Consider the following 55005-nt stretch of genomic DNA (forward strand, 5'->3'; position numbering starts at 1 on the left):
GGGGCGGTGGCCTCCGGCGGTTCCTGCTTCACGCCGTCCACGTACGTGTAGAAGCCCTCGCCCGACTTGCGGCCGAGGAGCCCCGCCTCCATGCGGGCGCGGCCGATGCGGGACGGCCGGTACCGCGGCTCGGTGTAGAAGCCCGTCCAGATCGACTCCATCACGGGGTGCGAGACGTCCATGCCGGTGAGGTCGAGCAGCTCGCACGGGCCCATCTTCAGGCCGAGGACGTCGCGGGCGATGCGGTCGATGTCGGCCGGTTCCGCGATGCCCTCGGACAGGATCTGCAGCGCCTCCGTCACCAGGCCGCGCCCGGCGTGGTTGACGAGGAAGCCCGGCGCGTCCGGGGCGAGCACCGGTTCGTGGCCGAGCCGCCGGACGAGATCGGCCAGCGCGCCCGGGATCCAGCCGGCGGTCCGCGCGCCCGGGATCACCTCGACGAGCCGCATCAGCGGGACCGGGTTGAAGAAGTGCAGCCCGGCGAGCCGCGACGGGTCCCGGAGCGCCGCGCTGATCGCCGTCACCGGCAGCGAGCTGGTGTTCGTCGCGAACAGGACCCGCTCGTCGGCGGCCTTCTCCAGCGCCGCGAACAGCTCCCGCTTGGTGTCCAGGTCCTCCCGGACGGCCTCGATGACCAAGTCGCAGCCCTGCAACGGGGTGAGCGGCTCGCCGACGGGCTTCAGCCGCGCCTTCGCCGCCGCCGCGTCGTCCGCCGCCATCCGGCCCTTGGCGACGAGCTTGTCGAACATCGCGCCGACGTGCTCGACGGCGCTCTTCACGGCCTCGAACCGGATGTCCGCCAGCTCCACGGTCAGCCCGCCGGCCGCCGCGAGCTGCGCGATCCCGCGCCCCATCGCGCCCGTCCCGATGACCCGGACCGTCGCCGCCCGCCCTGCCCATTCGTCCGCGGCCCACTGCTCCATCGCGCCTCCTCGCTCGCCTTCCTGGCATTCAACCCCCCGCCGTGCCCGGGCCCGGACGCGGGTCGCGTACTTCGAGGTCATAACCTGCGGAGTGCCCGCCGTTCCCGGATTGAGGAGAACCTGCCATGCGCGACGCGGTGATCTGCGAGCCGCTGCGGACCCCGATCGGCCGCTTCGGCGGGGTGTTCAAGACCGTCCAGCCGGTCGACCTCGCGTCCACCGTGATCCGCGCGCTGGTCGAGCGGTCCGGCGTGCCCGGCGACGCGGTCGACGAGGTGTTCCTCGGCCAGTGCTACCCGAGCGCCGACGCCCCCGCCATCGGACGCGTCGCCGCCCTCGACGCGGGCCTGCCGATCGAGGTCGGCGGCCTCCAGGTCGACCGGCGCTGCGGCTCGGGCCTCCAGGCCGTGCTGAACGCCGCGATGCAGATCCAGACCGGCGTCAGCGACCTGATCATCGCGGGCGGCGCCGAGTCCATGAGCAACGCGCCGTTCTACACGACGTCCGCGCGCTGGGGCCTGCGCGGGCCGTCCCTCGAACTGCACGACACCCTCGCCCGCGGCCGCGCCACCGCCGGCGGCGTCAACTACCCGGTGCCCGGCGGCATGCTGGAGACCGCCGAGAACCTGCGCCGCGAGTACGGCATCGGCCGCGAGGAGCAGGACGAGCTGTCCGTCCGCTCGCACCAGCGCGCCGTCGAGGCGCAGAGGTCCGGCCGGTTCGCCGACGAGATCGTCCCCGTCACCGTCACGTCCCGCAAGGGCGACACCATCGTGGACACCGACGAGCACCCGCGCCCCGACACGTCCATGGAGACCCTCGGCAGGCTGCGTCCCGTCCTCGCCAAGAGCGACGACCAGGCCACCGTCACCGCGGGCAACTCCAGCGGCCAGAACGACGCCGCCGCCGCGTGCATCGTCACCACCCCGGAACGCGCCGCCGAACTCGGCCTGCGGCCCCTCGTCCGGCTGGTTTCCTGGGCGCGGGCGGGCGTCCCGCCGCGCACGATGGGCATCGGACCCGTCCCGTCCACCGCCAAGGCCCTCGCCGCCGCCGGCCTCACCCTCGCCGACATCGACCTCATCGAGCTGAACGAGGCGTTCGCCGCGCAGGTCCTCGCCGTCACCCGCGAGTGGAACGTCAAGGACGCCGACTGGGACCGCATCAACGTCAACGGCTCCGGCATCTCCCTCGGCCACCCCGTCGGCGCGACCGGCACCCGCATCCTCGCCACCCTCGCCCGCGAGATGCACCGCCGCGAGGCCCGCTACGGCCTCGAGACGATGTGCATCGGCGGCGGCCAAGGCCTCACCGCCATCTTCGAACGCGTCTGACCGGCTCTCAGAACATCGCCCGATGCCGCCCCCGGTAACGCGGGCGCCGCTGCTCCATCGCGAGCGCCGTGACCAGCGCCGTCAGCACCACCACGGCGCACATGGCGGACGCCCACACCGCGATCACAGCGCCACCCCCGGCGTGCCGTCGAGCAGCTCGCGGATCACCATCACCGCGTCCACCACCCGCTCCGCCTCCGCGACCGGATGCCGCCACGACGTGAAGAACCACGCCCGCCCGCCGTCGTCCTCCCGCGCCCGGACGCTGATCACGTCGGACGGATGCGCCCCACAGCACCCCTCCACCGCCGGATTGACCACGCGCAACCCGTCCTCGCTCATGAACGCGTGCAGCCTGTACACCCGCAGAACCACGCCCAGCGCCTCAAGCCGCGCTCTACTCTCAGGGGTCATGGGATGGACCTCCACTCAGGTCGGTTCCTAGGCCCCGGCGCAGTGGTGACGCACCGCGCCGGGGCCGCTTCTTTTAGTGACGCTACACCTAGTGACACTCAGTGTCCCCTAGTGATTCTGAATGCCCCGATATGTCCAAGCGTGCCTCCAGGTCACCTAGTGTGACCATGTGAGTATCGATCTCGACGGCATGGAGCCTCTGTACCTGCAGGTGGCAGGCGTTCTCACGGCACGCATCGTGGACGGCGTCTACCCCGTGGGCCGCCGCATTCCTGCGGTGCGGGCCGTCGCGGACGAGTTCAAGGTGTCCGTCAACACAGCGGAGGCGGCGATCAGGCTGCTCCGCGAACAGGGCCTCGTCCGGGGCGTTCACGGGAGGGGGACGTTCGTGATCGCCAAGCCGTTGGACGTCGGGGAGAAGGACGGCTGACCGTCCGCGTGGCGGCGATCTAGTTTGGTGGTGTGGGCAATGACGCTGATGCCGCTGTGCGCGAGCAGATCGCCTATTACCGGGCGCGGGCGGGCGAGTACGACCGGGTCTATGACGAGCGCGACGACCTGAGGGCCCTGACGGCGCTGGTCGACGACCTTCCGATCACGGGTGACGTGCTGGAACTGGCCTGCGGGACCGGGCAGTGGACGGGGCGCCTCGCCGAGCGGGCGCGCTCGGTGACCGCCGTCGACGCCTCGCCGGAGGCCCTGCAGATCGCGCGTGAACGCGTGCCGTCCACGGCGGTGGAGTTCGTGTGCGCCGACCTGTTCGCGTGGCGGCCGTCCCGCCGGTACGACACTGTCTTCTTCGCGTTCTGGCTGTCCCACGTCCCGCCGGACCGGCTGCCCGGTTTCTGGCGGACGGTCGCGGACGCCCTCGCGCCCGGCGGCAGCGCGGTGTTCATCGACAACGGGCCGGGGGAGGCGGCGGCCGAGGACGTCCTCGCCGGGCAGGCCGTGCCCTCGGTGCGGCGCCGGCTGGAGGACGGCAGCGAGTACCGGGTCGTCAAGGTGTTCCACGACCCGGAGCGGCTCGTCCGTGACCTCGCGGCGTGGGGCTGGACGGCGGCCGTCCGTCCGGTCGGCACCGGCTTCCTCACGGGAACCGCCGCCCAGCGCCCCGAGCGTTGACTATCGACGCGCCGTGACGCTCAACGCGCCGTGTCGTGCACGACGGCGAGCAGGCCTCGTGCGCGGGTGCCGTCCGGGGCGGTCCAGGCGCCGGCGATGTGGCCGAGGGCTTCCGCAGGCGCGGCGTCCGAGCTGGGACGCAGGACGCGGTGCAAGCGGAGGGACGCGCCGTGCGGCATGCTCAGCACGGTGCCGTCCTGGTCGTCGGTGGCCGTGATGACGAAGTTCGCGCCGGTGAGGGCTTCGCCGCGGTAGGAGCGGGTCACCTCGCGGTCGGGGGTGCCGCTGGTGTTCTGGTCCTGGGCCTGGACGCGGCCTTCGAGCAGGGCCGTCAGCTGGGCGACCATGACCGGGTCGTGGCAGCCGTCGTAGGCCCAGCGCCGTCCGAGCACGCCGTGTTCCATGGTGCCGACGAGGGCGTGGTCCGCGCCGTCGAGCGGTGCGCCGCGGTAGGTGAGCGGCGCCAGGTAGGTGGTCGGCCGCGGGCCGGACAAGTCGGTGGCCACGATGAACTCGATCCCGACCTCGCCGTCGGGGTCGTCCAGCCGGAAGCCGCCCGCCTTGGCGAGCTCCGGTCCGCCCGTCCCGCCGGAGTACCAGGGGCGGGTCGGGAGCCATGTGGCCAGCAGTTCCAGCTTGGTCGGCTTGAGCGTGGTCTGGTGGATGACGGCCATGCCGGGATTCTCCCATCGAGCGCCCCGACGTCGTCGACCTGCGGTGCCGGCCGGCTATCCGAGGACGAGGTCGGCGGCGCGGGCGAGGACTTCGGCGCGGGTGCGGCCCTCGTGGCCGGCGGCGAGGAAGTGGTGCCCGATCGCGACGCAGAAGGCGATCAGGCTGCGGGCCTCGACCTCGTCGGGGTCGTCGCAGTACGTGCCGATCGTCTCGCGGAGCAGGGCCATGCGCCGGTCGTCGACCCGGCGCAGGCGTTCGGCGACGGCCTCGTCGCGGCGGGCCCAGTCGCGGACGGCGAGGTCGAGCGGGAGCAGCCGGTCGCCGGAGAAGGTGAGCATGCCCGCGCGGACGGCCCGGGTCCGCGCGTCGCCGCCCTCGCCGTCGACGCGGGCGATGACGTCGTCGGTGCTCTCGCGCTCCCAGGCGTCCAGCATCGCCTCCAGGAGGGCGCCGCGGTCGGCGAAGTAGCCGTAGAAGCCGCCCTTGGTGACGCCGAGCCGCTTGGCCAGCGCCTCGATCCGGACGGCGTCGGGCCCGCCCTCGGCCAGCATCCGCAGGCCCTCCTCGACCCAGCGGCCGCGCGGTGTGCGGGTCGCGCCCGCCATGTGCCCCACCTCACTCCCGGCACCATCTATACGCACCCGTATAAACGGGGTTAACCTGGTGTTGTACGCAACCGTATACCTGAGCGGAGGCGGTCGCCTTGCGGCTCCCCGACAGCGCGCACACCGAGCGGCCATGGCGCATCCACGAGTTCGTCCAGGACTTCGAGCTGGAGGACGTGTGGTCCTTCCGCACCCCCGGCGCCGGCCCCGATGACTTCCCCGTGATGCTGGACGCGATCCGGACGTCCGGCGGCTTCGCGCGGCAGGCCCCGCCGGTCCGGTTCCTTTTCGCCGTCCGGTGGACGCTCGGCGCGCTGCTCGGCTGGGACCGGCCCGCGACCGGCCTCGGCTCCCGGGTCCGGCCGCTGCGCGACCGCCTGCCGAGCGACCTCCGCGACACCGTCGACGCCTCCGAGCGGAACGGCTCCCCGTTCACGCCCGTCTACCGGCTCGAGAACGAGGACGTCCGCGAGCTGGCGAACGGCACCGTCCACGGCGTCATGCACCTGGGCTGGGCGCCCGCGCCGGACGGCGGCCACGAGCTGCGGATGGCGGTCCTGGTCCGGCCGAACGGCAGGCTCGGACGCCTTTATATGGCGCTCATCGCGCCGTTCCGGTACCTGATCGTCTACCCGATGCTGACCCGGCAGTGGGAGCGGGCCTGGCGGGAGCGCGGCGTCCGCACCGCCGCCGGGTCCTGATCAGCGGGCGCGCACCTGCCGGACGAGGTCGGCCGCGGCCTCGGGCCACCGCGGACGCTCGAACGCGAACCCGGCGTCGAGCAGCCGCCCGGGGACGACGCGGCGGCTCTTGAGCAGCAGTTCGGTGTCCGACCGGAGGGCGAGCGCGCCGATCTCCGCCATCCACTTCGTGGCCGGCAGGCCCACCGGCATGCCCCAGGCGTTGCGGAGCGCGCGCATGAACGCGCGCTGCGGCAGCGGACCGGGCGCGGCGAGGTTCACGGGCCCGTCGAGGTCGTCCCGGTCGATCAGGAACCGGACCGCGCGGACGAAGTCGTCCTCGTGGATCCACGACACGTACTGCGCGCCGCCCGCGACCGGCCCGCCGAGGCCGAGCCGCGCCATCCGCAGCAGGACGTCGAAGACGCCGCCCCGGTCGGGGCTCATCACCATCGCCGCGCGCAGCGCGACCTTCCGGGTCGACGGCGTGGCGGCCCGCCGCTGCGCCCACTCCCACTCCTTGGCGATCCTGACGCTGTACGACCAGTAGCGCGGGACGCCGGGCTCGCCGCCGCCGATGACGCCGGACGCCTCGTCGTTGGGCGCGTCGAAGCGGTGGGCGTAGACGGTCGCCGTGCTCATCTGGAGCCAGACCTTGGGCGGGCGCGCCGCGGCGGCGATCGCCTCGCCCACGACCCGCGCCGACTCGACCCGCGAGTCCATCATCTCCCGCAGGTTGGCGGGGGTGTAGCGGCAGCTGACGCTGCGCCCGGCGAGGTTGATCACGGCGGCGGCGCCGTCGACCGCCGCCGCCCACGGGCCGAGCGTCCGGCCGTCCCAGGCCACCTCGCGCTCGCGCGCCGGCCGCCTCGTCAGGATCACGACCTCGTGGCCCGCGGCGGTGAGCGCGCGGTCCAGGATCGTGCCCACCTGCCCGGTGCCGCCGGGGATCACCAGCTTCATCGCGCCCACCTCCGCGTGTCCCCACGAGCCTAACGCAGATTTTTGAACGCGTTTAAAAACGAGACCGCCGTCACGCCGCGCGTCAGCGGTCGCCCAGCCCGGCGCGGCGCGCCTGGACGATCGCGGCCGCCCGGTCCGGCGCGTGCAGCTTCGCGAGGATCGTGGAGACATGGTTGGCGACCGTCTTCGGGCTGACCGCCAGATGGCGGGCGATGCGCCCGTTCGGCCAGCCGTTCGCGAGGAGCGCCAGCACCTCCCGCTCCCGGTCGGTCAGGACCGGGAACGGGACGTCCGCCGGACGCGGGTCGGAGAACGTCCGCAGCACCCGCGACGCGACCTGCGACCCGAACACCGCGTCGCCCCGGGCCGCGGCCCCCACCGTGCGGACGACGTCCTCCTGCTCGGCGCCCTTCAGCAGGTAGCCGCGCGCCCCGGCGCGCAGCGCGGCGAACACGAACTCGTCCTCCCCGTACATGGTGAGCATGACGACGGCCACCCCCGGCTGCGCCGCGGTGATGCGGCGGGTGGCCTCGACGCCGCCGATCCCGGGCATCTCCACGTCCATCAGGACGACGTCGGGCACCAGCTCGGCGGCGAGCGCCACGGCCTCCTCCCCGGACGCGGCCTCGCCGACGACGTCGATGCCGTCCACCGAGTCCAGGAGCACGGCGAAGCCGTCCAGGACGATCCGGTGGTCGTCGACGATCAGCACGCGGACACCGCTCACAGCGCACCTCCGGTCACGGGGCACCTCCCGGGAGGGCGGCGGCGAGGGCGAGGGGCAGCTCGGCGAACACGCGCCCGCCGCCGTCCGCGGGCCCGGCCGTCCAGGTGCCGCCGAGCGCCGCCGCCCGCTCGCGCATCGAGGTGAGGCCGACGCCCGGCGTCCAGGCGGCACCGGACGTCCCGTCGTCGCGGATCTCCAGTGTGAGCCGCTCCGCGCAGCCGATCGTCACGGTGCAGGCGGACGCGGCGGCATGCCGGACGACGTTGGTGACGGCCTCGGTGACGATCCGGTACGCGGCGATCTCCACGGCGGCGGGCAGCCGGGGCAGCGCGTCCGGCGCGGTGAGCGTCACGGGCACGGCGGCGTGGCCGAGGTGCTCGCGCAGCGCCCCGAGCAGGCCCAGCTCGTCCAGCGCGGGCGGGCGCAGCGCGTAGACGAGGCGGCGCAGGTCGCCGAGCGCCGCCGACAGGTCCGCGCGGACCCGGCCGAGCAGGTCGGTGGCGCGGCCGGTGTCGCGGGCGGCGAGGTTGCGCGCGGCGTCGACCTTGGTCGCGGCGGCGGTGAGGACGGGCCCGAGCCCGTCGTGCAGGTCGTGGCGGAGCCGCCGGCGCTCCTCCTCGGCCGCCTGCACGATCCGTTCGCGCGACCGCACCAGCGCCTCGGTCAGCAGGACGTTGCTCGCCGCGACGGCGACCTGCCGGGCGATGTCGCGCATCAGCCGGGTCTCGCGCGCGTCCAGGGCGCGCTGCCCGGCGCGGAGGGTGACGGCGAGCGCGCCGATGTCGCGCCCCTGGTGGGCGAGCGGGAAGCGGACCACGGCCGCGTCCGGGCGCGCGGCGCCGTGCGCGATGCGGCGGGTCGCGCCGTCGTCGCCGCGCATCTCGACGGCGGCGGACGGCAGCCGCAGCGCGCCCGCGACCGCTTCGAGCAGGCCGGGAAGCAGGTGCTCGATGCTGCCGGCGGCCTCCAGGCGGGACGCGATCCGCCCGATCACCGTGTACGGCTCGTCGCGCTCGCCGTACAGGAACCGGTTGACGAGCCGCTGGACGCGCAGCCGGACCGGGGCGAGGCTGAACGCGGCGCCGACCGCGACGACCACCGTCCAGGGCCCGCCCGCCGCCTGGCCGAGCAGCGCGAGCACCCCGACCCCGGCGGCGTAGAGGGCCGCGACGAACGCGGTGAGCAGGACGTACACGAGGGTCCGGTTGAGGACGGCGTCGATGCCGTACACCTGGTTGCGCAGCACGACCGCGATCACCACGACCAGCATCACGACCGTCCCGGCGGAGCTGATCAGCTCCCCGGCGGGCAGCGCGACGACCAGCGGCGTCACCAGGATCGCGCCGACGTTGACCACGGCGAGCCAGCGCAGCACCTGCCGTTCCTCGCCGCCCGCCCGCAGCCACCGGACGACGACCACCGCGGAGCCGAGCAGCATCCCCGACGCGAACAGCGGGACCGGCTGCCAGGCGGGCAGCCCGGCGTCCAGGGGATTGGACAGGCCGGCGAACGCCTCCGGCAACTGCCCGGCCGGGAACGGGCTGACCAGCCCGTACAGCCATCCCGCGCCGCACAGCCCGATGCTCAGCCGCGCCGCCCATCCGGTCCCGCCGCGGGGGAGCCGTCCCGAGGGGAACGCCGCCCATGTCGCCGCCAGGACCAGCGTCTCCAGCGGTTCGCCCATGGTGCCGGCCAGCAGCGCGAGCGACGCGAAGGGCAGGTCGTGCCCGCCGTCGAGCGCGACGACGGCCCAGCCCTCGCCGGCGGCCGCGAGCGCGTGGCCGGTCCCGGCGGCGAGCGCGAGCCAGCCGAACACGACGCCGGGACGGCGGGACGCCAGCAGCCATCCGGCCGCCGTGAACGCCGACGCCAGGACCAGCTCCGTCCAGACGTGCGCGCCGTCCGCGAAACCGGCGCCGGGGCGCGCGGAGGCGTCCCGTCCGGCGACGGCCAGAACGGTTCCGGCGGTGATCAGGGCGGCGGCCGCCGCGGCGACCGCGTGGGCCGCCGCGCGTCCGGCGGCGCCCGCCGTCGGAGGGCGGCGGCCTGCGAGTCGTGGGCGAGGCACGCCCCGATTGTGACCCGGAGCGCTTCCCGGCGCCCCCGGGAGAACGTCCCGATCCGGCCGGGAAACCGCGCTCGGGACGGCGGGATCCGGGCGCCCGCACCATGCCGGTGACCACGAGGCCCGGGACACCGGCCGGCCCGCCCGCGGGGGCGGCGGGCCGGCCGCCGGGAGAGCGAGGAGCCGATCATGTCCACCACCGTCACCGAGGCGGGCGGCCGCACGTCCGCCGCCCGCCGCGACCACCGCCGGTACTGGCGGCTGCTGCTGGCCGCCGCCGCGCCCGTCGCCGGCCTGACGCTCGCCGTCACCAGCGCCCTCACCCCCTACGGGCTCGGCGATGACGACGACTCCGCCGCCGTCGCCGCGATCGCCGCGCACCGCGGCGCCGTCGAGGCGAACATGTGGCTCGGCGTGCTGTTCGTGACGACGCTGGTCCCGGGCGCCATCGCGGTGCTCTGGGTCTGCCGCCGCCGCAACCCCACCCTCACCGCGGTCGCCGGGACCGTGGTGCTGCTCGGCTTCCTGTCGAGCGCGGGCAACACCAACACCGACCTGCTGGTGCTCGCCGGGCTGGACAAGGGCGTCGCCCCGGGGACGCTCGCCACGCTCAGCGGCGCGATGAACGGGATGACGGTCGTCTCCGTCGCCCTGCTGCCGATGCTGATCGCGATCACGCTCGGCCGGATCCTGCTCGGCGTGCTGCTGTGGCGGGCCCGGGTCGCGCCGCGCTGGATGGCCGCCGCGCTCGTCGCCGCCCCGTTCGTCGAGTTCGTCAACGTGACGGGCGGGAACGCGCAGCCGGCGATCGGCTGGGCGCTCACCGGCGTCGGCTTCGCGTCCGCGACGGTCGCGCTGCTGCGGATGCGCGACGACGAGTTCGACCTGCCGCCGCTGCCCGCGTGAGAGGGACGCCCTGACCCGCGCCGCGCCCGCCCCACCGGACGGGCGCGGCGCGCGTGGCACGCGTCACCGGTCAGGGCGTCCAGGACGGGGCGTGGCGCGGGTCAGGGTCAGGGCGTCCAGGACGGGTCGCGGCCGGTGAGGGCGATCAGCCGGTCGAGGGGGGACGCGCCGTCCGGGACGGCGACGGGCGGTCCGAACAGCCCCGGCGTGCCCTTGCCGCCGCTCTGCTCGACGGCCTGCCCGACGAACACGAGGCACTCCTGCACCTCCTCGTCGCCGCAGACGTACGGCTGCCCGCTGGCGGTCGCGATGTCCCAGCCGTGCACGACCAGCTCGTTCAGCGCGACGCGTCCCATGACCTCGCCGGGCATCTGCACGCCGCCGGCCTCCGTCATCCCCTCCCACGCGGACGGGTCGCGCCAGGCGGCGGCGAGCGCGCCGAGCCGCTCGGGGACGCGGGCGCGCCAGTCGGGCGCCAGGTTCGCGCCGTCCGGGGCCGGCGGCGTCGACCCGCCCTCCGGGACGTCCTTGGCCGCGGCCTGCGCGAACGCCAGCGACAGGCCGTCGACGTGGTCGATCAGCGTCGCGAGCGAGGTGGCCTCGCAGGGCGTCGGCGCGCCGAGCCGGTCGTCGCGGACGGCGCCGAGCAGCTCCGCCAGCCGGTGGGCCGCGGGCGCGAGGTCGGGGTTGCGAGTCATCGCCGGTCTCTCCTTCGTCGGTCCGGCCCGCCGCGCCGGCGTACCGCTGGGCGGGAACGCGCTGGACGGGCCTCGTCCTCTGGTTTTGACTCGGGAACCGGCCGATACTCATCGGTGCGCCGGATCCGTAAGGTATGGGGACGACGGAACGGCAGTTCGCGGCCCACCGGCGCGCGGACCGGTCGAGAGGCGTGCTGACCTGCGCGTGTGACCACGTAAGCTACTACCGAGTAGTATTCGGGCCCCGGATGAGATGCGGTCTGTCGCGAGCCCTACGCTGACTGCCATCGCCCGTACCCCAGGAGGACGGAACAGTGTTCTGGATCACGTTGGTCATTGGGCTCGCCGGAACGGCGGTCGCCTTGGCGCTCGCCGGCCGGCGGGTGCTGTTCCTGTACAACACGGCCATGGCCGGGCAGCCCGACCCCGAGCGCGTGCTGCAGGTCAAGCGTGACAAGAAGGCCGACATCGAGGGCCAGGTCACCGAGGTCCTGGGGCAGCGCAAGCTGCTGAAGTGGACGCTGGCCGGTTCCGCGCACGCCGCGGTGATGTGGGCGTTCTTCCTGCTGGCCACCGTGTACCTGGAGGCGGCGGTCGCGCTGCTGGCGGGCCTGGACAAGAAGATCCCGTGGCTGCAGACGTGGGGCCCGATCGGGTTCGTCCAGGACACCATCGCGCTGGCCTGCACCGCGGGCCTGATCGTCTTCACCTCGATCCGGATCAAGAACTCGCCCAAGCGGCTGGAGCGCAAGTCCCGGTTCAAGGGCTCGCACCTGTCCGGCGCGTGGATCACGCTGTTCATGATCTTCAACGTGATCTGGACGATGTTCTTCTACCGGGGCGTCGAGTGGGCCAACGGCAACCTCGACTACGGCAAGGGCGCCTACTTCTCCTACCTGGTCGGGCACCTGTTCGACGGCCTGAGCCACCACACGCTGGACATCCTGGAGTCCATCGGCCTGCTCCTGCACATCGGCGTCGCGCTGGTGTTCCTGGTGTTCGTGGTGCACTCCAAGCACCTGCACATCTTCCTCGCCCCGCTGAACGTCATGTTCAAGCGCCGCCCCGACGGGCTCGGCGCCGCGCAGCCGATGATGTCCGGCGGCAAGCCCCTCGACTTCGAGGAGGCCGACCCCGACGAGGACGTCTTCGGCCGCGGCAAGATCGAGGACTTCACCTGGAAGGGCTTCCTCGACATGGCGACCTGCACCGAGTGCGGTCGCTGCCAGTCCCAGTGCCCCGCCTGGAACACCGGCAAGCCGCTGTCGCCGAAGATGGTGATCCTGGAGCTGCGCGACCACGCGCTGGCCAAGGCCCCCTACTTCACCGCCTCCGAGGAGGCGCAGGCCAAGTTCACCGACGAGCAGAAGCTCGCCATGCAGGTCGACAAGGAGCTCGTCGGCGAGGACGGCGTCATCCACCCCGACGTGCTGTGGTCCTGCACCAACTGCGGCGCGTGCGTCGAGCAGTGCCCGGTCGACATCGAGCACATCGACCACATCCTGGACATGCGCCGCTTCCAGGTCATGATCGAGTCCTCGTTCCCCTCCGAGGCCGGCGTCATGCTGAAGAACCTGGAGAACAAGGGCAACCCATGGGGCATGTCGGAGATGAAGCGCCTCGAATGGATCGAGGAGCTGGACTTCGAGGTCGAGGTCGTCGACGACAAGGTCTCCGAGGACACCGAGTACCTGTTCTGGGTCGGCTGCGCCGGCGCCCTGGAGGACCGGGCCAAGAAGACCACCAAGGCCGTCGCCGAGCTGCTGCACATCGCGGGCGTCAAGTTCGCGGTGCTCGGCCCGATGGAGGCCTGCACCGGTGACCCGGCCCGCCGCCTGGGCATGGAGTTCGTCTTCCAGATGCTCGGCCAGCAGAACGTCGAGACCCTCAACGACGCCGGCGTGAAGAAGATCGTGGCGACCTGCCCGCACTGCTTCAACACCCTGGCCAACGAGTACCCGCAGATCGGCGGGAACTACGAGGTCGTCCACCACACCCAGCTGCTGGCGCACCTGGTCGAGGAGGGCAAGCTCACCCCGGTCACCCCGATCGAGGAGAAGATCACCTACCACGACCCGTGCTTCCTGGGCCGCCACAACAAGGTCTACAAGCAGCCCCGCGACATCATGGCCACCGTCCCGGGCGTCAGGACCCAGGAGATGCACCGCCACAAGGACCGCGGGTTCTGCTGCGGCGCCGGCGGCGCCCGGATGTGGATGGAAGAGCGGATCGGCAAGCGCATCAACACCGAGCGCGTGGACGAGGCGCTGACCACCGACCCCGACACCGTCTCCACCGCGTGCCCGTTCTGCCTGGTCATGCTCGGCGACGCCATCAACGAGAAGAAGAACTCCGGCGACGCCAAGGAGAGCCTGGAGGTCGTCGACGTCTCCCAGCTCCTCATCCGCTCCATCAAGGGCGAAGGCACCGCCCAGGAGAAGGAGCCCGTCGCCGCCGAATAGCGCGGTCGTGACCGAGGCCCCGGAACCCGCTCCGGCGGGGGCCGGGGCCTCCGCCATGGTCAAGCCTTCCGTAGCCGATCATGGACGCGGCGGGAGGCGTGATCCCCGGGACGGCTGGTAAGACCAGGGGATGGCCGTGCTCGTGTCCGCCCTGGCATTCCTGATGACGCTCGCCGGCGGGCTCGCGGCGATGCGGGTGCGCGACAAGCGGCACCTCGTCCTCGGTCTCGCGGGCGGCCTGATGCTCGGCGTCGTCGCGTTCGACCTGATCCCCGAGTCGCTGGAGCTGTCCCGGGACCGGCCGCTCGGTGTCCCCGCCCCGATGATCGGCTTCGCCGCCGGGTTCCTGCTGCTGCACGTCGTCGAGCAGGCCGTCGCGATCCACCGCGCCCACGAGGGCGAGTACGCCCCGCACGTCCACGCGCACGGCCACGGCCACCCCGACGGCGGCGCGGGCGGCGCCGGGCTGCTCGCCGCGTTCGCGCTCGTCGGGCACAGCCTCGTGGACGGCCTCAGCATCGGCCTCGGGTTCCAGTCCGGCACGCAGACCGGCGCGTTCGTCGCGCTCGCCGTCATCACCCACGACTTCGCGGACGGCTTCAACACCTTCACCGCGGCCTCGCTCGGCGGCCGGGACCGGCGTCCCGCGCTGGCGCTGCTGGTCGCCGACGCCTTCGCGCCCGTCGCCGGGGCCGCGCTCACCCTGCTCGGGACGGTCCCGGAGGGCGTCCTCGGCCCCTACCTCGGGCTGTTCGCCGGCGTCCTGCTGTACCTGTCCGCCGCCGAGATCCTGCCGGAGGCGCACAGCGGCCACCCGCGCGTGATGACGCTGTGCGCGACCGGCCTCGGCCTCGCCGTGGTCGTCTTCAGCGTCGGCCTCGCGGGCTGACCGGGGAGGAGGCGGCCCGGAACGTCCTGAAACGGTCCAGGACGGGCCGGAAAAGGCAGAGGGCCGTCCGGTGGTTCCGGACGGCCCCCCTGACGCCTTCAGGAACGCTGGAACGTTCCCTCGGGGACGGGACGACGCATCGTCAGCCCGTCATGGACTGCTCGAAGCCCCGGTTCGCCTTCAGCCACGCGTCCACCGCCTGGTCCGGCTTGCCCTTGTACTGGTTCGCGATGAGGTCCTCCAGCGAGCCCAGCTGCTTGTCGTCCATCTTGAACTTCTTCAGCCAGGCCGCGACCTGCGGCTCGTCCTTGGAGAAGTCCTTGCGCGCGACGGTGTTCACGCCGTCCGGCTTGCCCATCGCGCCCTTCGGGTCCTGCAGGTCCCGGATCGGGAACTTCGAGTACGCCCAGTGCGGGCGCCACAGCGTGACGACGATGTCCTTGTGGGCGCTGATCGCCTTCTGCAGCTCGGCCAGCATCGCCGCCGTCGACGACGTCGTGACCGTGTACTCCTTGTCCAGGCCGTAGGCGGGCAGCATCTTCGTCTGCGACACCCGGTACAGCCCGGAGCTCTTCTCGATCCCGATGATCTTGCCGCCGTACTGCGAGCCCTTGCCCTTCAGGTCGGCCAGCGAGTGCAGCGGCGAGTAGTTCGGGACCGCGATCGTCAGCGGCGCCGACGGGTACCAGATCCCGATCTTCTCCAGCTTGTCGCCGTACTGCTTCCAGTAGTCCTCGTGGGTGTTCGGCAGCCACGAGTCGACGTACAGGTCCACGTCGCCCTGCGCCATGCCCGCGTACAGCGGGCCGGTGTCGAGCTCCTTGACCGTGACCTTGTAGCCCTTGTCGGTCAGCATCTTCTTCCAGAGGGCGGTGGCGGCCTCGCCCTCCGCCCAGCCGGACACGACGCCGAGCGTCAGATCCTTGCTGTTCTTCTTGTTGTCCGAACTGTTGCAGGCACTCGCCGTCGCGCCGAGCGCCAGCGCCATCGCCGCCGCGGCCAGAACCTTGAACTTAGGACGCAATGCCCTTCCTTTCGTCGCCTTGCAGGGGGGGTGGAAAGTCCGTGCGCCGGTCAGCGCAGCGCGGTCGCCGTGGACGTGACCGGCTCCGGGGCGTCCGCGGCGTCGCCCGCCCGGCCCCGCGCGAACAGCGAGCGCAGCATGCTCGGGCCCTGCCCGAGCGCGCCGGTGAGACGGTCCAGGTAGATCGCCAGGACGACGACGCCGAGGCCGCCCTCGAAGCCCTTGGCGATGTCCAGCCGCTGGATGCCCTCCAGCACCACGCCGCCGAGGCCGTCGGAGCCGACCATGCCCGCGATCACCACCATCGACAGCGACAGCATGATCAGCTGGTTGACGCCCGCCATGATCGACGGCATCGCGAGGGGGATCTGGATCCGGGTCAGCACCCGCAGCGGCGGCGTGCCGAACGCCTCGCCCGCCTCGACCATCTCCGGGTCCACGCCGCGGATGCCGAGCTCGGTCAGCCGCACGCCCGGCGGCAGCGAGAACACGACCGTCGCCACCACACCCGGCACGACGCCGATGTGGAAGAAGAACACCGACGGGATCAGGTACACGAACGCCGGCATCGTCTGCATGAAGTCCAGCACCGGGCGGACGATCCGGCTCACGACGGCGCTGCGCCCCGCCGCGATGCCGATCGGTATCGAGATCACCACCCCGATCACCCCGGCCACCAGCACCTGCGCCAGCGTGTCCATCGCCGGATCCCACAGCTCCATGCTGTCGACCAGCCCGAAGCCGAGCAGCGTGAACACGCTCAGCTTCCAGCCGCTCAGCAGCAGCGCGATCACCGCCAGCACCACCGCCAGCCCGATCGGCGGCAGCAGGTTCAGCAGGTCGGTCAGGTCGTCGACCGCCCAGGTGATCGCCGACCCGATCCCGTCGAACAGCCAGCCGAGGTTCGTGGTGCACCAGTCGACCAGGTCGGAGAACCAGTCGCCGACGTGCACCCGGGGCAGCTCGCTCGCGAGCACGTCAGTCGTCAACGGAACCCTCCTTCGTCAGCGCGAGCGCCGGCTCCGCCTCGTCCCCGCCGCCCGAGTCGACGACCTCGTCCACGTGCGTGCTGATCGCGCCGAGCGCCGCCAGCAGCGTCACCCGCGGGATCACCCCGAGCAGCGTCCCGGCCTCGTCCGCCACCGGCACCGGCAGGTCGCTCTCCGCGCACCGCTGGAACAGGTCGGCGACCGGCGTGTCCGGCGGCACCGGCTCCAGGTCCTCCGGGTCGATCAGGCCGTCCAGCTTCTGCACGTTCTCCTGGACGGCGTCCGCGACCGCCGCGGCCTTCACCTTGCCGATCAGTCTCCGGTCCCGGCCGACGACGAACGCGGCGTCGGTCTGGTGCTCGCGCATCGTCCGCAGCGCCGTCCGCGGCCCCGTCGACGACAGCACCGTCACCAGCGGCTTCTCCATCACCGACGACGCCGTCAGCACCCGCGTCCGGTCGACGTCCGCGACGAACTGCGCGACGTAGTCGTTCGCCGGGTCCGTCAGGATCTCCTCGGCCGTGCCGATCTGCACGATCCGGCCCTCCCGCATCACCGCGATCCGGTCGCCGATGCGCATGGCCTCGTTCAGGTCGTGCGTGATGAACACGATCGTCTTGCCGAACCGTCCCTGCAGATCCAGCAGCAGGTCCTGCACCTCGCGCCGGATCAGCGGGTCCAGCGCGCTGAACGCCTCGTCCATCAGGATGATGTCGGTGCCCGCCGCCAGCGCGCGCGCCAGCCCGACCCGCTGCTGCATGCCGCCGGACAGCTGACCGGGAAGCCTGTCCTCCCAGCCCGCCAGCCCGACGAGCCCCAGGAACTCCCGGGCCTTCCTCTCTCGTTCCTCCTTGGCGACGCCGCGGACCTCGAGCCCGTACGCCGCGTTCGCCAGGACGGACCGATGGGGGAAGAGCGCGAAGTGCTGGAAGACCATGCTGATCTTGTCCTGCCGGAGCGTTCGCAGCGCCTTCGGCGACAGCTTCGCGATATCCTGGCCATCGATCTCGACGGTCCCGGAGGTGGCCTCCAGAAGCCCGTTCAGCATCCGGATCAACGTGGACTTACCGGACCCCGACAGGCCCATCACCACGAAGATCTCGCCCTGCTCGACCTCGAACGTGGCGTCCACGACGGCGGGGGTGACGCCCAGTGAGCGGACGTCCTTCAGGTCCGCGCCCGCCTTGAGTTTTCGTTGCGCCTCGGCCGCCTTCCGGCCGAACAGCTTCGTGACGCTTTCCGCGCGGAGTATGGACACGATCTCCTTCCGTGTTCCCACACCCGGGGGCGGCGCGGAAACGGGTAGCCCTCATCCGTCCGGCACCCGTCGACCACCTCAATGCAAAGAGGCTGTCAACCAGGTGCCATGGCTGTGCGTCGCTCGAAACTACCCGTCCCGAGAAGATGTTTCATCTTTGCGTGATCTGAGTCACGTGCCCCGCGTCACACCTTGGTGCGGTGGAAGTTCAGGTACGACCGCGACGGCGTCGGCCCCCGCTGGTCCTGGTACCGCGACCCGTAGCGCTCCGATCCGTACGGGTACTCCGCCGGCGAGCTCGTCCTGAACAGGCACATCTGCCCGATCTTCATCCCCGGCCACAGCTTGATCGGCAGCGTCGCCACGTTCGACAGCTCCAGCGTCACGTGCCCGCTGAACCCCGGGTCGATCCACCCCGCCGTCGAGTGCGTCAGCAGCCCCAGCCGCCCCAGGCTGGACTTCCCCTCGAGCCTGGCCGCCAGGTCGTCCGGCAGCCCGAACACCTCGTACGTCGAGGCCAGCACGAACTCCCCGGGATGCAGCACGAACGCCTCCTCGGCGTCCACCTCCACCAGCCGCGTCAGATCCGGCTGCTCCACAGCCGGATCGATGTGCGGATACTTATGGTTCTCGAACACCCGGAAGTACCGGTCCAGCCGGACGTCCACGCTGGACGGCTGGACCATGCCCGGCTCGTACGGGTCGATCTTCACCCGCCCGGACTCGAGCTCGGACCTGATGTCGCGATCGGAGAGCAGCACCCCGAAAAGCTATCCCACCCGCACCCCCGCCACGCCGCACCCGACTTTCCGGTACGATGTCCAAGCGCGGGCGGCCCTCCACCCCCGCCACGCGGGTGTAGTTCAATGGTAGAACTTCAGCTTCCCAAGCTGACAGCGCGGGTTCGATTCCCGTCACCCGCTCACCGCAGAGGCCCAGGCCAGGGACACGATCCCGAACCTGGGCCTTGATCTTTTGGGCATGCGGCCGGTTCGGGCCGGTCCCGCCGTGCGCCGCGTCGCCCGTGCGACCATGGCGAACATGGGCGGAACCGTACGAGTCACGTTCCTGCGGCCGCCGGGCGGTTATCGGGATCGGATTCGCGCCTACCGTCTGATCATTGACGACACCTTCTGCGGCAAGATCAAACGGGGCGGACAGGTCAGCGTCGATGTTGAGCCAGGTGAGCACGTTGCGCGGGCCGTCATCGACTGGACGGGCAGCCCTCCGGTGGCCTTTACCGCGGTTCCTGGCGAACCCGTCTGGATACGGGTCGCGCCGGCAGGCAATTCTCTTCAAGTGTGGCAAGCCTGGACGACCACGCGATACCTCGAACTGACCCTCCTGCCACCCGTGGCCGACGAGCCCGGACCAGGAGGTTGACGCCGCTTCCCCCCAGCGAGCCGGCGTGCTGCTCGCTGCGTCCCCTGTCTACGAGTCGGCTTGCGTTCGTGATGGGGGTCCGGGCCGGGCCGGCTCGGCAGTTCGAGTGGGGTCGAGGCCGATGACGCCGGTCAGGTCGGCTCCGGTGAGGTCGGCGCCGGTCAATGTGGCGCCTGTCAGGTCGGCGTCGTTCAAGTTGGCGTTGGCGAGGGTCGCGTGCGAGAGATCGCATTTGGTGAGCGTGGCGCCTTCGAGGTTGGCATCGGCGAAACAGAACCTGCTGAGGTTCTTTTCGTGCAGATAGGCGCCCCGGAAATCGACCTTCTCCAGCTCGATGCTGCTTCCGGGAAGGACCATCGACCGGCGGGTGAGAGCCGCCATGGCCCCACCGACGTCGTCGCGCAGACCGCCGGTATAGCCCGCTCGTTCGGCATCGATCTCTTCCAGCGGACGTGACGGCGGCCACGGAGCCTGTTGCCGGACGAAACTGGCCAGGAGCGCCCCGATATGGCCCCGGTAGTGCGGGGCGGCACCGGCGATCTGCTCCATGGCGTACACGCCGCCCTGGCGCACGAGCACATCGTCGCTCGACAGCTGTTCCAGGGCCTTGGTGAACAGATCGATGAACTGGCCTTCTCTGCTGACTCTGATCTGCCGCAAGGTCGCCGCGGCGCCCACCCCGATTCCGCCCAGGGCGACCATGGCGGCCAACCCCTGAAGTACGGTCGCCCGCACATCACTCATCGCCTTCAACCGATCGGCGGCCGACAGCGCGGATAGTCCGCGTGCACCCAGGTCATGCCGGACGATCCAGCCAGGAGCGAACGCCACGCACCACCCGAGCGCAGCAGCGACCAGGATGGTGATCGCCACGGTCCACGCAACGATCCGCTTCATGCCGTGACAGTACGAGCAGCAGCGCCGTCGTGGCCATGAGGACGGCCGGGTCGGTGCAGGTTGGCGGAAACGCTTTCGGCCGTTGGATCGGTAGCGTTGGGGCGTGGCGGGGCATGAGTACAGCGCTGCGGACATCACCGTGGTGGAGTTCGACGAGGCGGTACGCAAGCGTCCAGGCATGTACTTCGGTGTGGGGCTGCGGGATCCGAGGCTGCCGGCCGCCAACTACTTCGAGTACTTGAACGGTGCTGGGTGGTGGCTCATGGCTGCGGTGATGGCCCTCTGCGAAAGAGTCGTGGTGGAGGAGTGGCAGGACGGTCACGCATTCCGTCAGGAACTCGTCTGCATCCGGCCGCGCTCCGTTCCGGAGCGGATCGAGGCGCCGCCAGGGAGCGGAATACGTGTCGTCTTCGCTCTCGACCCGGAGTACGTCGGGCACGGCATGGCCTTCCCCGCCGACCTCGGACACCTTGACCTGCACGGCTCGGACTGCGCCGAACCGGAAGGGCCCGGCCGGGTCGTCGTCCGGGATCTGCGTGTCACGAACTCCACGCAGGAGCAGGAGGTCGTCTACCGATAAGGCGTTCGTCCCCGCAACGAATCAGAGCGCGTTGAGCCTCTGGCGCCACCCGGGCGTCGCCGAAATGGACGAGGATGCCGATCACGATGCCGAAGCCCTCTTCATATCCGGTTCGGGTGACGTTGCGACCGGCGGCCGCGGAAGCCGGCACCTGGCACTACGAGATCGTCGATTCCTCTTCCAGCCGCCGGCATGGCGTGCTGAGAGACCCCGACGCGCGCGTGGCCCTCGAAAACATGGTGTCCGACCTGGTCTTCGAGGCCCTCACCGTCGACGCGGACGTGGTCTGGACGTCCGACGGGCACGGCGAGGTGGTGTTCCGGGAGGCGGACCCCGGCCGGACGCCTGGCCGCTCCCCGGCCTTCGCCCTGGTCGTCGTGCCCGGGCAGGGCGTGCTCCTTCCCGAGCCGCTCCCGCCGCTGCTCCTGGACGCCCCCAAGCCCATGGCCTTGTCGGCGCTTGCCGCCGCTGCCGAAACGCTCGGCATCGCCCCGCCCGAGGAGGCCCTTGGCATCGGCCTGGGGATCCAGATGGGCCGCGGCACCGGCCTGTTCGCGCTCTGCGCCGACTACCTCGACCCGGGCACCGACCGGGTCGCGGAGATCACGATCAAGCGTGGCCGGGCTTGGCGGGGATCCCACGAGTTCCGGGCCCACCAGGACGGCGTCGACCTGTTCGCCGACCTGCGCCGCGAGTCGGTGAAGCTGACCTCGCCGGCCTTTGCGTCCCAGGCCGAACGGTGGCGCTTCTGACCACCGGCTGCCCAGGCGAGGCGCTGCTCGACGTCAGACCCGCGGCCCCTCAGGGTGGTTGGTCGGGCAGCAGGTTCTTGTAATGGGTGGAGTGCAGCAGCGCCAGGACGGCCTTGGCGCGAGCTTGAGGCGCTGCGTAGTCGGGGTGGGCGCGCAGCAGTTCTCCCACGTCGCGGAGCCGTCCGAGAGCAGCGGCCGCCGTGACGGTCCGGGCGTCGCGCTTGGCGCCGGTGGGATGGGTGGCGAGGACGGGGCCGCTGGAAGGGATCCGCCCTTTGCCGATGGCGTAGGTGATCCGTTTGTCGCAGCGGCACGGCGCGGAGGCGTCCAAGAGCCCGCAGCGCCCCCGTAGTGCTTGACGGACCTGGCGGCGCGCGCGCTCAAGGCGCTTGCGGTAGGCCGCAGGCGAGATGGCGAGCACCCACGCCGCCTCCTCGCCCGTCAGGCCGAGGATCTCACCGACGACATAGGCGGCACGGCCGGCGCCGTCCAGGCACTGCAGCAGCGCCTGGGTGCACAGCAGCCGGATCTCCTCGGCGAGCAGCGCGCTGTCGGGGCCGGTGTAGTCGGGAGCCCGCAGCCCGTCGAGCAGGTCCTGCCGGTAGGAGGCGAACGTCAGCGTCTCCGCCGGTCGCCGCCGGAGGTTGAGCAGGTGGTTCACGGCGATCCGGTAAGCCCAGGTGACCAGCGACGCCTCGCCGCGGAACATGGACAGGCGGGTCATGACGCGGATGAGGATCTCCTGCGTGGCGTCCTCGGCGTCGGCGACGCGGCCGGTCATGCGCAGCGCCAGCCGGTAGACGGGGTCCTGAACGCGGGCCAGCACCTCTGCGAGCGCGTCCTCGTCCCCGTCCACCGCCCTCGTCACCAGGTCGAGGACGTCATCCCTCGGGGTTCGATCGTCGCCCGACGTCATCGGATCTCCTCCAGCCAGCGCGCGACCGCCCGGCCGATCGCGCCGGGGATCTGCTCGGGGGCGTGGTGGCCCGCCTCACCGACCCGCTCGATGCGCAACGCGCTGATGTTCTCCCTGGCCCAGGCGATGATCTCAGGCGAGCCGAGCCCCTGGGCCGGCTCGACGGTCATCAGCAGCTTCGGCACCTCGGGGGACCGTCCCATCCATGTCCCGTACGCGGCCACCGTGTCCACCACGTCCGCCGGCTCGCCGTCCAGCGGGAACTCCCGCGCCCATTGCAGCATGGGACGGCGCGAGGCCGGGTCGGGGTAGGGCGTCCGGTAGACGTTCAGATCCTGCTCGCTGATCCCGGGCACCAGGCGGCGCAGGTTCCCCTCGATGAACAGGTTGTCGTCCAAGACCATCCGCTCGCCGACGCCGGGCGTGCGGAACGCCCGGAACATCTCGGCGGCCTGCGGGACCATCTCCGTCCACCGCATCGGCCGCAGGAACGTCTCGATCAGCGCGATTCCGGCCACCCGCCCGTCACCGCGCCGGGCGGCCCAGTCCTGGGCGAGCGCACCGCCCCAGTCGTGGCCGACCAGGACCACCCTCCCGTCGCCCACGACCGTCTCCATCCAGGCGTCCAGATAGCGGGCGTGATCGGCGAAACGGTAGCCGATGTCGGGCTTGCCGGAGGCGCCCATCCCGATCAGGTCCGGCGCCAGGCACCGCGCCCGGTCGCCGACGTGCGGGAGGACGTCGCGCCACAGGTGGGAGGACGTGGGGTTGCCGTGCAGGAAGACCACGACCGGGCCGGACTCGCCGTTGCGGCGGTGCGCCATCCACGAGCCCAGCACCTCGGTCTTCTCCATGGCGTTCGGGGTCGACATCGTCGGCTCCTCCTTCGGTCGGTGACGCTGACGAAGGATTGGACACATGCTCCCCGCCCGGTGTGACGGAAAGCGGCGAAAAATCTTCTGCCACCGGGGCGGGGCGTGGTTCGGTGTGGCCGGCTCATCGGCGCATCGTGCCGAGGCCGATGTCGGTCTGGCTGGAAGTGGATCCCCGTCACCGGGTCTGGTGGAATGTTCCGATTGCGTGATCTATCCCTGACGGCCGGGTGTGGAGGCATCAGTGCAGGGTGGTCTGGAACTGGCCGGCCGGTACCGGCTGGAGGAACCGCTCGGCCGGGGCGGTATGGGAGAGGTGTGGCGGGGCGTCGACCTGCGCTTGCGGCGCCCGGTCGCGGTCAAGATCTTGCCGCTGACGATGGCGGCGGACCCGGCCGCTGTGGCCCGATTCCGCCGGGAAGCCGAGATCGCCGCGACGCTGAATCATCCCGGCATCACCACCGTGTTCGACATCGACGAGCATCACTACGGTGACGAACGCCTGCTCTTCCTGGTGATGGAGCTGATGCAGGGCCGGGACCTGCAACGGACGCTGGGCGAACACCCCGGCGGGATGCCCATCGAACGGGTGAAGGACCTCGCCGTCCAGATCCTCGACGCGATGTCCGCCGCGCACGGACGAGGCATCGTGCACCGGGACCTCAAGCCCGCCAACCTGTTCCTGCTGGAAGGCGGACGGGTCAAGGTCTGCGACTTCGGGATCGCCCGCCTCGCCGACGCCACGAAGATCACCGCCACCGGCGGGTCCGCCGGCACCCCCATGTACATGGCACCCGAACAGATCCAGGGCCGTACCGTCGACCAGCGGACGGACCTGTACGCCTTCGGCTGCGTCCTGTACGAGATGCTCACCGGCGCTCCCTGGGTGGACACCGGCGCCGGCCTGGCCGCGATCCTCTACCAGCATCTTGAGCAGATCCCCGCTCCACCGCGGTCCCTGCGCGCGGACGTCCCGGACCATCTCAACGCGCTCGTGCTCGAACTGCTCGCCAAGCGGCCCGACGACCGCCCACGCGACGCGACCGCGGTCATCGCGCGTCTCAATGGGGCGGGCACCGAAACGCTGCCGCAGACGCCAGGCCCGGAAACGGTTCCGACTTCACCGTCACCGGTCCCGGAAACGCTGCCGGCCACTCCGGCACCAGGGCCGGGAACGCCGCCCGCCGTCCGTGCGGCCGCCGTGATCCTGGCCGTCCTTGCGGTATGCGGCCTGGGCCTCTACGCCCTCACACGTTTCGCGTCCGGCAGCTATCAGAACAACGGCAGCAGCGATGAGACCCCTTCCGGAACGACCCTCAAACTCGGAGACATGGCGTTCGTCCTCCACCAGACCGGGACCACCAGCCCCGTGGACCGCATAGCAGTGGGGGTCAACACCATCGACAAGCTGCCCATCACCGACTTCGAGCCGGCGGACAGGCGGAAGATCCAGGTGCCGTACTGCATCCGCTTCTCGCTGACGAACAGAGGCGACCGCACCATGTCCGTCGGTGACGTCACCGACGTCACCAGCCATCTCTCAGGCCTACTCCCAAACGGAGCCGTCGCCAAGAATTGGGCGAGCACAACCCTGGCCGGCTTTCCCAACGCATGCCCGCGACCCGCCAACTCCCTGGCGCCGCACACCTCCCAACTCGAAACCGAACTGGTCTTCTCCAACTCGACAGTCGTCGCAGCACGGTGGCGGACATTCGGCGGCACAGCAGATCACCCTGAGGAATACACGATCTCCTGGAAGTAAGACGAGGCCGCCCCCTCAGCACCATCGACGTCCAAGCGTGCCGTGGGTGCGAAATGAGACGCCCCTAATGCTCCTCGGCTCGCTTGCGGCGATAGGCCCCGACCAGATCAGTTGTCTTGTAGAGGAGATCAGGCCCACCCTCGGGCGAAGGCCACACCTGAAGAAGGTGCTGTTCGATGGGAACACCGTCGATCTCCGTCGGCCAGGTGCCGTCCTCATCGGGCGGGGGCGCCATCCATGATGAGGTACTGGCCGTACTCCACGAATACCTGGGTCTGAAAGCGTCTGGCCATCGGACGGGCTCCGTTCCGTGGTGAGGGTAGGTGGCGACGACATCTTTGTGATGATGCCCGTCGCCTCTGACAGATCGAAGACTCCCTGGAGCCGTCGAGCATGTGTCCGGGGAACCCCATGGTTCCCGGCCCCCTCCTGGAACCGGGGCACTCGTTCACGCGAGGCGGTCTGACTCGCCTGTGCGGAGCTACCGTTGGCGCGGATGGAGACTACTGACGAAGCCGAGCAGCGAGCGCGGGTGTTTTGGTCGATCCTGAGAGGTAGCGTCGCCAAACTCTCGATGGATGCACGGGAGCAGATCCAAGACCCGGACGTAGACGAGTGTTTCGAGTGGGATACGGGATACCCCGTCCTATGGCGCAGCGAAGAAGCCGGATGGGTCACACCGCAACTACGGTCGCGTCTTAGCGAGCTCGACTACCTGTTGGATCAACTGAGTGACGCTCCGGACGCGTGGGACGACGTAGCGATCACGACTATGCCGCTATGGGAGCGCGCGCGCCAAGCAGCTCGCGACTGTCTCTCTCATGCCAGCAGCGCCCTGGAGCCCCGGGGATGGTTGGTTGGAGTAGTGGTGGTAGAGGCGCTGCAGGTCGATGGTTTGGGGCGAAGAGCCAGCTACCAAGCCGGCCCCGTTGTCCGGAGCGTTCCGTGCCGGTAGCGGCCGGTTGGATGCCGTCCCGCCATCACGCTCGCCCGGGGAAAGCCGGCGGCTGCGGTGACATCACCGTCGGCTCAGTGGCCAGCCGCCTTCCCGTCCACGGACGCTGACTGGGGCTACCGTCTGTTCTCGACGAGAGTGCGGTTGATCAGTCGGGTTGGAGCTGTCGTGGGTGATCTGGGGGAGAGTGCGCGTTCGGTCTGGTCGGGGCGGGCGGTTGCCTATGCGGAGTCCTTCGCCGCGGTGTGCGCGTATCCGATCGGGGATTTGCTGGACGCCGTTGGAGCCGGTTCTGGCGTCCATCTGCTGGACGTGGGCACCGGGTCGGGGAACGTCGCCGCCGAGGCGTGCGCGAGGGGCGCCCGGGTCACCGCTGTCGATGCCGACCCCGGAATGGTGGAGCTCACCGCGAAGGCCGTGCCGTCGGCTGAGGTCGGTGTCGCCGAGCTGCCCGTTCTTCCGTTCGCCGATGACGCCTTCGACGTGGTGACCGCCAACTTCGTGCTGGACCATGTGGGCCGGCCACGGCGTTCACTGGCCGAGCTGGGCCGGGTGGCCCGGCCGGGCGGCCGGATCGCGGTGACGGTCTGGGCGGTGCCGGGCGGGGCTGGGCGGGCTCTGCTGGGACGAGCGATCGAGGCCGCCGGTGTGCGCCACGATGGGCATCGGCCGGTCCTGGCGTCCGAGGACGATTTCCCGCGCACTGAACAGGGGCTTGTGGATCTGATGCGGGCCGCCGGGATTTCCGATCCCTCTTGCCGGACCATCACTTGGAACCATCACGTTTCCGCGCAGGAGTGGTGGCATGGCGCGGCGTCGGGTGTCGGCTTCATAGGCCATCTCGTCGCGACCCAAACGCCCGAGACCAGAGCGGAGATCAAGCGGCATTTCGACCTCCTGAGTGCAGAGTTCACCGGGTCGGATGGCCGTCTCGCCCTTCCGCATCGGGCACTGCTCGGCATGGGAAACGTCTGAGCATGAGCGGTGAGGATCGGTGCGTCCTCCGCTGCCGGCGAGCAGAGCTGCGGGTCTGGGCGGCCCGCCGATCTGCTCGCCGTCCGCGTCAGGTGGCGGGGGCGCCGAACCAGCGGGAGAGGTGGTCGTTCAGGGCCTGCTGATCGTCGCCGATCCAGGCGACGTGGCCGTCGGGGCGTAGCAGGACGCAGGGGACGTCGAGCGCCGCGGTGGGGTCGGCGACGTGGTCGACGCGGTCCGACCAGCCGCCGGCGGTCAGGCGTCCGGTGCGGTCCAGCAGCAGGCCGCGGCCGCGATGCAGCAGGTCGTAGAGGTGCCCCTGGTTCAGGTCGAGGTCGCGCAGGCGGCGGCCGAGCAGGTCGGGGCCCTCGCCGAAGTCGTAGCGGATGCCGATCGCGGTGATCTTCTCGATCAGGTGGCGGTTCACGTCGTCGAAGTCCATCAGTTCGGTGAGCAGCCTGCGCAGGGCCCGCGCGCCCGGGTCGGGGGAGTGCAGTTCCATCTGGGCGCGGGTGTTGTCCAGCACGTCCGCGGCGACGGGACGGCGTTCGGCCTCGTAGGTGTCCAGCAGGGTGTCCGGCGCCCAGCCGCGGATGTGCGCGGCCAGTTTCCAGCCGAGGTTGAACGCGTCCTGAATGCCCAGGTTGAGGCCCTGGCCGCCGGTGGGCGGGTGGATGTGCGCCGCGTCGCCGGCCAGCAGCACTCGTCCGATCCGGTAGTGCTCGGCGAGCCGGGTGGCATCGCCGAAGCGGGACATCCAGCGCGGGGAGTGCACGCCGAAATCGGTTCCGGCGACGGCGCGCAACCGCCGTTTGAAATCGTCCAGGGTGGGCGGTTCCGTGCGATCGCTGACGCCCGCGGCGGGGACGACGACGCTGTACGTCCCTTCGCCGAAAGGCCTGAGCCAGAATCGCTTTTCGGTCTCCTGGATTTCGGCGACTCGGGCGGCGATCTCGTTCGGCGGCGCGCCCGCTTGCATCTCGCCCATCAGCGTTTCGTTCCGCGAGGGCTCGCCGGGGAAGCCGACGCCGAGCAGTTTGCGGACGGTGCTGCGCCCGCCGTCGCAGCCGACGAGATAACGCGTCCGCAGCCGTTCCCCGTCGGACAACTCGACGGTGACGCCCTCGTCGTCCTGCTCGATACCGGCCACCGCGCATCCGTGCCGGACCTGTGCGCCCAGTCGGATCGCATGGTCTTCGAGGAGGCGGACGATGACCGGCTGCGGAATGCCCACCAGATAGGCGTGCGCGGAATCCAGGTCCTTGGGCGCGGGCTTGTTGATGGCGGCGAAGAAACCGGCCGCCGGACGCCGCCGTCCGCGTTCGAGAACGCGCTCCAGCAGTCCGCGCATCGCCATCAGTTCGAGACTGCGGATGTGCAGGCCGACGATGCGGACGAACGGCGCGGGCTCGGTCTCCTTTTCCAGGACGAGGACCCGCACGTCGTGCAGCCGCAGTTCGGCGGCCAGCATCGCGCCGGTCGGCCCGCCCCCGGCGATGATCACGTCGAACGGGAGGGGAGCGGCGCCGGAGCCCGCCGGCCGGGGGTCGGTGACGTCGCGCTCGGCTCGTTGAGAGTGCATAGGTGTTGCCTTTCGGGAGTGCCTTGGTGGCGAGGCGCTCCCGGCGACACCTACGTCAATCGCCCAGCCATGACGGGAGGGAGAGCACCCACGTCGATCCAGCGTTCATGGGTCTCACCTCCTCGGGCGGTGTCACGGCCGGTCGCAAGGTACAAGGCCGAGCGTCGTCCCGTCCAATCATTTACCGGCCGCCGAGTCGCGAGGAACCGGCTGGTCGGGGCTCTGTTCCAGCAGGAACTGCCGGTAGACGATCTTGAAGAGCGTCTTGCAGACGTCGGTCAGCTCGTCGATGTCGGTGGTGCGCTGCCTGGTGGACCAGTGGTTGATGAGCTGGCGGACGGCGCCGATGACGGCCAGCGCCCCGTACTCCATGCGGTCGGTGCGCGGAGCGGGGCCGTCGATGTGCTCGGTGAGCAGGGCCAGGACGAGGTCGGACAGCTCGTGGATGACCTCGTCGGCGCGGGCGCGCAGGGCGGGGCCGCTGCTGATCGACTCCAGGAAGACGATCCGGGCCGCGCGGGGGTCGGCGGTCAGGCCGTCCACGAACAGGGCGACGCCGGTGTCGATCTGCTCCTCGATGCTCATGCCGGGTCCGGACACGGCCATGATCAGCCGCTCCTTGAGCGGTTCGATCTGGGCGTCGTAGACCGCCCTCAGCAGGGCTTCGCGGTCGGTGAACGACTCGTAGAAGTAGCGCTTGGTCAGTCCGGCGCGCTCGCACAGGGCCTCGATGGTGGTGTCGGCGTAGCCGAGGGTGCCGAAGAGGTCGAGACCGGCCTCCATGAGCGCTTCGCGGCGCCGCCTCTGCCGTTCGTGGGCGTCCTGGCCGCCGTAGCGGCGACGACCCTTACCTGGCGCAGTGCCGGTCACCGAGTTTTCGTCCCCAGGTTCGTGGTTGCACCCGACCGCCATCTGACACCGTGCCGTATCACATCATCTGATACGCGGGAGTGTCAGAACGGATCGAGGTGGATATGTGCCGCCCGCGAGTCTACGAGCCCTCCCGGCCCCCGCCCCCAGGACGCCGAACGCGGGGCGCCAGGCGCCAAAGGCTCGTCGCGGACGGCCGCCCGTCCACCCGACGAGGAGGACCACGTGAAGTCTCCACGCACGCTCGCCGGCCTCGCCGCGGCCGCGCTGCTGGCCGCCGGCGCCCTGCTGCCCGCCCCGGCGGCCGGCGCCGACACCAACCCCTACCAGCGCGGCCCCGACCCGACCCCGGCGAGCGTCGCCGCCGAGACCGGGCCGTTCGCGATCGCGTCCCAGACCGTCCCCGGGGGGAGCGGCCCCGGGTTCGGAAACGGCACGATCTACTACCCGACGGACACCCGCCAGGGCACCTTCGGCGCCGTCACCGTCATCCCCGGCTTCCTCGGCTGGGAGGGGACGCTGCAGTGGCTCGGCCCGCGGCTGGCCTCCCAGGGCTTCGTCGTCATGACCCTCAACCCGCTCACCCCGCTGGACCCGCCGTTCACCCGCGGCGACGAACTCGTCGCCGCGCTCAAGTACCTGACGACCACCAGCCCGGTGAAGGACCGGATCGACCCGCACCGCCTCGGCGTCATCGGCTGGTCGATGGGCGGCGGAGGCGCGCTGCGGGCCGCCGCCGCCGACCCCGACATCAAGGCCGACGTCGCGCTGTCCCCCTGGGACATCGGCGGCGTCGCCGGGCAGGTCAGCACCCCGACCCTGATCTTCGGCGGCGACTGGGACACCCTCGCCCCCACCGGCCTCTTCGGCAAGCCGTTCTACGACGGGCTCAAGACCGGCGACAAGGCGCTCATCCAGCTCAGGAACGTCACCCACTTCCACTACATGGTCCCCAACACCCCCACGGCGGAGTACTCGCTCGTGTGGCTCAAGCGCTTCGTCGACAAGGACACCCGCTACGACCGGTTCCTGTGCCCCGACCCCGGCACCGGCGACGCCATCTCCGAATTCACCATCGAATGCCCGCTCCCCTGATCCGGGCACCCCGGGCCGCCGCGCGCCGAGGCCGGTACCGTCCCAGTTGTGAATGATGGGGCTGTCGATGTCTTCCAAGCCGGCGGGACGGACGCCGGCCGCCGGGTGACGCTGCGCCACCTCGGCGGCGGCGACCAGGGCGAGTTCCTCGACCTGGTGAGGGCCAGCGCGGAACTGCACCGGCCGTGGGTGTCCCTGCCGTCCACGCCGGAGCAGTTCCGGGCCTACCTCGCGCGATATGCGAAACCCGACGAGGAGTCGCTGCTGGTCCGCGTGCGCGGCAGCGGGGCCGTCGCCGGTGTGGTCAACATCAACAGCATCATCCGGGGACGGTTCCAGTCGGCGTCCATCGCCTACGCCGCCTTCGCCCCGTCCGCCGGTCAGGGCTACATGTCCGAAGGAGTCGAGCTGGCGGTGCGCTACGCCTTCGAGGAGTTGCGGCTTCACCGGCTCGAAGCCCAGATACAGCCCGAGAACCGCGCGTCCCTCGAACTGGTCCGGCGCGTCGGCTTCCGCCATGAGGGCCTGTCGCCCGAGCTGCTGTACATCGACGGAGCGTGGCGCGACCACGAACGGTGGGCGATCACCAGCACCATGATCGACATCGCGCCCACGCCCCCGCACGCGACGCTGCCGGAGCGCTAGCGAGTCGCGCGCGGTAGCGGTCACATCCTGGCCGCTATCCCTGCGACGGTGGACGGGCAACGAAACCGCTACAAGGAGCGTGAGATGGCCGCCGACCTCCGAGGCGACGCACGCGCGGCGCACGGATGACCGTCCTCGACACCCGGACGCTGAACCGCGCGACGCTCGCCCGGCAGTCGCTGCTCGACCGCACCGGGATGCCGGTCGCCGGCGCCGTCGCCCACCTGTGCGGATTGCAGGCGCAGGAACCGCAGGAACCGTTCGTCGGGCTCTGGTCCCGGCTGCGCGCGTTCGACCCGGCGGACCTGTCGGACCTGCTGACCGGGCGTCGCGTGGTGCGGACGCACCTCATGCGCCGCACCGTCCACCTCGTCACGGCCGAAGACGCCCTCGCCTGGCGGGCCCGCCACGACCCGATGCTGCGCCAGCGGGTCCTCGCGGTCTACCGCCGCGAGCTCGCCGGGGTGGATCTCGACGAGCTCGCGGCGGCGGGACGGGCGGTGACGGCCGACGGCGAGCCGCGCACGATGGCGGAGCTGGCGCGGGCGGTCGCCGAGCGCTGGCCTGCGCCGGGGCCGCGGGCCCTCGGCGAGATGCTCGTCGCCGCCCTCGTCCCGATGGTGCAGATCCCGCCTCGCGGGCTGTGGCGGACGCGAGCGGGCGTGCGGAACGTCCCGCTGCCGATCTGGCTCGGCCGCGACATCGACCCGCCGTCCCCGGACGGCTCGGACCCGGTCGGCCGGGCGCTCGTCCGGCGCTACCTGGCCGCGTTCGGCCCCGCCACCTCCGCCGACCTGCGCGCCTGGTGCGGCCTCGCGGGACTGCCCGCCGCGATCGCCGCGATGCGCGAGGAGCTGGTCTCCTTCCGCGACGAGCGGGGCCGCGAGCTGCTGGACCTCCCCGACGCGCCGCGCCCCGACCCCGGCACGCCCGCCCCGGTGCGGTTCCTGCCGGCGTTCGACAACGCGATCCTCGGCTACCAGCACCGCGGCCGGATCATCGACGACGCGCACCGCGGCCTGTCCGTCACCGGTGCCCGGATGGTGCTGGTCGACGGCCGGGTCGCCGCGACCTGGACCGTCGACGCCGGCACCGTGGCCGTCACCCCGCTGCGCCGTCTCTCCCGAGCAGACCGCGCCGACATCACCGACGAGGGACGCTCGCTCGCGTCCTTCCTCTCCGACAACGAAAGCGACCGAGTCCAGATCGCCTAGGCGAACGACGCCACGTCAGGCCCATCCATCGACCCCGAACGCCTCACCACGCACGATCGAGGCCAGCGCCAGCGCGCAGTGCGGAATCACGTCATGGGACGGCTGCGCAGGATTGATCCACAACACCTCCGACGCCTTGTCCGGCTCGGCGACGCGCGGTTCGCCCTCCCACCGGTCGAAGCGGAACCAGAAGTCGCTGACCGCATGGCACGGCCCCGGCAGCGTCGCGGCGGTGCGGTGCATGACATGGACGAAACGCGCGTCCGCCCGGCGCAGCCGGACGCCGGTCTCCTCGCCGGCCTCGCGGATCGCGGCCGCCACCACGTCCTCGCCCGGCTCGATCCGTCCGGCGGGCGGGCAGAGCCACCCGTCGGCGTACCCGGTCTTGTGGCGGCGCAGCATTAGGACCCGGCCGTCCTCGCGCCGCAAGAGCACATGGGGCGCGACGAAGGACCCGTACCATCCGCCGGCGCCATCGCCTTCCGCCGGTGGGGCAGCGACGCTCCGCGCGGAAACGACCCCGAGCCGCCTCGCCAGATGCGCTTCGGCCTGCGCGGCGCCGCCCGCCAGATCGACCATGAGAATGGCGGCGGTCAGCATGACGTCGGCGAGTTCGTCCAGGACGTCGGTTTCGGTCTTGTGGACGCCTTTGCGTGGGTTGCCGCCGGTCATCCCGATATAGGCCTCGGCGACCTCGCCGACCTCTTCGGCGAGCTTCAGCACCAGGGTCTGGGACGGCACCTCGGCCAGGTAGCCGGCCCGGAGGTGGGCGGCGTCCGCCCAGAAACCCCGGCATGGCTCGGTGCTCTCAGGGGAGGTCACGCCGTCGAGCCTAGGAGGCGGCCGGGTGTTCGTGCTGGTTTTTCGAACGTTTGATCGAGGTTTCAAAGGGGTCGCGTCGGGGTGGGGTGGCGTTCGATGATTCAGGCATGTTGGACACATCCCTCTATGTGGCATTTCTTGTCGCCGCGCTCGCGCTCTGCCTCACTCCCGGACCCGACATGATGTTCATCGTGGCCATGGGCGGGCGGGGCGGCCCCGCCACCGGCGTGATGGCCGCCGCGGGCGTCGCCACCGGCGCGCTCACCCACGCGATCGCGGCGATGCTCGGCCTTTCGGCGCTGTTCACCACCCTGCCGACCCTCTACCACGTGCTCCGCTGGGCGGGCGCCGCCTACCTGCTCTACCTCGCGGTGAAGTCGTTCCGGGACCGCGGCGAACCCGGCGAGGAGGCCGCCCCCGCCGGCCCGGGCAGGCTCCGCGCGTTCTGGCAGGGCGTCATCACCAACCTGCTCAACCCCAAGGTCATCCTGTTCAACATCGCGTTCCTGCCGCAGTTCGTGAACCCCTCGCTCGGGCACCCGATGGTCCAGTTCCTCGTCCTCGGGCTGACGCTCGTGCTCATCGGCCTCGCGGTGGACGGGACGGTCGGGCTGCTGTCCGGCCGGCTCGCGCGGCTGCTGCGGCGGAGCCGCCGTGTCGCGCGCGGCCTCAACATCTTCAGCGGCACGGTCTTCACCGGGCTCGCCGTCCGCCTCCTGGCCGTCGCGAAATAGGAGCGGCGTTCGACGGGTGCGGCCGGCGGGTCTCCAGGGCCAGGTAGGCGGCCAGGGCCAGCACGGCGGCGGATTCCAGGGCGAGGGCCAGGCGGACGGTCGTCCGGTAGCCGTACTCGTGGAAGCCGAACAGCGTGCCCTGCTCGCTGAGGATCAGCCCGATGATCGTCCCCAGGAGGAAGACGATCCCGCCGAGCGCGATGAGGGCGTGCGGGGCCCGGCCGAGCAGCGGCAGGGACCGGACGAGGGGGATGGATCCGAGCGGTGCGAGCAGGGCGAGGCCCAGCACCACCGCACTGGCGAAGTTGGCCGCGAACAGCGGGCCGATGATCGGGATGACGCGGTAGTAGTCGGCGAAGTACTCGTACAGGTGCACCGCGCCGACGCCGAACAGCAGGAGCGCGGCCAGGCAGCGCAGCAGCGCCGGGGTCAGGGCGCCGTGGCCGGTCGCGGTGACGTCAGGGCTGGAAGCCGCCATGGGCACTCCCCGTGGTCTGGATCTGTCCTTGCGGCGTGAGGGCGAACCAGGGGGCGCCGAACTGCGTGATGCCCTGGCCCTGGGCGTCGCCGCGTCCGGTGTCGGCCTGGTAGTAGTACAGCGGATGCCCGGCGTAGACGAGCTGGCGCGGCCCGTCGGAGCGGGCGATCGTGGTCAGCTTGGCCGCCTGGGTCCCGCCGGACGTCCCGGGCCGTCCCTGGGTCGTGGCCGGGGGCCAGATGCTCGCGCACGCGCCGAAGCAGGTGGACCGGTTCGGCGGGTCGGCGGCGAACAGGTAGAGCGTGCGGCCCTGGTCGTCGACGATGATCCGCCCGAGCTTCGGGACGGCGGCCGAGGTGACCTGCTGGCGGCCGGGGTCCTGCGAGTTCGTCGCGAACGCGCAGCCGGCGGCCAGCAGGCCGGCCGCCGCCGCGGCGGCCCACCGGCCCGGCCGGTCAGGAGCCACTCTTCTCGACCTTCTGGCCGCTCGGGGCCAGCACGTCCCATCCGGCGCCGAACTGGTTGAGCCCCTCGCCCTTGGCGCTGCCCTTCGTGGTGCCGTCGGGCGCGTAGTAGTACAGCGGATGCCCGGCGTAGGTGACCTGCGTCGTCCCGTCGCTCCGGGTGGTGGTGCCGAGCTTGGACGCCTTGGCGTCGGAGCCGGCGTGCGGTTTGCCGGTGGTGGTGACGGGCGGCCACACCGCCGCGCAGGCGCCCGAGCAGGAGGACTTGCCGCCCTGGTCCTTCTCGAACAGGTACAGCGTGCGGCCCTGGCCGTCGACGAGGACCTGGCCGAGGTTCCCGACCTTCGCGGTCGCGATCGTTCCGCCCGCGTTGGCGGTGCTCGGCGACGACGACGCGGCGACCGGGACGGCGGGACGGTGGGCGGCGCCGCCGGAACCGGCCGAGCCGCCGCACGCGGTGGCTGCGGCGGCGATCGCCGCGACGGGGACCGCGAGCCGTGCGCCGCGGCTCCGCCACGGCGAGCGCGGGGTGTTCCGCTGAGTCGTTCGGGACATCGCTGGACGTCCTTCCCTCGGAGAGCTCGGTGCCGGCCGTGCCGGCGCCTTCCTTTCCGGTTCCGCCCGTACCCGGGCAGAACGGGGTCGAACTGACTTGCCCAGACGCTGACCTGGCCTTTCTCGCGCGGCGAGGCGGCGATGGCGAACGCTTGAGGGAGCCCGGCGACGGACGCTCAGCGTCAGGACGTCGCGTTAAGGCGGTGGCGCTTGACGAAACTCCCTCGGCAGTGGGTGCAGCAGAAGCGGTGGACTTCGCCGTCCAGTTCCGCGGTCACGGGGCTGTCGGCGGGGATGACCGCGCCGCAGGCGGGGTCGACGACCATTCCGTCGGGTAGCTGGGCGGTTCCCGTCTTGGCGTCTTCGATCGCCGCCTGGAAGTCCGCGGTCCGGAGAACGCGCCCGCCGAGCCCGTACCCGCCTTCGGGGACGGGGTGGACGTTGACCGTCACCCGCATGGCGCGCTCCGGGCCGTCGAACTCCGCCGCCGCCTCCAGCAGCTCCCGCGTCGCGCGGGCGACGAGGTGCTCGCTCATCTCCCTGGCCCAGGCGCCGGCGTGGATCCGTACGAGGCACGGCAGGTCGCGGCCATCGGTGAGCCAGACGTCCGGTTCGTGGACGATCACGTCGGTGAGCGAGCCGAACCAGGCCAGGACGCCCGGGTCGGCGCGGTGCTCCCCGCCGGAGCCGGCCAGGAGGCGGTCCGCGGTGAGGCGTCCGGCCAGCGTCCGGCGCTCCTCGGGAGTGAACGCGCCCTTCGGAACCATGAGCTCGACGAGCAGCATCGCGGCGGACCTTCCTGTGCGGCGTCGACGTCCGACGTTAGTGTACGCCGTACATCTACCCGCCGTCAGGAACGACGAGGATCGGGCCCCTCAGTGATGCCCCACATCTCGGCGAAGCGGCCGTTCGTGGCGGAGGCGCTGGTCGCGGGGTCCTTCGCGGCGATCCGCCACGCGGGCGCGGAGGCGAGCCGCGAGCGCTCGGCGCACATCGCCGGCCTCATCCTCGACGGGTTGCGCCCCCGGACGTGAAAAGGGGGCTTGGCGGGGTGGGCGGTCGTGGCGGCCTCGGTTCCCCGTCAAGCCCGGTGCCGGCGGACGGCGCTGTCCGCCGACGTTCGTGGTGGGGGTGTCAGTAGCCGCCGGGCTTGCTCGTGGTGGGCGCCGGCGCCTTGCTGCCGGTGCCGGTCGGCGACGGGCTCGCCGGCGCGCCGCCGCCCCCGGCTCCGCCTACGGTGAGCTGCGTCTTCATGCCGAGGTTCTTGTGGTTGTCGACGGGACACCACATCTGGTAGGTGCCGGCTTTGAGGGTGACCTTCAGGTTCCCGGTGGCGCCCGGTTTGATGCCGGAGATCTGCTTCGTGCCGCTGATGCCCGGCCCGGAGATGGCCAGCCCGTGCACCATCGTGCCCGCGTTCTTGGCGACGAAGGTGTACGCGCCCGGCTTGAAGGTCGTCGTGGACGGCGTCAGCGTGTACTCCTTCTCGGTCACGGTGACGGTCGTGGCCTTCCCGGGCGGGCTCGCCGTCGAGGTCGGGCTCGCCGTCGCGTGGGCGGCGCCTGCGGGGAGCAGGGCGCCGGCCGCCAGGAACGCGGCCCCGAATGCGGTGGAAATGGTGGTTTTGTTCATAATTGCCGGGCTCCCCGGCGGTCTCGCCGCCAAACCGAGCGGGTGTCGCCGAAACCGCAGGTCAACGGGGGTTCCGCTGGAGGTCGACCAGCGCCCGGAACGCGGTGCGACGGCCTGCGCGGCGCCGCCGGTGTGACGGCGCTCGCGGCGCGGTCGTGTCACAGGCGGACGGGGCTGTCTCGTCTCGGGTCCGAAAAGAGGGACCGGAAACGGGAAGGTGAGGGACATGCGGGTTTTCGTGGCAGGTGGGAGCGGTGTCCTCGGACGGCGGCTGGTGCCGCAGCTCGTGGCCCGGGGCCACCAGGTGACGGCGACGACGACGAGCGCCGCCAAGCTCGACGCGCTGGAGAAGCTCGGCGCCGAGGCCGTCGTGATGGACGGGCTGGACGCGGCGTCCGTCGGCGAGGCGGTCGCGGCGGCCCGCCCGGACGCGGTCGTCCACCAGATGACGGCGATCTCGGTGACGCACGCCGGCAAGCCCGACATCAAGCACCCGGACCGCTGGTTCGCGATCACCAACCGGCTGCGCACCGAGGGGACGGACCACCTGCTGGCCGCCGCCGAGGCGACCGGCGTGCCGCACGTCGTCGCGCAGGGCTACGCGAGCTGGAACGGGATCCGCGAGGGCGGCTGGGTGAAGACCGAGGACGACCCGCTCGACCTCCTCGAGGGGACCGCGGCGCAGGCCGGGATGGAAGCGATGCGGCATGTCGAGGAGGCCGTCCTCAAGACGGGCGGCGCGGTGCTGCGGTACGGCGCGTTCTACGGGCCGGGCGCGATCGACGACCAGGTGGAGCTGGTCCGCAAGCGGCAGTACCCGCTGGTCGGGCGCGGCACCGGGTACAGCTCGTGGATCCATCTCGACGACGCGGCGAGCGCGACCGTCCTCGCGGTGGAGCGGAAGGCGCGGGGCGTGTTCAACATCGTGGACGACGAGCCGGCGCCGGCGAGCGAGTGGCTGCCGCACCTGGCGGCGTGCGCGGGGGCGAAGCGGCCGATCCGGGTGCCGGTGTGGCTGGCCCGGCTGCTCGCGGGGGACCAGGCCGTCATCATGATGACGGAGGGGCGGGGCTTCTCCAACGCCAAGGCCAAGCGGGAGCTCGGCTGGGAGCTGCGACACCCGTCGTGGCGGCAGGGGTTCGAGGAAGAGCTGGCGTGAGCAGGGCCGAGGAGTTCCAGGAGCTGCGGCCGCTGCTGTTCTCGATCGCGTACCGGATCCTCGGCAGCGTGAGCGAGGCCGAGGACGCGGTCCAGGAGACGTGGCTGCGGTACGAGGGGGCGGCGGCGCGGCCCGCGTCGGCGAAGGCGTACCTGTCGGCCGTGGTGACGCGGATCTCGATCGACGTGCTGCGGTCGGCCCGCGTCCGGCGCGAGCAGTACGTGGGGCTGTGGTTCCCCGAGCCGCTGCTGGCCGACCCCTACGAGGACCCAGCGCGATCGGCGGAGCTGGCCGACTCGCTCTCGATGGCGGCCCTGCTGCTGCTGGAGCGGCTCAGCCCGCTGGAGCGTGCGGTGTTCGTCCTCCGGGAGGTGTTCGGATTCGGGTTCCCGGACGTCGCGTCGGCGGTGGGGAGGTCGGAGGCGGCGTGCCGTCAGCTCGCCGTGCGCGCGCGCCGGCACATGGACGCGGGACGCCCCCGGTTCGAGGCGGACCGCCGCGAGCGCGAGGAGCTCGCGGGCCGCTTCTTCGACGCGTTCACCGAGGGGGACGTCGACGGGCTGCGGGAGCTGCTCGCCGCCGACGCGCAGCTGGTCAGCGACAGCGGCGGGAAGGCGCCGCGCTGGGGCGAGGGTGTCGCCGGGGCGGCGAAGGTGGCGCGCGCGCTGTCCACCCTCGTGCGGCCGTTCCTGGAGATCGGCGGCGTGGTGGAGCCGTGCGAGGTGAACGGCCAGCCGGGCGCGGTCTTCCGCGACCGGGACGGCCGGGTCGTCAACACGTGGTCGCTGGACATCCTCGACGGGCGGATCCAGACGATCCGCACGGTGCTCAACCCGGACAAGCTCGGGCATGTGGGGCCCGTGGCGGACGCCTGGGCGGTCGTCCGGGAGACGGCCCGGGTGCACCGGAACCCCGACTGACGGCGGCCGGGCGAGCGGAACCCCCGCGCGAGCCGGGCCGTCTCACCTCGGCGTCCGCGAGCACATGGGGGATACCGGGATGAGGGCACGGATCCGGCGAGGCCGGCTCGCGTGGGTGATCGCCGCGGCCCTGGCCGTCGTCGCGGCGGCGGTGGTGACCGTGGTGGCCGTCCTGGACGAGCCCGCCCGGCCGCACATCTGCGGCTGCAAGCCGCCACCGGACACCGGTGGGATCGAGGGCGTGCTCCGCGGCTGGCAGGACGCGGCGGCGCATCGCGACGTCCAGGATGCATGGCGGCTGCTCACACCCGAGGCGCAGCGGCGGTACGGGACGCCGCAGCGCCTGCGGCCGGAGTTGCCCCGCATAGCCCCGGCCCCGCGCGCCCCCGCGCGATGGACGCTCATCGACGAGATCACCCAAGGACGCGGCACCCCCAGCGAGTTCCTGTATCTGCTCGTAGAGAAGCGGACCCTGCGGCCCGCCGGGGCCGTCGTCGTCCACTCCCTGGCCGACGGTGCCGTAGACGGGCGCATCGATCCCATGCCCGCCGCGACCGTCCGCATCCTCGAACCCGAGGCCCGTACCAAGGTCGGCGCCCGGCCCTTGATGCGCGCGGCTACCAGCAGTCCCCCGGCGTACGTCGCCGTGCAGGCCGGCGGAGTGGCCCACGGCAGCGTAGGCGGGACCCGCCGCCCCGACGGCCGCGACGACCCGTTCGGCGAACCGCTGCGCCCCGGCGCGGCCCTCATCGTCGCCGTCCAGACGGACGGAAACGGGCACTTCGCCTACGGAACCGTCCGCGTCACCGTCCGCCGACCGACCCGGTCGGCTCGATGACGCAGGCGGGCGCGGCCGAAAAACCTCACCCGGCCGGTCATGTAACGCTAACGCGCCCGCTCGCTACTCTCTGTGCCTGGAGGTGATCGGGTGGACGCTGGGGCCCGTGCGGCGCCCGGCGGCCCGGCCCCGCCCGCCTCCCCGCTGCGGATCAGGTAATCCAGCCGACCCTGGAGGGCTCCATGCCCGGCTACCGCGACTTCGTCCCGCGACAAGGCTTCCAGCCGACCCTGGCGCTGTCTCCCGACGCGGGCACCGTGGCCTACTCGAGCAACGCCGCCGGCCGGTTCGACCTGTGGACGGTCCCGGTCGCGGGCGGCGCGCCCCGGCGGCTCACCCGGCTGCCGGACGGGGCCGTCCGGCGGATCGCCTGGGCCCCGCACGGCAAGAGCCTCGTGTTCACCGCCGACCGCGACGGCGACGAGCAGTACCGGCTGTACCGCATCGACCTCGACGGCGGCGGCGGTCCCGCCGGCCCTCCCGCCGAGATCGGCGCGGGCCCGCACTGCCAGCGCGTCCTGCCGGCCGCGCCGTTCGACGCCGAGGGCCGCCGCCTGGTCTACGCGGCGAACGACCGCGACGCGACCGTCCAGGACGTGCTCGTCCGCGACCTCGCCGAGGACACCGAGCGGCGGTTCGAGCCGCCGCCGGGCGTCGTCTTCCGGCCGGTCGGGATCTCCCCGGACGGGCGGTGGCTGCTGACCGGCGGGTTCAGGTCCCACACGCAGGTCGCCGCGTACCTGGCCGACCTGCGGGACCCCTCCGCCGCGCCGGTGTGCGTCACCGCCGACCACGGCGACGGGCTGTTCGAGCCGGGCCCCTGGGCGGCCGACTCCTCGGGCTTCTACCTGCGCACCGACCTGTGGGGGGAGTTCGTCGCCGGGGCGTTCTACCGGCTGGCCGCCGGGAGCCTCGAACCGGTCGCGCAGCACGACTGGGACGTCGAGTTCATCGAGGTCGCGGGCGACACCCTCGTCTGGTCGGTCAACCAGGACGGATGCTCCACGCTGTTCGCGCGGCACGGCGGCCGGCCGCTGCCGCTGCCCGCCGTCCCGCCGGGCGTCGTGTCGGCGCTGGCGCTCGCGCCGGGGGCCGAGCCGCTCGTCGTCCTGCTCGACACCGCGACCCGTCCCGCCGAGGTCGCCGTGCTGGACGCGGTCGACGGCGTCCGCTACCTCACCGACGCCCGGCCCCGCGCGTTCACCGCGTCCAGCGCCCCCGGCGCCTCCATGGTCGAGCCCGTCGAGCCGGAGCCGGTCGTCTACCCGTCGTCCGCCGGACGGTACGTCCACGCGCTGTACTACCGGCCGCACACGCCGGGCCCGCACCCGGTCCTGCTGTCGATCCACGGCGGCCCGGAGGCGCAGGAACGGCCCGAGTACATGCGGTCCGGCCTGTACCAATACCTGCTCGCCCGGGGGATAGCGGTCTTCGCGCCGAACGTCGCCGGGTCCACCGGGTACGGCGCCCGGCACCAGAAGCTCATCCACCGCAACTGGGGCGGTTTCGACCTGGACGACCTCGACCACGCGGTCTCCCATCTGCGGTCCGTGCCCGGCGCCGACGCCGCGCGCATCGCCGTGATGGGCGGCTCCTACGGCGGGTTCGCCGCGCTGTCCTGCCTGGCGAGGCTGCCCTACCGGTGGGCGGCGGGGGTGTCGCTGTGCGGCCCCGCGAACCTCGTCGCGCTCGCCCGGTCCTGCCCGCTGACGTGGAGGCACTTCGTCGCGGCGGTCCTCGGCGACCCCGACACCGACGCCGGGTACCTGACGCAGCGCTCGCCGATCACCTACGCCGACACCATCACCGCGCCGCTGTTCGTCCTGCAGGGCGCGCGGGACCCACGCGTCCCCCGCGCGGAGTCGGACCGGCTCGTCGACCGGCTGCGAAGACGCGGCGTGGACGTCCGGTACGAGGTCTTCGACGACGAGGGCCACGGGTTCACCCGCCGCGAGAACGAGCTGCGCGCCTACGAGGAGATCGCAGAGTTCCTCTGCGGCCACCTGCTCGCCTGAACGGCGCGGCCCGCGCGGCGATCGTTCGGTAGGCTCGCGCGCCATGGACGAGCTCGCGAGGACGGCCGGTTTCCATGCGGCGCACGGCGTCTGGAGCGTCTCCGACGGGGCGGTGCTCGTCCCGATCCTCGCCCACGTGGGCGAGGACGGTGCGCTGGGCCTCGACCGGCTCGCGTTCGACGACGTGGCCGAGGCGGCGCGCGCCGGCCAGGAGGCCCTGGCGCGGGGGCGGGACGGCTGGGTCCGGGCGGTGCTGGTCACCGACGCCTACCTGCACCTCGACCGGGGACGGGTCGACGCGCTGATCGTGGACGCGGTCGAGTACGTCCCGTCCCGGCGGTCGCTGCGGATGGCGGTCCCGTACCGTCCGGAGTCGTCGCCGGAGGGGTTCGCGGTCTACCGGCCCAAGTTCATCGAGGTCGCGGGCGACGGCGAGCCGGACTACGCGTCGCTGGCGGACCATTTCTTCGCCGGCGTCGACTCCCACGAGCGCGCCGCGTCTGTCTGGAACGCCTACCTCATCGACGAGTCCGCCTGACCTGCGGCTCTCGTGCCGCGGGACGGCGCGGTGCCGGTCAGAGCGGGGGTTCCAGGTGGGACCAGGGGCGCTCGGCCTCCAGCTGGGCGGCCAGCGCGAGCAGCGCGCCCTCGCCGCCGAGGGGGCCGACGAACTGGACGCCGAGCGGCAGGCCGCCGGGCGTCCGGTAGGTCGGGACGCTCATCGCCGGGCGCCCGGTGATGTTGGCGAGCTGCGTGTACGGGACGGGCGCGAGGTTGGCGATGACGGCGTCCCGCCACTGCTTCGTCCTCGTTAGCGGTCCCGCGAGGCCGAGCGCCAGCGCGGCCCGGCCGATGGCGCGCAGCGGGGCGGGCGTGTCGAGCTCGCCGATGCGGATCGGCGGCCGGGCGAGGGTCGGGGTGAGCAGCAGGTCGTAGCGGGAGTGGAACGCGGCGAGCTGCCGGTTGTAGGTGTTCCAGCGCTCGTGGGCGGCGAAGTAGGCGGGCGCCGACTGGACGCGTCCGGCCGCCGCGACGAGGTGGGTGTCCAGCTCGAACGCCTTGCGGGACGCGCCGGTCGCGCGGCGGATCTCGTCGACGGTGTAGGCGAGCTGCGTCGACCACATCGCGAGGAAGTCGAACGCGAGGCGCCGCTCGTCGATGCCGGTCTTCGCGGGCTCGACGTCGTGGCCGAGGCCTTCCAGCAGCTTCGCGGCGTCCTCGACGGCGGCGACGGCCTGCGGGTCGACGTCGGTGCCGAGCGGGGAGTCGGTGGCGAAGCCGATGCGCAGCCGCTCGGGCGCGCGCCGTGCCAGCTCGGCGTAGGGGAGGGCGGGCCTGGCGGGCAGGTAAGGGCCGCCGGGGTCGGGGGACGCGGTGAGCACGTCGAGCATCGCGGCGCTGTCGCGGACGGACCGGGAGACGACGCCGTCGACGGCCGCGCCGTGCAGGTGCTCGGCGTACGACGGCCCGGCGGGGACGAGGCCGCGGCCGGGCTTGAGGCCGAACAGCCCGCAGCAGGCCGCCGGGATGCGGATCGAGCCGCCGCCGTCGTTGGCGCCCGCGACCGGGACGATCCCGGCGGCGACCGCGGCGGCGGACCCGCCGGACGAGCCGCCGGGCGTGCGGTCGAGGTCCCACGGGTTGCGGGTCGGGCCGTTCACCTCGGGCTCGGTGATCCCCTTGGCGCCGAACTCGGGGGTGTTGGTCTTGCCGAACACGACGAGCCCCGCGTCCAGCCACCGGCGGACGACCTCGGCGTGCTCGGCGGCGGGGACGTCGCGCAGCGCCCGGTTGCCGCTGCCGGTGGGCAGCCCGGCGTAGTCCTGCGACAGGTCCTTGACGAGGAACGGGACGCCGGCGAACGGCCCGGTCAGCGGCTCGGCGGCGCGGGCCCGCGCGAGGTCGTGCATGGGCCGGACGATCGCGTTGATCGTGGCGTTGACGGCCTCGGCGCGCGCGATGGCGGCGTCCAGGAGTTCGGCCGGGGTGGTCTCGCCGGCGGTGACGAGCGCTGCCAGGCCGACCGCGTCGCGGGCGCGGTACTCGGCGTACTCCACGGCGTCCCTCCATAAAACTAGAAGTCGTAGTTTTAGTGTGAGGGGACACTACACTGGCCGCCGTCCGCCGTCGAGGGGCAGGACGACGGGACGGGACGACGGGGAGGGGCGCATGGGCAGGCCGCCGCGCAGGCTGGTGACGCGCGAGGCGATCATGCGGGCCGCCCTCGACCTGGTCGACGAGCACGGCGCCGCCGCGCTGTCGGTGAACCGCGTCGCCGCGGCGCTGGGCGTCAAGGGCCCGTCGCTCTACAACCACATCTCCGGCCGGGACGAGGTCGTCGACGGCATCCGCGAGCTGATCGTCGGCGAGATGGCGCTCGACCCGTCCATCACGCCGTGGACCGCGGCCCTGGACGGCTGGGCCCGCTCCTACCGCGCCGCGTTCGCCGCGCACCCGAACGCCGTCCCGCTGCTGGCGGCGCGGCCCGTCCGGTCGCGGGCCGCGCTGCGCGCCTACGCCGACGCGTTCACCGTCCTGCGCCGGGCCGGCTGGCCCGAGGACCGGCTGCTGCCGCTGGTGCACGCCGTCGAGTACTTCCTGCTCGGCTCGGTCCTCGTCCTCGACGACCCGCCGGACGGCCCGCTCCCCGGCGACGACGTCCCGCCCGGCCTGGAGCCGATGCTGCACGCCCCGCCCGGCCACCGCGACCTGGCCTTCGAGGCCGGCCTCGCCGCCCTCATCCAGGGCTTCGCCGCCGAGCTGGCCGCCCTCCGCCGCTGACCCCCGCTGACCCCTGCCGACCCTGCTGACCGCCGGGGTCAGCGGGAGAAGTGGTAGGTGACGTGGGTGACCAGGCCGGTCTGCCGCGTGCTGACGGGGGTCAGGTCGGGGGTGCCGACGCCGACGAACAGCCGCTCACCGGCGCCGAGGACGACCGGGGCGATGTGCAGGCGCAGCTCGTCGATCAGCCCGGCGGCGAGGTACTGGTTCACGGTGGAGGCACCTCCCGCGACCGAGACGTCGGCGTCCCCGGCCGCCTCGCGCGCCCGCGCCATCGCGGCCTCGATGCCGTCGGTGACGAAGTGGAACGTCGTGCCGCCCTTCATGGGGACGGGCTCGCGCGGGTGGTGGGCGAGGACGAACACCGGCGCGTGGTACGGGGGCTCCTCGCCCCACCAGCCGGTCCAGCCGAGGTCCCAGTCGCCGCGGTCCGGGCCGAACATGTTGCGGCCCATGATGAAGGCGCCCGCCGCGGTGATCGCCTCCAGCTCGGCGGCGTGGGCCTCGGGCTCCTCGAACATCCAGCGGTGCAGGCGGTGCTCGGCGCCCTCGCCGAGGGGGTTCTCGAGGCTCTGGTTCGGGCCGGCGACGTAGCCGTCGACCGAGATGCCGATGTCGCAGGTGACCTTGCTCATGGGGCCGTCTCCCTCGCTGCGCGGCGCCCGGGCGGCGCCTCTCACCCGTTGGTCGGTGCCCGCGCCGCGTTCTCTACATGCCCGCCGGATCTTTTTCCGGCAGTCTCCGGCTACCGGGCGGTGACAGGCCTCCGGCTACCGAGCGGTGACAGGTCTCCGGCTACCGGGCGGTGAGGGGCTTCGCGATGTCCTCCAGGCCCTTGCGCTCGGCCTTGACGCCGAGGACCGCCTCCACCAGCCCGGCCGCGATCATCAGGACGGCGCCGACGACGAACGCGATCGCGGTGTCGCGGGGCACGCCCGTCCCGACGAGCTTGGAGAACAGCAGCGGCCCGGAGATCCCGCCCGCGGCGGTGCCGATCGCGTAGAAGAACGCGATGGCCAGCGCGCGCGTCTCCATCGGGAACACCTCGCTGACCGTCAGGTACGCCGAGCTGGCCCCGGCGGACGCGAAGAACAGCACCACGCACCAGCAGGCCGTCAGCGTCGTCGCGGTCAGGTGGCCCTGGTCGAACAGGTACGCGGTGGCGAGCAGCAGGACGCCGGACAGGACGTACGTGCCGCTGATCATCGGCTTGCGGCCCCAGCTGTCGAACAGCGGCGCCAGCAGGAGCGGGCCGAGGAAGTTCCCGGCCGCGATGACCGCGTAGTAGTAGCCGGTGTCGGTGTCGATGTGGAAGAACGTGTTCAGGATGTCGGCGAACCCGAAGGTGATCGCGTTGTAGAGGAACGCCTGCCCGATGAACAGCGCGAACCCGAGGATCGCGCGCTTCGGGTACCGCCGGCACAGCGTCTTCGCGATGAGCCCGAAGCCGAGGCTCCTGCGCTGGTGGATGCGGATCGACCGGCCGGGCTCGGGCAGCCGGTCGCCGGTCTCGTCGCGGACCGTCTCCTCGGCCTCGCCGACCAGCCGCTCCGCCTCCCGCGTCCGCCCGTGGATGATCAGCCAGCGCGGGCTCTCCGGGACGTGCCGCCGGACGAGCAGCACCACCAGCCCGAGCACGACGCCGAGCGCGAACGCCAGCCGCCAGCCGACGTCCACCGCGAACCGCCCGAGGATCGGGATGGTGAGCAGCGCGCCCGCGGCGGCGCCGAGCCAGTAGCTGCCGTTGATGACGATGTCGATCCGGCCGCGGTGCTTGCTCGGGATCAGCTCGTCGATCGCGGAGTTGATCGCGGCGTACTCGCCGCCGATGCCGAACCCGGTGACGAACCGGCACAGGAAGAACCACCAGGCCGTCCAGGACAGCGCGGTCAGCGCGGTGCCCGCCAGGTACACCACCAGCGTGATCATGAAGAGCTTCTTGCGCCCGAACCGGTCGGTCAGCCAGCCGAAGAACAGCGCGCCGAGGCACGCGCCGGTCACGTAGATCGCGGCGCCGAACCCCGACACCTGCCCGGCGGTGATGGCGACGCCGCTGCCCGGCTTCGCCAGCTGCGGGGCGAGGTTGCCGACGATCGTGACCTCGAGGCCGTCCAGGATCCACACGGTGCCGAGCCCGATGACGATCATCCAGTGCCAGCGCGCCCACGGCAGCCGGTCCAGCCGCGCGGGGATCTTCGTGTCGACGACGCCCTGCTCCGCGTGAAGGTCTGTCACGGGGACTCCGATTGCCCAACGCGGGCTGATCAAACTTCGAGTTGACGGGACGCGGCGAACCGGCAGGTCATCGGCCTCCCCGGCGCCGTACCGGGGCGGCGTGCGGTGTGGCGCGGTGCCCGCGGGCCGTCCCCGGCGGGCCGCCCGCTGGGCGTCCGCGCAACGCCGCGCGGCCGGTGGTTTCGCCGATGGCGGGACGCGGAGCCGGCCTTACATTCGGGCCGCACGCAATTCCGGATGGAATTCGTGCCGAGCCAGAATGGGGTGATCGAAGTGCGCCGAAGACTCCGAACGATGATCGTGGCGATGGTCGCTTCCGCGGCGGCCCTCGCCGGGACGGGGCATGCGCTGGCCGCCGCTCCGTCCGCCGCTCCGTCCGCCGCCGCCACGCAGACGGTGACGGTGAAGTACGGCCCGTGGACGATCCCGGGCGGCACCATGGACCGTCCCGGCGAGCTGCCGAACGTGGTGTCGGCGGCGCCGAAACCCTGCTCCAACTGCGACATCGTCGGCGAGAAGCCGGACCTGGTGTACGCCGACGGCAGCACCGCCGACATGAACAGCGGCCCGATGCTGCACCACTTCGTCATCTCGAACCTGGCCGCGCACGACACCGTCTGCCCGCTCAGCCCGCTCGGCGACCGCATCTGGGCGTCCGGCGACGAGCGCACGGAAAAGACCATGCCGAACGGTTACGGGATGCCGGTGAAAAGCTATGACCGGTGGGCCATGCTGACCGATCTGATGAATTACTCGTCGGCGCCGAAGACGGTCTACATTTCCATCACCTACACCATTGCCGCCGCCGGTTCGACGACGCCGGTGCGGTCGCTGTGGCTGGACGCGGGCGGCTGCCTCACCTCCGACTACAGCGTCCCGGCCGGGCCGAGCACGCACACCTGGAGCTGGACGTCCACGGTCGCCGGGCGCATCGTGTTCGCCAACGGCCACCAGCACGCGGGCGGCGTCCACGTGAAGGCCGCCGACGACACGACGGGCACGCTGATCTGCGACTCGCCCGCCACCTACGACACGATGGGCGGGATGCGGACCATCGTGAAGATGGGCACCTGCTCCGGCGACCCGCTCGCGACGGTCGCGCGCGGCGACCGGCTGACCGTCACCAGCTACTACGACTCGCCCACCGCACGGAACGACGTCATGGGCATCGTCCACGCCTACATCGCGGAGGGCTGACCGATGGCCCGTACACGGATCCGCGGCAAGGCCCTGGCCGGTGCCGCCGCCCTCGCCGCCGCGGTGTTCGCGCTCCCGTCCGCGTCGGCGGCGCCGTCCGGTGCCGTCCCGTACGTCCCGGGCTGGACGGTCGCGGGGCAGAACATCGCCAACACGCGGTACGCGGCGACGGAGACGGTGATCTCGCCCGGCAACGCGTCGCGGCTCAAGCCGCGCTGGACCGCGACGCTCGGCGGCAACGTGTCCGCGACCCCGACGGTGTCGCTCGGCACCGTCTACGTCCCCGACTACGGCGGCAAGCTGTCGGCGGTGGACGCGCTCACCGGCGCGGTCCGCTGGCAGCGCCCGGTGTCGGACTACAGCGGCGTGTCCGGCGACGTGTCCCGGACGAGCCCGGCCGTCGCCGGCACGGAGATCGTGTTCGGCGACGGCGTGTCCAGCGTGCCGGGCGACGCCGGCGCCCGCGTCATGGCCGCCGACCGGGTCACCGGCGCGAAGCGCTGGAGCACGCTGATCGACGCGGACCCGGCCGCGATGGTGACGACGTCGCCGGTCGTGAACGGCGACACCGTCTACGTCGGGACGGCGAGCCGCGTCGAGTTCGGCGACGGCCATCCGGTGCGGTTCCGCGGCAGCGTCGTCGCGCTGGACGCGGTGACCGGCGCCGTCCGGTGGCGGCGGTACATGGCGCCCGACGGGTACACCGGGAACTCGGTGTGGGGGAGCTCGTTCGCCGTCGACAACACGACCGGGCGGCTGTTCGTGACGACCGGCAACAACTACACGGTGCCGGACGGCGTCTGCACCCGCCCCGGCCAGCAGGACTGCGAGCAGGGCCCGGACGACAACTACACCGACTCCGTCGTCGCCCTCGACCTGCGGACCGGCGCCGTCGACTGGTCGTTCAAGACGCTGACCGCCGACGTCGGGACGGAGGACTGCGACACCTGCGGCCCCGACTTCGACTTCGGGTCCGCGCCGAATCTGTACCAGGTCTCCGACGGCGGGCACCTGCGCAGCATCCTCGGCGTCGGCCAGAAGAGCGGCATCTACTGGGCGCTCGACCCCGCGACCGGAAAGGAGATCTGGCACACCCAGGTCGGGCCCGGCAGCGACCTCGGCGGCATGGAATGGGGATCGGCGACCGACGGCAAGCGCGTGTACGTCGGCATCGGCAACGCCGAGCACGAGGAGTACGACATCGTCGGCGCCGACGGGACGAAGACGACCATCAACGGCGGCTCGTGGGCGGCGCTCGACGCCGCGACCGGCAAGATCCTCTGGCAGGTCGGCGACCCGTACGGGACGCTCGACATCGGGTTCCTCAGCGCGGCGAACGGCGTCGTCTACGCCGGCGGCATCAACGGCGCGGCCGACACGATGTTCGCGCTGAACGCCGCCAACGGCGACGTGCTCTGGCGGTACAACAGCGGCGGCGCGGTGATCGGCGGCGCGGCCGTCGTCGCCGGGACCGTCTACTGGGGCTCCGGATACTGGTTCGGGCTCTGCTCCGACGGCACCTACGACTGCGCGCAGAACAACAAGCTGTACGCGTTCTCCCCGTCCTGACCCCGCCGCGTCCCGTCCTAGCATGAGGTCCGGAAGGACTTCGGAGACGGGGAGACGGTGGCACCACTGAAGCGGGCACGGCGGCGTTCCCATCGGGGGACGCCGCTGTGCCTGCTGCTGCTGTTCGCGGGGCTGATGGCGATGCACGGCATCCAGGCGTCCCCCGGCCCGATGGAGATGGCCGCCGCTCCGCTGGCGAGCGCAGGTGCCTCCGCGCATCACCACGTGGTGGTCGGCGACCCGCCTGGCGACCACCATCCGGACCATCCGAGCGGGCAGATGTGCCTGGGGATGCTGCTCATCTCCCTGCTGGTCGCGCTGCTGTTCGGCCTGTTCCGGGTGATGCGGGCGGCCGCCGTGGCGCGCCGTCCCGTCCTGACTCCCGTGCCGCGCGGCGGACGTTCCCCGCCCGGCCCCTCCCTTCACCGGTTGAGCGTGCTGCGGCTGTGACAGGCCCTTGCGGCGCGCCGGTTCGGCGTGCCGCGACGACCCGTCATGAACCGGCACACGAAAGGCTCGAACCAGTGAAACGCGCAATCGCGCTCGTCGCCGTCCCCGCCCTGGCCTTCGCCCTCGCGGCGTGCGGCGACTCCGGCGACAAGGGCGGCTCCAAGCCGTCCGCGTCCCCGTCCATGTCCATGTCCGCTGCGCAGGCGTCGCACAACGAGCAGGACGTCATGTTCGCGCAGATGATGATCCCGCATCACCGGCAGGCCGTCGAGATGGCCGGGCTCGCGCCGTCCCGCGCGTCGTCCGCGCAGGTCAAGACGCTCGCCGCGGGCATCGAGAAGGCCCAGGCGCCGGAGATCGAGAAGATGACCGGCTGGCTGAAGGCGTGGGGCGCGCCCGCCGCGATGACCGGGATGCACCACGACATGCCCGGCATCATGAGCGACAAGGACATGACCGCGCTCAAGGCCCTCAAGGGCGCCGCCTTCGACAAGGCGTTCCTGCGGATGATGATCGAGCATCACCGGGGCGCCGTGACGATGGCGCGGGCCGAGGACCGCTCCGGTCAGAACGCCGACGCGAAGGCGCTGGCCGCGAGCATCGTCCGCACGCAGTCCGCCGAGATCGCCACGATGCGCGACCTCCTGAAGTAGCGCCGGACGGCGGCCGGACGGGACGCACCCGTCCGGCCGCCCCTTCCGCCGCTCAGCGGCCCTGGAGCCCGCGGACGTTGTCGCCGAACGTCCAGCCCTTCGAGCCGTCCCAGTTGATGGACCAGGTCATCAGGCCCTTCAGGGCGCCGCCGAACTGGTTCCAGGCCTGCCCGACCAGGCTCGGCGCCATGTACCCGCCGCCTGCGCCCGGCTGCGCGGGCAGCCCCGGGACCTGCTTGTCGTACGGCACCTTGATGGTCGTGCCCTGGATGGTCAGGCCGCTGTTCAGGCACTCGGTCTGCTTGACGAAGCCCTCGACCGTCCCGGCGGAGTACGAGTCACCGGAGCAGCCGTACATGCTGCCGTTGTAGTACTGCATGTTCAGCCACCACAGCCGCCCGTTGTCCGCGTACTTCTTGATGATCGGCAGGTAGGCGCCCCAGATCGACCCGTAGGTGACGCTGCCGCCGGTGACGTACGCGGTCTCCGGCGCCATCGTGAGCCCGAAGTTCGACGGCATCTGCGCGAGCACCCCGTCGATGATCCGGATCAGGTTGGCCTGCGAGGCGGACGGCTGGGTGATGCTGCCGCTGCCGGACAGGCCCGTCTCGATGTCGATGTCGATCCCGTCGAAGTTGTACTTCTTCAGGATCGGCACGATCGTCTGGACGAACCGGTCCGCGACGCTGCTCGAACTGAGATCGATGCCGGCCGCGGCACCGCCGATCGACATGAGGATCGTCGCGCCGGCCGCCTTCGCCGCGCACATCTCGGCGGGGGTGGCGACCTTGACGGTCGAGTCCATGCCGTCCTCCCACAGGACGGTGCCGTCCGACCGGATCACCGGGAACGCGGCGTTGATCACGTTGTAGCCGTGCTGCCTGATCGCCGGGTCGCCGATCGGCGTCCACCCGAACGGCGGGTGGACGCCGTTGGACGCGCCGTCCCAGTTCTCCCAGTACCCCTGCAGCACCTTGCCGGCGGGCCGCGACTTCACCGCGCAGGTCTCGTCGCCGGGCGGCGTCGTGGTCGGGGGCGTCGTCGTCGGGGTGGTCGGCGGCGTCGACGCGTCGCAGGCACCCAGGTCGCGCCACAGCGTCGGCGTGGACGCGGGGTTCCAGTTAGCGCCGGGGTAGGCGGTGTGCGCGACGAGCGCCTCGTAACCGTCGCCGCTGTAGGTGACCTTGTCCCCGACCTTGTAGGTGGTGCCCTCCGCCCACGCCGGGTACGCGCAGGCGATCGACGGGGCGGACCGCGCGGACGACGGCGCCGACAGCGCGACCAGCGCGCCGAGGGACAGGACGACCGCCGCGGCGGCCGAGGCCAGCGCGGCTGCGGCCGCGGACCATCGCTTGTGCTTGAACTGCATCGGGACGACTCCTCGGTAAAGCGGGACACAGAGGAGCCGGTGTCAGAGCCGAACCGTCCCGCGGACGGGACCCTCCCAAGTCGAGGCGCAAACGACCGGCACGGACGCCACGGGAAGGGTAACCCCGGCGGCGCGGGCCGGGAAGGCCCCTATTCGCCCGTTCCGTCGCCCAGGGCCCGCTGCATCAGGATCGTGCCGATCCACTGCCCGTGCTTGTGGCCGACGCCGTCCAGCCGTCCCGCCTCGACGAACCCGAACCGCCGGTGCAGCGCCACGGACCCGTCCCCGGCGGCGTCGGCGATGACCGCGATCATCTGCCGCATGCCCGCCTTCGCCGCCCGCTCCACGAGCTCGCCGAGCAGCGCCGTCCCGAGCCCCTTGCCGAGATGCCCGGGGGCGAGGTAGATCGTGTCCTCGACGGTGTACCGGTACGCGGGCTTCGGCCGCCACGGCCCCGTGTACGCGTACCCGGCGACCTCGCCGTCCACCTCGGCGACGAGGAACGGCAGCCCGCGCCTTTCCAGGTCGTCGAGCCGCTCCCGCCACTCCGCGACCGTCTGCGGCGTCTCCGCGAACGTCGCCACGCTGTTCAGCACGTAATGCGCCGCGATCCCCGCGACCGCCTCGAGATCCCCCACCCGCACACCCCGCACCAACCCCACAACCGGCCTCCTCGCACCCGGACCGACGATGCCACTCGCCGCGGCCGGCCGTCGATGCCCCGCGCAGGGTGATCATGGTCTCACGGGGTGGGGGTGGCGTTGGGTGGAAGCATGGGAGGGAAGGAAGAGGACGCCGGGTGCCGCGTGGTGGGAGGAGCGACGGACATGAAGCTCACGAAGTTCAAGGCGCTGGTCTCGCTGGACGAGCGGGCGATCGGGACGGACCTTCCGGCCGAAGGCTGCCCGTTCACGCTGCGGGAGAAGGGCGCGGAGCACAAGCCGAACGCGTTCCACAAGGTCGTCATGACGACCGACGACGGGGAGCCGCTGCGGCCGGGCGACGTCGACCACATCGTGACGATGACGCTGCTGACGGAGACGGCGGGGCCGGGCGCGTTCGCGGCGGGGTGCCGCTTCGACCTGTGGCACGGCGAGAAGGTCGGGCACGGGCTGGTGTCGCGGCGGATGGTGATCTGACGGTCACGCGGCGGTGAAGCGCCGTTCGGACTCCATGGCGGCCGCGACGTCCGCCGGGTAGCTGCGCCGCGCCCGCAGCAGGATCAGGCCGTTGACCAGCAGCGGGATCAGGGCGAGCAGGAACACCCGGTCCAGGCCGGTGCCGGAGTGGTCGCCGGGCGCGAAGACGCCGGACAGCCAGCCGAACAGGACGGGCGCGACCGCCTCGCCGAGCATCCGCAGGATCGTGCGGATGCTCTCGGCGCGGCCCCACAGCCCGAAGTGGACGACGTCGAGGCGGACGGCGTCCAGCGGCGGGTTCGCGCCGGCCAGCGCGGCGGCGGCGAGGAAGAACAGCGGCATCGCGAGCCACGCCGAGGTGGTCAGCAGGCCGGGCAGGAACAGCAGCGCGGACGCGGTGTAGGCGGCGCTCGGCACCAGCACGCGGGCGGCGACCCGGCCGCGCCGGACGAGGCGGTCGGCGAGGCGTCCGGCGGTGAGGACGCCGGCGAGCGCGCCGAGGCCGATGAACGGGACGAGCAGGCTCAGCTCGGCGCGTCCGACGCCGTACCGGTGCTGGACGAACACGATCGCGAAGGTCCGCAGCCCGGCGAAGAAGAAGTAGCCGATGGCGGACGCGACGATGATGATCACGTTGGTGCGGATCCGCAGCACGTGCCTCGCGGCCTGGAGCAGCGTCATCCGGGACGGGTCGGTGCGCAGCACGCTCTCCGGGCGGGGCCGGACGCCCGATTCGTCCACCGCCTGCTGGGCGGCCTCGGCGCCGTCGCGGGCGTCGGCGCGGGCCGGGCCCTGGGCGCCGCGGCCGGGTTCGGGCAGCAGCCGCCAGACGGCGGCGGCGAGCAGCAGCCCGAGCACCGCGACGAACCAGAACGACACCCGCCAGCTCAGCGCGGCGGCGACGTTCCCGCCGACGACCAGGCCGAACCCGGCGCCGATCAGCTCGCCGGCGAGGATCCGCCCGTAGATGCCGGCGCGCTCGCGGTGCGGGAACAGGTCGCCGGTCAGCGACGCGACGGTGGGCCCGGCGGTCGCGGTGACGGCGCCGAGCGCGACCCGGGACGTCAGCAGCCAGTCGTAGGACGTGGCGAGGCCGCCGACGACCATGGCGGCGCTCCACAGCAGGATGCTGCCGGCGAGCAGCGGGACGCGCGGGACGCGGTCGGTGAGCATCCCGACGGGGACGGTGGCGACGGCGCCGACCAGGGACGGCGCGGCGGTCAGCACGCCGACCTGCGTGTTGTCGATGTGCAGGGAGGTGCGCAGCTGCTCGACGATCGCGCCGATGACGCCGGAGTCGGCGGTGTTGAGGGCGAGGACGCAGGCGAGCAGCAGCACGACGCGGGCCTGGCGGGGCCCGCCGAGCCGGCGTGTGAGGGCGTCGACCGCCCGTCCCCATCCGCGTGGGGCCTGCGCCGTGATCACAACTACACGTAGTGCCCGGGCACGCCGCAGGTATGTAAGGGCGGGGGCGGCCGGGACCCCGGTGAACGCGGGCCCCGGCGCCGGTCGATGGGCGGGGTCAGAAGTAGTGGCCCTGGTCGAGGTCCTCGATCAGGGTCGGGTGGACGGGGTCCCAGCCGAGGAGCTCGCGGGTCCCGGCGTTGGGCATCGTGATGTCGTAGGTGACGAACGGGAAGCCCTTGAAGTGGTCGGCGGCCTGCTCGGCGGGGATGCTCACGGCCGGGACGTCCAGGTGGCGGCCGATGGCCTCGGCGATCTCGCGGACCGGGATGCCCGGTTCGGCCGCCGCGTACAGCTGC

At 72.1% G+C, this 55005-nt stretch carries 57 protein-coding genes, 1 tRNA gene and 1 pseudogene (2 of these 59 cut by a window edge); 29 read left to right on the forward strand and 30 right to left on the reverse strand.

Features of this window, described 5'->3' with window-relative positions:
• Positions 1–923 carry the 5' portion of a 3-hydroxyacyl-CoA dehydrogenase gene (locus tag AB0C78_RS17830; protein ID WP_360748708.1) on the reverse strand. The gene continues 613 nt to the left of window position 1, outside the view, so only the first 923 of its 1536 coding nucleotides appear in the window; its start codon is at positions 921–923; the stop codon falls past the left edge of the window.
• Positions 924–1048: 125 nt separating this feature from the next.
• On the opposite strand from AB0C78_RS17830, the gene AB0C78_RS17835 reads away from it, so the two are divergent.
• A complete protein-coding gene (locus AB0C78_RS17835; protein WP_360748711.1) occupies positions 1049–2257 on the forward strand; it encodes an acetyl-CoA C-acetyltransferase in 1209 nt (402 codons plus the stop codon).
• Between the two features lie 123 nt (positions 2258–2380).
• Here AB0C78_RS17835 and AB0C78_RS17840 read toward each other — a convergent pair whose 3' ends face one another.
• Positions 2381–2671: a hypothetical protein gene (locus tag AB0C78_RS17840; RefSeq protein WP_360748714.1), complete on the reverse strand. Its 291-nt coding sequence runs from the start codon at positions 2669–2671 to the stop codon at positions 2381–2383.
• A gap of 169 nt (positions 2672–2840) precedes the next feature.
• Here AB0C78_RS17840 and AB0C78_RS17845 point away from each other — a divergent pair, with 169 nt between their 5' ends.
• Complete coding sequence (locus AB0C78_RS17845; protein ID WP_360748717.1) at positions 2841–3101, forward strand: winged helix-turn-helix domain-containing protein; 261 nt, start codon at positions 2841–2843, stop codon at positions 3099–3101.
• Positions 3102–3133: 32 nt separating this feature from the next.
• On the forward strand, positions 3134–3793 hold the full coding sequence (locus AB0C78_RS17850) for a class I SAM-dependent methyltransferase (RefSeq protein WP_360748720.1): 660 nt from the start codon (positions 3134–3136) through the stop codon (positions 3791–3793).
• A gap of 20 nt (positions 3794–3813) precedes the next feature.
• Here the strand turns inward: AB0C78_RS17850 and AB0C78_RS17855 are convergent, their stop codons facing one another.
• Positions 3814–4467 carry a 1,4-alpha-glucan branching protein gene (locus AB0C78_RS17855; RefSeq protein WP_360748723.1) on the reverse strand — a complete coding sequence of 218 codons (654 nt, stop codon included), beginning with the start codon at positions 4465–4467 and terminating at the stop codon, positions 3814–3816.
• Positions 4468–4521: 54 nt separating this feature from the next.
• The gene (locus AB0C78_RS17860; RefSeq protein ID WP_360748726.1) at positions 4522–5073 is read right to left on the reverse strand and encodes a helix-turn-helix domain-containing protein; all 552 of its coding nucleotides are present in this window, start codon (positions 5071–5073) and stop codon (positions 4522–4524) included.
• A gap of 98 nt (positions 5074–5171) precedes the next feature.
• Here AB0C78_RS17860 and AB0C78_RS17865 point away from each other — a divergent pair, with 98 nt between their 5' ends.
• Positions 5172–5774, forward strand: coding sequence for a DUF2867 domain-containing protein (locus AB0C78_RS17865; protein ID WP_360748729.1), 603 nt, complete (start codon positions 5172–5174; stop codon positions 5772–5774).
• On the opposite strand, the gene AB0C78_RS17870 is transcribed toward AB0C78_RS17865, so the two are convergent.
• The 3 genes from AB0C78_RS17870 to AB0C78_RS17880 all read right to left on the reverse strand — a co-directional run bounded on the left by AB0C78_RS17870 (position 5775) and on the right by AB0C78_RS17880 (position 9511).
• A complete protein-coding gene (locus AB0C78_RS17870) occupies positions 5775–6716 on the reverse strand; it encodes a TIGR01777 family oxidoreductase (RefSeq protein WP_360748732.1) in 942 nt (313 codons plus the stop codon). It lies immediately after the preceding gene.
• 82 nt (positions 6717–6798) lie between these two features.
• Positions 6799–7443 (reverse strand): response regulator transcription factor, encoded by a 645-nt coding sequence (locus tag AB0C78_RS17875; RefSeq protein ID WP_360748735.1) that lies wholly within the window; start codon positions 7441–7443, stop codon positions 6799–6801.
• 13 nt (positions 7444–7456) lie between these two features.
• On the reverse strand, positions 7457–9511 hold the full coding sequence (locus tag AB0C78_RS17880; protein WP_360748738.1) for a sensor histidine kinase: 2055 nt from the start codon (positions 9509–9511) through the stop codon (positions 7457–7459).
• Between the two features lie 186 nt (positions 9512–9697).
• On the opposite strand from AB0C78_RS17880, the gene AB0C78_RS17885 reads away from it, so the two are divergent.
• The gene (locus AB0C78_RS17885) at positions 9698–10414 is read left to right on the forward strand and encodes a DUF4386 family protein (protein WP_360748741.1); all 717 of its coding nucleotides are present in this window, start codon (positions 9698–9700) and stop codon (positions 10412–10414) included.
• Positions 10415–10521: 107 nt separating this feature from the next.
• On the opposite strand, the gene AB0C78_RS17890 is transcribed toward AB0C78_RS17885, so the two are convergent.
• On the reverse strand, positions 10522–11112 hold the full coding sequence (locus tag AB0C78_RS17890; protein WP_360748744.1) for a TIGR03086 family metal-binding protein: 591 nt from the start codon (positions 11110–11112) through the stop codon (positions 10522–10524).
• A 314-nt stretch (positions 11113–11426) separates the two neighbouring features.
• Here AB0C78_RS17890 and AB0C78_RS17895 point away from each other — a divergent pair, with 314 nt between their 5' ends.
• On the forward strand, positions 11427–13574 hold the full coding sequence (locus tag AB0C78_RS17895; RefSeq protein WP_360748748.1) for a (Fe-S)-binding protein: 2148 nt from the start codon (positions 11427–11429) through the stop codon (positions 13572–13574).
• 130 nt (positions 13575–13704) lie between these two features.
• Positions 13705–14463, forward strand: coding sequence for a ZIP family metal transporter (locus tag AB0C78_RS17900; protein ID WP_360748751.1), 759 nt, complete (start codon positions 13705–13707; stop codon positions 14461–14463).
• A gap of 142 nt (positions 14464–14605) precedes the next feature.
• Here the strand turns inward: AB0C78_RS17900 and AB0C78_RS17905 are convergent, their stop codons facing one another.
• The 4 genes and pseudogenes from AB0C78_RS17905 to dcd all read right to left on the reverse strand — a co-directional run bounded on the left by AB0C78_RS17905 (position 14606) and on the right by dcd (position 18495).
• Positions 14606–15487, reverse strand: a complete 882-nt coding sequence (locus tag AB0C78_RS17905) for a glycine betaine ABC transporter substrate-binding protein (RefSeq protein ID WP_360748754.1) — start codon at positions 15485–15487, stop codon at positions 14606–14608.
• A gap of 155 nt (positions 15488–15642) precedes the next feature.
• Positions 15643–16290: pseudogene (locus tag AB0C78_RS17910) on the reverse strand (ABC transporter permease subunit); the annotation flags it as partial.
• 175 nt (positions 16291–16465) lie between these two features.
• Positions 16466–17734 carry a glycine betaine/L-proline ABC transporter ATP-binding protein gene (locus tag AB0C78_RS17915; protein ID WP_360748757.1) on the reverse strand — a complete coding sequence of 423 codons (1269 nt, stop codon included), beginning with the start codon at positions 17732–17734 and terminating at the stop codon, positions 16466–16468.
• 185 nt (positions 17735–17919) lie between these two features.
• A complete protein-coding gene (dcd, locus tag AB0C78_RS17920) occupies positions 17920–18495 on the reverse strand; it encodes a dCTP deaminase (RefSeq protein WP_360748760.1) in 576 nt (191 codons plus the stop codon).
• 91 nt (positions 18496–18586) lie between these two features.
• Here dcd and AB0C78_RS17925 point away from each other — a divergent pair.
• Positions 18587–18657 (forward strand) — tRNA-Gly (locus AB0C78_RS17925).
• Between the two features lie 118 nt (positions 18658–18775).
• A complete protein-coding gene (locus AB0C78_RS17930; protein ID WP_360748763.1) occupies positions 18776–19117 on the forward strand; it encodes a hypothetical protein in 342 nt (113 codons plus the stop codon).
• A gap of 48 nt (positions 19118–19165) precedes the next feature.
• Here AB0C78_RS17930 and AB0C78_RS17935 read toward each other — a convergent pair whose 3' ends face one another.
• Positions 19166–20014 (reverse strand): pentapeptide repeat-containing protein, encoded by an 849-nt coding sequence (locus AB0C78_RS17935; protein WP_360748766.1) that lies wholly within the window; start codon positions 20012–20014, stop codon positions 19166–19168.
• 103 nt (positions 20015–20117) lie between these two features.
• Here AB0C78_RS17935 and AB0C78_RS17940 point away from each other — a divergent pair, with 103 nt between their 5' ends.
• Positions 20118–20594 (forward strand): hypothetical protein, encoded by a 477-nt coding sequence (locus AB0C78_RS17940; protein ID WP_360748769.1) that lies wholly within the window; start codon positions 20118–20120, stop codon positions 20592–20594.
• Between the two features lie 74 nt (positions 20595–20668).
• Entirely contained in the window at positions 20669–21346 is a 678-nt protein-coding gene (locus AB0C78_RS17945; protein ID WP_360748772.1) for a hypothetical protein, read from the forward strand.
• A 49-nt stretch (positions 21347–21395) separates the two neighbouring features.
• Here AB0C78_RS17945 and AB0C78_RS17950 read toward each other — a convergent pair whose 3' ends face one another.
• On the reverse strand, positions 21396–22262 hold the full coding sequence (locus tag AB0C78_RS17950) for a sigma-70 family RNA polymerase sigma factor (protein ID WP_360748775.1): 867 nt from the start codon (positions 22260–22262) through the stop codon (positions 21396–21398).
• Entirely contained in the window at positions 22259–23134 is an 876-nt protein-coding gene (locus AB0C78_RS17955; protein WP_360748778.1) for a haloalkane dehalogenase, read from the reverse strand. The genes AB0C78_RS17950 and AB0C78_RS17955 overlap by 4 nt, the downstream gene beginning before the upstream one ends.
• A gap of 244 nt (positions 23135–23378) precedes the next feature.
• Here AB0C78_RS17955 and AB0C78_RS17960 point away from each other — a divergent pair, with 244 nt between their 5' ends.
• Together AB0C78_RS17960 and AB0C78_RS17965 are read left to right on the forward strand one after the other, a co-directional pair.
• The gene (locus tag AB0C78_RS17960) at positions 23379–24896 is read left to right on the forward strand and encodes a serine/threonine-protein kinase (RefSeq protein WP_360748781.1); all 1518 of its coding nucleotides are present in this window, start codon (positions 23379–23381) and stop codon (positions 24894–24896) included.
• Positions 24897–26019: 1123 nt separating this feature from the next.
• On the forward strand, positions 26020–26826 hold the full coding sequence (locus AB0C78_RS17965) for a class I SAM-dependent methyltransferase (protein WP_360748784.1): 807 nt from the start codon (positions 26020–26022) through the stop codon (positions 26824–26826).
• An 88-nt stretch (positions 26827–26914) separates the two neighbouring features.
• Here the strand turns inward: AB0C78_RS17965 and rox are convergent, their stop codons facing one another.
• Both rox and AB0C78_RS17975 read right to left on the reverse strand, forming a co-directional pair.
• On the reverse strand, positions 26915–28408 hold the full coding sequence (gene rox, locus AB0C78_RS17970; RefSeq protein WP_360748787.1) for a rifampin monooxygenase: 1494 nt from the start codon (positions 28406–28408) through the stop codon (positions 26915–26917).
• A 177-nt stretch (positions 28409–28585) separates the two neighbouring features.
• Positions 28586–29278, reverse strand: coding sequence for a TetR/AcrR family transcriptional regulator (locus AB0C78_RS17975; RefSeq protein WP_360748790.1), 693 nt, complete (start codon positions 29276–29278; stop codon positions 28586–28588).
• 225 nt (positions 29279–29503) lie between these two features.
• Here AB0C78_RS17975 and AB0C78_RS17980 point away from each other — a divergent pair, with 225 nt between their 5' ends.
• From AB0C78_RS17980 to AB0C78_RS17990, 3 genes are all read left to right on the forward strand, one after another.
• A complete protein-coding gene (locus AB0C78_RS17980) occupies positions 29504–30373 on the forward strand; it encodes an alpha/beta hydrolase (RefSeq protein WP_360748793.1) in 870 nt (289 codons plus the stop codon).
• A 48-nt stretch (positions 30374–30421) separates the two neighbouring features.
• Positions 30422–31018, forward strand: a complete 597-nt coding sequence (locus AB0C78_RS17985; protein WP_360748796.1) for a GNAT family N-acetyltransferase — start codon at positions 30422–30424, stop codon at positions 31016–31018.
• 125 nt (positions 31019–31143) lie between these two features.
• On the forward strand, positions 31144–32232 hold the full coding sequence (locus AB0C78_RS17990; RefSeq protein ID WP_360748799.1) for a winged helix DNA-binding domain-containing protein: 1089 nt from the start codon (positions 31144–31146) through the stop codon (positions 32230–32232).
• A gap of 15 nt (positions 32233–32247) precedes the next feature.
• Here AB0C78_RS17990 and AB0C78_RS17995 read toward each other — a convergent pair whose 3' ends face one another.
• Complete coding sequence (locus AB0C78_RS17995; protein WP_360748802.1) at positions 32248–33054, reverse strand: NUDIX domain-containing protein; 807 nt, start codon at positions 33052–33054, stop codon at positions 32248–32250.
• A gap of 107 nt (positions 33055–33161) precedes the next feature.
• Here AB0C78_RS17995 and AB0C78_RS18000 point away from each other — a divergent pair, with 107 nt between their 5' ends.
• The gene (locus AB0C78_RS18000) at positions 33162–33788 is read left to right on the forward strand and encodes a LysE family translocator (protein WP_151540777.1); all 627 of its coding nucleotides are present in this window, start codon (positions 33162–33164) and stop codon (positions 33786–33788) included.
• On the opposite strand, the gene AB0C78_RS18005 is transcribed toward AB0C78_RS18000, so the two are convergent.
• The 4 genes from AB0C78_RS18005 to AB0C78_RS18020 all read right to left on the reverse strand — a co-directional run bounded on the left by AB0C78_RS18005 (position 33748) and on the right by AB0C78_RS18020 (position 36070).
• Positions 33748–34266, reverse strand: a complete 519-nt coding sequence (locus AB0C78_RS18005; protein WP_360748805.1) for a hypothetical protein — start codon at positions 34264–34266, stop codon at positions 33748–33750. The two genes, AB0C78_RS18000 and AB0C78_RS18005, sit on opposite strands and share 41 nt — an antisense overlap.
• Entirely contained in the window at positions 34247–34732 is a 486-nt protein-coding gene (locus AB0C78_RS18010; RefSeq protein ID WP_360748808.1) for a hypothetical protein, read from the reverse strand. Before AB0C78_RS18010 ends, AB0C78_RS18005 begins: the two co-directional genes overlap by 20 nt.
• Entirely contained in the window at positions 34722–35285 is a 564-nt protein-coding gene (locus AB0C78_RS18015) for a hypothetical protein (protein WP_360748811.1), read from the reverse strand. The genes AB0C78_RS18010 and AB0C78_RS18015 overlap by 11 nt, the downstream gene beginning before the upstream one ends.
• Before the next feature lie 182 nt (positions 35286–35467).
• Positions 35468–36070, reverse strand: coding sequence for a hypothetical protein (locus AB0C78_RS18020; protein ID WP_360748814.1), 603 nt, complete (start codon positions 36068–36070; stop codon positions 35468–35470).
• 96 nt (positions 36071–36166) lie between these two features.
• Here AB0C78_RS18020 and AB0C78_RS18025 point away from each other — a divergent pair, with 96 nt between their 5' ends.
• Positions 36167–36319, forward strand: a complete 153-nt coding sequence (locus AB0C78_RS18025) for a hypothetical protein (protein ID WP_360748817.1) — start codon at positions 36167–36169, stop codon at positions 36317–36319.
• 100 nt (positions 36320–36419) lie between these two features.
• Here AB0C78_RS18025 and AB0C78_RS18030 read toward each other — a convergent pair whose 3' ends face one another.
• On the reverse strand, positions 36420–36917 hold the full coding sequence (locus tag AB0C78_RS18030) for a hypothetical protein (RefSeq protein WP_360748820.1): 498 nt from the start codon (positions 36915–36917) through the stop codon (positions 36420–36422).
• Positions 36918–37143: 226 nt separating this feature from the next.
• Here AB0C78_RS18030 and AB0C78_RS18035 point away from each other — a divergent pair, with 226 nt between their 5' ends.
• The 5 genes from AB0C78_RS18035 (at position 37144) to AB0C78_RS18055 (ending at position 42387) form a co-directional block, all read left to right on the forward strand.
• Positions 37144–38076, forward strand: a complete 933-nt coding sequence (locus AB0C78_RS18035) for an NAD(P)-dependent oxidoreductase (protein WP_360748823.1) — start codon at positions 37144–37146, stop codon at positions 38074–38076.
• On the forward strand, positions 38073–38996 hold the full coding sequence (locus AB0C78_RS18040; protein WP_360748826.1) for an RNA polymerase sigma-70 factor: 924 nt from the start codon (positions 38073–38075) through the stop codon (positions 38994–38996). The genes AB0C78_RS18035 and AB0C78_RS18040 overlap by 4 nt, the downstream gene beginning before the upstream one ends.
• 79 nt (positions 38997–39075) lie before the next feature.
• Entirely contained in the window at positions 39076–39834 is a 759-nt protein-coding gene (locus AB0C78_RS18045) for a hypothetical protein (RefSeq protein WP_360748829.1), read from the forward strand.
• A 182-nt stretch (positions 39835–40016) separates the two neighbouring features.
• On the forward strand, positions 40017–41849 hold the full coding sequence (locus AB0C78_RS18050; protein WP_360748832.1) for a prolyl oligopeptidase family serine peptidase: 1833 nt from the start codon (positions 40017–40019) through the stop codon (positions 41847–41849).
• A 43-nt stretch (positions 41850–41892) separates the two neighbouring features.
• Positions 41893–42387, forward strand: a complete 495-nt coding sequence (locus tag AB0C78_RS18055) for a hypothetical protein (protein WP_360748835.1) — start codon at positions 41893–41895, stop codon at positions 42385–42387.
• Between the two features lie 37 nt (positions 42388–42424).
• Here AB0C78_RS18055 and AB0C78_RS18060 read toward each other — a convergent pair whose 3' ends face one another.
• Entirely contained in the window at positions 42425–43906 is a 1482-nt protein-coding gene (locus AB0C78_RS18060; protein ID WP_360748838.1) for an amidase family protein, read from the reverse strand.
• Positions 43907–44018: 112 nt separating this feature from the next.
• Here AB0C78_RS18060 and AB0C78_RS18065 point away from each other — a divergent pair, with 112 nt between their 5' ends.
• Positions 44019–44630, forward strand: a complete 612-nt coding sequence (locus tag AB0C78_RS18065; RefSeq protein WP_360748842.1) for a TetR/AcrR family transcriptional regulator C-terminal domain-containing protein — start codon at positions 44019–44021, stop codon at positions 44628–44630.
• 38 nt (positions 44631–44668) lie between these two features.
• Here AB0C78_RS18065 and AB0C78_RS18070 read toward each other — a convergent pair whose 3' ends face one another.
• Together AB0C78_RS18070 and AB0C78_RS18075 are read right to left on the reverse strand one after the other, a co-directional pair.
• Positions 44669–45265 (reverse strand): dihydrofolate reductase family protein, encoded by a 597-nt coding sequence (locus AB0C78_RS18070; RefSeq protein WP_360748845.1) that lies wholly within the window; start codon positions 45263–45265, stop codon positions 44669–44671.
• 160 nt (positions 45266–45425) lie between these two features.
• Positions 45426–46865 carry an MFS transporter gene (locus tag AB0C78_RS18075; protein ID WP_360748848.1) on the reverse strand — a complete coding sequence of 480 codons (1440 nt, stop codon included), beginning with the start codon at positions 46863–46865 and terminating at the stop codon, positions 45426–45428.
• Between the two features lie 306 nt (positions 46866–47171).
• Here AB0C78_RS18075 and AB0C78_RS18080 point away from each other — a divergent pair, with 306 nt between their 5' ends.
• The 4 genes from AB0C78_RS18080 (at position 47172) to AB0C78_RS18095 (ending at position 50734) form a co-directional block, all read left to right on the forward strand.
• Positions 47172–48062 (forward strand): hypothetical protein, encoded by an 891-nt coding sequence (locus AB0C78_RS18080; RefSeq protein WP_360748851.1) that lies wholly within the window; start codon positions 47172–47174, stop codon positions 48060–48062.
• A gap of 3 nt (positions 48063–48065) precedes the next feature.
• Positions 48066–49631 (forward strand): PQQ-binding-like beta-propeller repeat protein, encoded by a 1566-nt coding sequence (locus AB0C78_RS18085; protein WP_360748854.1) that lies wholly within the window; start codon positions 48066–48068, stop codon positions 49629–49631.
• A 57-nt stretch (positions 49632–49688) separates the two neighbouring features.
• A complete protein-coding gene (locus AB0C78_RS18090) occupies positions 49689–50081 on the forward strand; it encodes a DUF6153 family protein (protein ID WP_360748858.1) in 393 nt (130 codons plus the stop codon).
• Positions 50082–50155: 74 nt separating this feature from the next.
• The gene (locus AB0C78_RS18095; protein ID WP_360748861.1) at positions 50156–50734 is read left to right on the forward strand and encodes a DUF305 domain-containing protein; all 579 of its coding nucleotides are present in this window, start codon (positions 50156–50158) and stop codon (positions 50732–50734) included.
• A gap of 52 nt (positions 50735–50786) precedes the next feature.
• On the opposite strand, the gene AB0C78_RS18100 is transcribed toward AB0C78_RS18095, so the two are convergent.
• Together AB0C78_RS18100 and AB0C78_RS18105 are read right to left on the reverse strand one after the other, a co-directional pair.
• Positions 50787–52103, reverse strand: coding sequence for a glycosyl hydrolase family 18 protein (locus AB0C78_RS18100; RefSeq protein WP_360748864.1), 1317 nt, complete (start codon positions 52101–52103; stop codon positions 50787–50789).
• A gap of 149 nt (positions 52104–52252) precedes the next feature.
• Positions 52253–52741 (reverse strand): N-acetyltransferase family protein, encoded by a 489-nt coding sequence (locus tag AB0C78_RS18105; RefSeq protein WP_360748867.1) that lies wholly within the window; start codon positions 52739–52741, stop codon positions 52253–52255.
• Positions 52742–52930: 189 nt separating this feature from the next.
• Between AB0C78_RS18105 and AB0C78_RS18110 the strand changes: the two genes are divergently transcribed.
• Positions 52931–53242: a hypothetical protein gene (locus AB0C78_RS18110; protein ID WP_360748870.1), complete on the forward strand. Its 312-nt coding sequence runs from the start codon at positions 52931–52933 to the stop codon at positions 53240–53242.
• 3 nt (positions 53243–53245) lie between these two features.
• Here the strand turns inward: AB0C78_RS18110 and AB0C78_RS18115 are convergent, their stop codons facing one another.
• Positions 53246–54667 (reverse strand): MFS transporter, encoded by a 1422-nt coding sequence (locus AB0C78_RS18115; RefSeq protein WP_360748873.1) that lies wholly within the window; start codon positions 54665–54667, stop codon positions 53246–53248.
• 97 nt (positions 54668–54764) lie between these two features.
• On the reverse strand, positions 54765–55005 hold the 3' portion of the coding sequence (locus tag AB0C78_RS18120; RefSeq protein WP_360748876.1) for an SDR family oxidoreductase. The gene runs 635 nt beyond the window's last position; only the last 241 of its 876 coding nucleotides appear in the window; its start codon lies beyond the right edge, outside the window; the stop codon is at positions 54765–54767.

Origin of the sequence: Actinomadura sp. NPDC048394 (assembly GCF_040651755.1) — a bacterium.
Taxonomy (GTDB): domain Bacteria; phylum Actinomycetota; class Actinomycetes; order Streptosporangiales; family Streptosporangiaceae; genus Spirillospora; species Spirillospora montaniterrae.

Coding starts and splice junctions, on each gene's coding strand:
- AB0C78_RS17855 (WP_360748723.1), bottom strand. CDS start 4,467: ATGGCCGTCATCCACCAGACCACGCTCAAGCCGACCAAGCTGGAACTG.
- AB0C78_RS17890 (WP_360748744.1), bottom strand. CDS start 11,112: ATGACTCGCAACCCCGACCTCGCGCCCGCGGCCCACCGGCTGGCGGAG.
- AB0C78_RS17955 (WP_360748778.1), bottom strand. CDS start 23,134: ATGTCGACCCCGAACGCCATGGAGAAGACCGAGGTGCTGGGCTCGTGG.
- AB0C78_RS18035 (WP_360748823.1), top strand. CDS start 37,144: ATGCGGGTTTTCGTGGCAGGTGGGAGCGGTGTCCTCGGACGGCGGCTG.
- AB0C78_RS18050 (WP_360748832.1), top strand. CDS start 40,017: ATGCCCGGCTACCGCGACTTCGTCCCGCGACAAGGCTTCCAGCCGACC.
- AB0C78_RS17930 (WP_360748763.1), top strand. CDS start 18,776: ATGGGCGGAACCGTACGAGTCACGTTCCTGCGGCCGCCGGGCGGTTAT.
- AB0C78_RS17840 (WP_360748714.1), bottom strand. CDS start 2,671: ATGACCCCTGAGAGTAGAGCGCGGCTTGAGGCGCTGGGCGTGGTTCTG.
- AB0C78_RS17870 (WP_360748732.1), bottom strand. CDS start 6,716: ATGAAGCTGGTGATCCCCGGCGGCACCGGGCAGGTGGGCACGATCCTG.
- rox (WP_360748787.1), bottom strand. CDS start 28,408: ATGCACTCTCAACGAGCCGAGCGCGACGTCACCGACCCCCGGCCGGCG.
- AB0C78_RS17950 (WP_360748775.1), bottom strand. CDS start 22,262: ATGACGTCGGGCGACGATCGAACCCCGAGGGATGACGTCCTCGACCTG.
- AB0C78_RS18100 (WP_360748864.1), bottom strand. CDS start 52,103: ATGCAGTTCAAGCACAAGCGATGGTCCGCGGCCGCAGCCGCGCTGGCC.
- AB0C78_RS17860 (WP_360748726.1), bottom strand. CDS start 5,073: ATGGCGGGCGCGACCCGCACACCGCGCGGCCGCTGGGTCGAGGAGGGC.
- AB0C78_RS18030 (WP_360748820.1), bottom strand. CDS start 36,917: ATGAACAAAACCACCATTTCCACCGCATTCGGGGCCGCGTTCCTGGCG.
- AB0C78_RS18045 (WP_360748829.1), top strand. CDS start 39,076: ATGAGGGCACGGATCCGGCGAGGCCGGCTCGCGTGGGTGATCGCCGCG.
- AB0C78_RS18080 (WP_360748851.1), top strand. CDS start 47,172: ATGGTCGCTTCCGCGGCGGCCCTCGCCGGGACGGGGCATGCGCTGGCC.
- AB0C78_RS18005 (WP_360748805.1), bottom strand. CDS start 34,266: ATGGCGGCTTCCAGCCCTGACGTCACCGCGACCGGCCACGGCGCCCTG.
- AB0C78_RS17990 (WP_360748799.1), top strand. CDS start 31,144: ATGACCGTCCTCGACACCCGGACGCTGAACCGCGCGACGCTCGCCCGG.
- AB0C78_RS18000 (WP_151540777.1), top strand. CDS start 33,162: ATGTTGGACACATCCCTCTATGTGGCATTTCTTGTCGCCGCGCTCGCG.
- AB0C78_RS18070 (WP_360748845.1), bottom strand. CDS start 45,265: ATGAGCAAGGTCACCTGCGACATCGGCATCTCGGTCGACGGCTACGTC.
- AB0C78_RS17935 (WP_360748766.1), bottom strand. CDS start 20,014: ATGAAGCGGATCGTTGCGTGGACCGTGGCGATCACCATCCTGGTCGCT.
- AB0C78_RS18015 (WP_360748811.1), bottom strand. CDS start 35,285: ATGTCCCGAACGACTCAGCGGAACACCCCGCGCTCGCCGTGGCGGAGC.
- AB0C78_RS17885 (WP_360748741.1), top strand. CDS start 9,698: ATGTCCACCACCGTCACCGAGGCGGGCGGCCGCACGTCCGCCGCCCGC.
- AB0C78_RS18055 (WP_360748835.1), top strand. CDS start 41,893: ATGGACGAGCTCGCGAGGACGGCCGGTTTCCATGCGGCGCACGGCGTC.
- AB0C78_RS17945 (WP_360748772.1), top strand. CDS start 20,669: ATGCCGATCACGATGCCGAAGCCCTCTTCATATCCGGTTCGGGTGACG.
- AB0C78_RS18020 (WP_360748814.1), bottom strand. CDS start 36,070: ATGCTGCTCGTCGAGCTCATGGTTCCGAAGGGCGCGTTCACTCCCGAG.
- AB0C78_RS17900 (WP_360748751.1), top strand. CDS start 13,705: ATGGCCGTGCTCGTGTCCGCCCTGGCATTCCTGATGACGCTCGCCGGC.
- AB0C78_RS18110 (WP_360748870.1), top strand. CDS start 52,931: ATGAAGCTCACGAAGTTCAAGGCGCTGGTCTCGCTGGACGAGCGGGCG.
- AB0C78_RS18085 (WP_360748854.1), top strand. CDS start 48,066: ATGGCCCGTACACGGATCCGCGGCAAGGCCCTGGCCGGTGCCGCCGCC.
- AB0C78_RS18025 (WP_360748817.1), top strand. CDS start 36,167: ATGCCCCACATCTCGGCGAAGCGGCCGTTCGTGGCGGAGGCGCTGGTC.
- AB0C78_RS18065 (WP_360748842.1), top strand. CDS start 44,019: ATGGGCAGGCCGCCGCGCAGGCTGGTGACGCGCGAGGCGATCATGCGG.
- AB0C78_RS17835 (WP_360748711.1), top strand. CDS start 1,049: ATGCGCGACGCGGTGATCTGCGAGCCGCTGCGGACCCCGATCGGCCGC.